Origin of the sequence: Mucilaginibacter galii (genome assembly GCF_014635825.1) — a bacterium.
In the GTDB taxonomy this organism is placed as follows: domain Bacteria; phylum Bacteroidota; class Bacteroidia; order Sphingobacteriales; family Sphingobacteriaceae; genus Mucilaginibacter; species Mucilaginibacter galii.
The window spans coordinates 57,672-115,342 of sequence record NZ_BMDO01000012.1; the positions used below are offsets into that span (position 1 = coordinate 57,672).

Consider the following 57,671-nt stretch of genomic DNA (forward strand, 5'->3'; position numbering starts at 1 on the left):
CGAATCATTAATGGGTGAGCGGCAATATGGCATTGATAACAACCGCGTACTGCAATACGCCCACGACATTAAGAACGTAAGCGAAGCCGGTATTGAAATTGCCATTGTTGTTGGTGGAGGTAATATTTTTAGAGGATTAAGCGCCGAAAAATCGGGGATGGAGCGCGCTCAGGCCGATTACATGGGCATGCTTGCCACCGTAATTAACTGCATGGCTTTGCAAAGTGCTTTAGAAGGTATTGGTGTAGATACGCGTTTACAATCGGCCATTAAAATGGAGCAGATCTGTGAGCCTTACATCCGCCGCCGTGCCATGTCGCACTTAGAAACCGGTAAAATTGTGATTTTCGGTGCTGGTACAGGTAACCCATACTTTACTACTGATACTGCAGCTTCTTTACGTGCTATTGAAATGAAAGCCGATGTGGTATTGAAAGGTACACGCGTAGATGGCATTTACACCGCCGACCCGGAGAAAGACCCAACCGCTACTAAGTACGACGAAGTAAGTTTCCAGGAAGTATACAACAAAGGATTAAACGTAATGGACATGACCGCCTTTACCCTTTGCCAGGAAAATAGCCTGCCTATCATCGTATTTGATATGAACAAAGAAGGCAACTTTATGAAAATAGCCCAGGGCGAACACGTGGGTACGCTGGTGAGATAATAGAGAGACAATAAGCAAGAGCCAGGAATCAAGAGAGATTTTATCTTGTCTCTTGGTTCTTGGCTCTTGCTTCTAATTTTTTAACTTTGTATTTTATAAACATAAATAACAATGAGCGAACTCATTAAAAAACAAATGAATGATGCAAAGGCTTTAATGGAAAAAGCCATTGATCATTGTGATAACGAGTTATCTAAAATACGTGCAGGCAAAGCTAATCCGGCTATGCTGGATGGTATTATGGTAGACTATTATGGCAGCGCAACGCCGTTGTCTCAGGTAGGCAGCGTAAATACACCTGATGCCCGCACGCTGATCATACAGCCTTGGGAAAAATCTTTATTAGGTGCTATTGAGAAAGCTATTAAAGAATCGAGCCTGGGTTTAAACCCGCAAAATGATGGTATCATTATCCGCATTAATGTACCGCCATTAACCGAAGAACGCCGCCGCGAAATGGTTAAAAAACTAAAGGGTGAAGCAGAATTCGGTAAAGTAGCCATTCGTAACATCCGTAAGGATATCAACGAGAAAATCAAAAAGCTTAAAACCGAAGGCGTATCTGAAGACGAGATCAAAGTAGGTGAGGCCGATGTGCAAAAGCTGGTGGATGGTTACATTATTAAAGTAGACCAACTGGCTGACGCCAAGGAAAAAGATATTATGACGGTGTAACACCCCTCCCCAGCCCTCCCCAAAGGGGAGGGAGCAAAAGCTTATCTTCAAGTCTCCCCCTTTGGGGAGATTTAGAGGGGGTGGATGTTATGTTAGCGTCAAATTAAAGGGAATGAGTGCATTGCACCATTCCCTTTTTTATTTTTGCGCTAACTCATGAAGATACTCTTATCATACCTAAAAAAATATCGCTTAATAGTACTGATGGCTTTGGGCTTAGCGGCCGTAAACATTGGCTTCTCTCTGCTCGACCCTTACATTACCGGCCGCATAGTCGACAGGTTTATTGAAAAACGTACCCAGCTTACCCATCATGAATTTGTATGGGGCATTTTAACTTGGGTTGGTTTGGCGGTAGGGGCGGCTATGGTATCGCGTATTGCCAAAAACTTCCAGGATTACTTTACCAACATCATCACTCAAAAAGTTGGCGCCAACATGTATGCAGATGGGTTGAAGCACTCGCTCGAACTGCCTTACCAGGTATTTGAAGATCAGCGCAGCGGCGAAACTTTGGGCATTCTGCAAAAGGTACGTTTAGATTGTGAAAAATTTATCACTTCCTTTATTAGCGTGCTGTTTGTGAGTTTGGTGGGGATGGTGTTTGTAATTGTATACTCTGTTAACGTAAGCTACAAGGTAACCTTGGTTTACTTTGCCGCTATACCAGTAATTGCCTTTGTAAGTACTGCATTAAGCAAGCGCATTAAAACCATTCAACGCAAAATAGTAACACAAACTACGGCACTGGCCGGTTCCACAACCGAATCTTTAAGAAATATTGAACTGGTAAAAAGCCTCGGCCTGGTAAACCAGGAGATTGACCGCCTGAATAAAACCACTTACAAAATATTAGACCTCGAGCTAAAAAAGGTAAAGTTTGTACGCAGTATGAGCTTTGTGCAGGGCACTACCGTAAATCTGGTGCGCAGTGTTATGGTCATCATCTTGCTGTTGCTTATTTTTGAGGGAACTATTTCACCGGGTCAATACTTTAGTTTCTTGTTTTACTCTTTCTTCCTCTTTAATCCATTACAAGAATTAGGTAACGTTATCCTATCATGGCGTGAGGCACAGGTATCGCTGGCAAATTTTGAAGGTATCGTTAGTACGCCAGTTGAAGTTAAACCCGAAAAACCTGTTTTGTTGGAGAAAGTTAAAGACCTTACTTTCTTTAATGTAAGCTTTAAACACCTTACCGCTAACCGTAATGCACTTAACCATATAAGCTTTGATGTTAAAACAGGGCATACCATTGCGTTTGTTGGTCCATCGGGCTCGGGTAAAACCACTTTGGTTAAGTTGCTGGTAGGCTTATACCAGCCTATGGAAGGAGATATTTTGTATAATGGTGTACTTAGTAAAGAATTAGATTTAGACCACTTACGCGAGCGCATTGGCTTTGTAACCCAGGATACGCAGCTGTTTTCGGGAAGTATTCGCGAAAATTTGCAATTTGTTCGTCCGGGTGCTACCGATGAGGAGTGTATGCATGTGTTGCACCGTGCTGCATGCCAAGGCCTGCTTGCCCGTGCAGATAACGGTTTGGATACTGTGATAGGTGAGGGTGGTGTAAAAGTATCGGGTGGCGAAAAGCAGCGTTTATCTATAGCCCGGGCTTTACTGCGCAAGCCCGATATCCTGGTATTTGATGAGGCTACCTCTGCACTCGATTCTTTAACCGAAGAAGAGATCACAGAAACTATAAAAGACGTATCTGAGCATCAGGACCACATTACCATACTTATTGCCCACCGTTTAAGTACCATTATGCACGCCGATAAAATTTACGTGCTCGAAAAGGGGAATATTATTGAAGAGGGGCACCATACCGAACTTTTGTTACAAAAAGGCCTGTATTATGCGATGTGGCGCCAGCAAATTGGCGAAAAGTATACGGCCGATGCGCAATAATGTGTTTGCTGTTGTAGTACATTGGGTTTAAAAAGTTGCAACTCATTTAGATAATACATGCAGCAGGTTACTGCAAATGTCTTTTTTAAAGATTCAAATTACTGAAGCAGAAGAGGTTTAGTGTTAATAAGAAGTAATTGTATCAAAAAGGAGTAAGCCAACGCTTACTCCTTTTTGTTTGCACTGCTTATATCGCTCAGCTTTGTTGGAATGAGGCTGCGCGTTTTAAAGAATGTTATAGTAACGATGGATAGCGTCATGCAGGCGCCGAATACCACCGAAGGTACGGTGCCCATTAATTCACCTGTTAAGCCCGATTCAAACTCGCCAATTTCGTTTGAAGAACCGATAAACATCGAATTTACTGCCGATACCCTGCCACGCATTTCGTCGGGCGTTAATAACTGCATCAATGTACTGCGTATAATTACACTGATGCTGTCAAAGGCGCCTTCGGTAAAAAGGAATATTAACGAGATATAGAAGTTTTTAGATAAGCCGAAGCATAAAATAGAAAGCCCAAAGCCGGTAACTGCAATCAGCAAATTTCGCCAAGGGCGGTTCATGGGTGAGAAGCGTGTCATAGCTAACATGGTAAGTACTGCACCAGATGCTGTTGTGGCCCGCATAAAGCCTAAACCTTCAGAACCTACCTTTAAAATATCGTGTGCAAACACAGGCAATAAAGCAATTGCACCTCCAAAAAACACCGAAAACAGATCGAGGCTCATGGCTCCAAGCATCATTTTATTTTTGAAAACAAAGCTTATTCCTTCTGATAAGCTCTTGAAAATGCTTTCTTTAGGTACAAATATGGGTGGATAAGTGCGAAGAAAATAGGTTAGAACAAATGAGATCAATAACAGGCTAACGATCAAAATAAACGTTGGCGTTATACCCCAATGTCCAAAAATTAAACCGCCTGCTGCTGGCCCCAAAATAGTTGCAATTTGCCAAGTCGAACTGCTCCAGGTACTCCCGTTAGGATAAAGTTCTTTAGGAATACTTTGTGCATATACTGAAAAAGTTGCCGGGCCGTAAAAGGCTCGTGCTACACCGTTAAAAAATACCATAACATAAATAATGGTAGCAATACGGTTGGTAGGAATATACTGCCTCATTCCTTCGTTTGTAGCCAAAAAAATGGAAAAAGAAGATAAAAATACCACCGCAAAAACCATGAGCAGGAGTTTGCGCTTTTCGTATTTATCGGCAATGTAGCCGCCATAAAGGGCAATACTTATTGCAGGGATAGCCTCGCACAAACCTATGGCTCCAATAGCCAGTTTGCTATGCGTAAGCTGGTAAATATAAAAACCGAGCACTACGGCCTGCATTTGGTAGGCAAACGTAAAAAAGAAACGCATACCTAAGTATGCGCGAAAATCTTTATAGCGTAATGCAGCAAATGAGTCTTTCTTTACCGGGGTATCCTGTCGTTCTTCCAATTTCACTAAGCGTTTATGATGTGCTGCAAATTTAAGGATTTGCAACACATCAGTTTACCCATAATATTAAAAACTTAACCCATGCTGATCTATCAGGTAAATCAAAGATGCAATAGAAGCAGCACCCAATTCCAGTTCACGTTTGTTCACATTCTCAAACACATCGTTGGGTGTGTGGTGAATATCGAAATACCGTTGCGAATCGGGGCGGAAACCGATCAATTGTATGTTGGGGTGGGTTTGTCGTAAAGGGCCAATATCTGTGCCGCCGCCGCCAGCCGTTAAGCGGTCGGCTTCGTAAGGCTCAAATAATTGTTTCCATTGCTGATTAATACCTTTTAAGAATACCGGAGTAGCTCGCTCAAAGCTGAAACCACGTGGTGTAAAACCACCTTCGTCTGTTTCTATAGCGGCAATATGCTCTTCTTTATCGGCCAAAGCCTGTTCGGCATATTTGATACCACCTTTGTGGCCGTTCTCCTCGTTCATAAAAAACACAGCACGAACGTTGTTCTTAGGGCGGTAGCCTAATGCTTTAAAAATACGCAGTACTTCTGCCGATTGCATCACACCTGTACCATCGTCATGTGCGCCTTCGGCCAGGTCCCATGAGTCTAAGTGACCACCGACGGTGATATACTTGTTAGTGTTTTCGGTACCCTTAATTTCGCCTATAACATTGTATGATAAAACATCGGGCAGGGTTTCACAATTGGTTCTTAAAAAGAACTTTACCGGCACTGCATTCTTTTGCTTTAGCATAGCGCTTAGTTTATTAGCCGCAACCGTAGATAGGGCCGCTGCCGGGATAGGCTTATTAGTGCCATAGCTGGTGCCTCCGGTGTGCGGATAATTATCGAGTGCGCTGGTAAGCGAGCGAACAATAACAGCTACGGCACCATATTTTGATGCTGCCCCCGGGCCTGCATTACGCTGATCGCCGGCGGTACCATAAGCACCTCCTGCTTCAACAAAACGTTCGTCAAAAGGGCGGTTAAAGAAAACGATTTTACCTTTGATCTTAGCTTCGCCTAAGGTTTCCAGTTCTTTAAGGCTTTGCAGTTCAATTACCTCGGCAGTAATGCCTGTTTTTGGCGTACCAACCGACATACCCAGTGCTGCCAGCGCTACAGGCGTGCGGATATTACCTGTTACAATAAAGCCCTGTTCCTTTTCGCCGCGGACCCAGTGCGGTACCATCACTTCTTGCAGGTAAACCTTATCAAAGCCGTAACCTTCCATGAGTTTCTTACTCCATTCTACCGACTTTTGTGCGCCTGCCGAGCCGCTTAATCTTGGGCCTATCTTTTTACACAGGTAGCGAAGATTGTCATAACACTGGCCGTTTACCAAAGCTTCATCAAATATTTTGCGGAGCATTAAAGAATCGGTTTGTGCACTGGCCGAAAAGGATAAGCCAATGGCAGCTGCTAAAGAAAGCGCGGTAGATTTTAGTTTCATGAAAGAATGGCGTTTGATGCCGTTAAGATAGCGATTAGGAAATTTTATCCCAACTTAAACCGGCATTTTTAGAAGCAAATGCATAGTGCAGTACCTGGTGCTCGGGTAGCGCCAGTTGAGGATCGCGTGCAAATATATCTTCCACTATTTTACGGGCCTGTAATAATATTTCCTGGTCGGTAGCTAAGTCGGCCAGTTTAAGGTCTAATACACCGCTTTGCTGCGTGCCTTCAATATTTCCCGGGCCGCGTAGCTGCAGGTCAATCTCCGATATTTCGAAACCGTTATTGGTGCGTACCATGGTATCTAAACGTATGCGGCCTTCACGGCTTAGTTTACCACCGCTCATCAAGATACAATAAGACTGCTCGGCACCACGGCCCACACGCCCGCGTAACTGGTGCAGTTGCGATAAACCAAAGCGTTCGGCATTTTCAATAATCATCACCGAGGCATTGGGCACGTTTACGCCCACTTCAATTACCGTAGTGGCCACCATAATTTGTGTGTCGCCTTTTACAAAGCGCTGCATTTCAAACGCTTTATCGGCAGCAGGTATCTTACCATGTACTACACTTAATCTGTATTGAGGTAGAGGAAACTCTCTCGACATGGTTTCATAACCATCCATCAGGTTCTTCAGGTCCAGTTTCTCACTTTCTTGTATAAGTGGGTAAACCACATATACCTGTCGTCCCAGCGTAATTTCGCGTTTAATTAAGCCAAACATTTGCAGGCGCTGGCTTTCATAAAAGTGCAAGGTCTCAATGGGTTTACGTCCTGCCGGCAGTTCATCAATTACCGATACATCCAGGTCGCCATACAATGTCATAGCCAGCGTGCGGGGTATGGGAGTAGCCGTCATAACCAATACATGCGGCGGAATGGTGTTTTTGCGCCAAAGCTTGGCGCGTTGCTCTACGCCGAAGCGATGCTGCTCATCAATTACCACAAAGCCCAGATTTTGAAACTGCACGGCATCTTCAATTAAGGCATGGGTACCTATCAATATTTTAAGCTTTCCGTTCTCCAAATTTTCGTGAATGATCTTACGGTCTTTTTTCTTAACGGAGCCGGTAAGCAGGGCTACTTCAACAAAGTCATCGCCCAGCAACTGCTTTATAGAGATAAAATGCTGGTTGGCCAAAATTTCGGTAGGGGCCATTATGCAGGTTTGAAAGCCATTATCAATAGCCAGCAACATACTCATAAGCGCCACTACCGTTTTACCACTACCTACATCGCCCTGCAGCAACCGGTTCATTTGAACACCGCGCTGCGTATCTAACCGTATTTCTTTTAATACACGTTTTTGCGCATTGGTGAGTGGGAACGGGATTTTGTCATGGTAAAATGTATTAAAACATTGGCCAACGCTCCCAAAAATGTTTCCCTTAAATTTTTGCGTACGCAATAGTTTGGATTTTAGCAGGCGCAGCTGAATCAAAAAAAGCTCTTCAAACTTAAGCCTGCGCTGTGCTTCATAAAGGAGCGTGGCATTTTCAGGAAAATGAATGTTGCGGTATGCATCAACCCTGCTCATTAGATTAAGTTTTTGGAGCAGGTATTGCGGTAAAATTTCAGATATCTCACGCGCAAACTGATCGAGTAAAATAGCGACGAGCTTTTGCAGGCCTTTACTGTCTAGAGAGAAGGTTTTAAGCTTTTCGGTAGAGTTATAACCCGGTTGCAGTGAGACATTGCCTTTACCCTTTAAAGCTTCGGGCGAATACGGCTCAATTTCGGGGTGGGCCATTTGAGCCTTGCCATTGAACATGCCAGGCTTGCCAAAAATGATGTAAGCTTTACCAATTACCAGGTTTTTTTCAGCCCATTTAATGCCTTGAAACCAGGCAAGCTCCATTACGCCGGTATCATCCTGTGCGTGCACAATGAGGCGTTTGGTGTGCTTTTCGCCCAATATCTCTTTGTGGGTTAGACGGGCTACTACCTGTACATGCGGTAATTCGGGATTGATATCCCTGATCTTGTAAAACCGGGTACGGTCAATATACTTGAAAGGAAAATGCCGTAGCAGGTCTTCATATTTAAAAATGCCAAGGTCTTTTTTAAGTACCTCGGCACGGGCGGTGCCCACACCTTTTAAATATTCAATGGGTGTTTGAAATACCTGCGAATTCAATTTGTTAACTTGCTAACAACGGGTTAGGCTTTATAAGCAGTAACCGAAATTTCAACGTTTACATTCTTAGGTAAACTGGCAACCTGTATGGTTTCGCGGGCAGGAAAATTTCCTGAAAAATATGAACCGTAAATTTCATTTACCTGTGCAAAATCGCCCATATCTTTCAAAAAAATACTTGTTTTTACAATGGCACCAAAATCAAGTCCTGCCTCGGTTAAGATAGATTTAATGTTGGCCATTACCTTATGTGTTTCAGTAGCCAGATCAGGCATTACCAGTTCGCCGGTTTGGGCGTCAAGAGCAATCTGACCTGATATAAAAAGTAAATTACCAGCAAATACAGCTTGGTTGTAAGGGCCAATAGGTGCAGGTGCATTAGGTGTGTTAATTATAGTGCTCATTATTTTTTAAGGATAAATACGTTAAACAGCTTCCATAAAATGGCTGTCAGAAACATAATAATGGCAATGGCATTAATGGTATGCATTACCTTTAAATTGAAGCTTTTGGGCCTGTTGTCGTCTTTTTTTCGGAAGAAGTACATAAACAAAAGTAAACAAAAAAAGGCTCCGGGTTATCCGGAGCCTTTTAAAAGTATTAATTTTTGTATTAATTACATTTGAGCAAATTCAACGCGACGGTTCATTACACGTCCTTCTTCAGTTGAATTGTCAGCAATTGGGTTGGTTTCACCAGCACCTTTTACTTTAACACGTTTAGCTTCAACACCTGAGTTTACTAAGTAAGTTTTTACTGAGTTAGCACGGTCTTTAGATAAACGGATGTTGTGAGCAGCAGTACCTTCAGATGAAGCATAACCAGTTAAAGTTACAGTTTTACCAGAAGTAGCACGTAAGTCAGCAGAAACTGCATCTAAAACGCTGTAAGAAGAAGTTCTTAATACAGAGCTATCAAAATCAAACTGGATGTTTGAGTAAGCAGCAGCAGTAGTAGCAACTGAATCAGCAGCTGGGAATTTGATTGGGCAACCAGCACCATCAACTACAGTACCAGCTGGAGTGTTAGGGCATTTGTCAAATTGATCAGAAACACCGTCACCATCAGAATCTTTTTTCAAATCGTTAACTGCGTTTTCAACGTTAGTAACACGACCTTTTAAAGCTTCAACTTCTTGACGTAAAGCAGCATCGTACAATTCATCGTACATCATAGCTACCGGGTTAACCCACTCTAAGTTTGGTTTTGAACTTGAACCGAAAGTGTACTCAAGACCACCGTAACCGTAAGAATATTTGTCTTTGGTTGGGTAAGCTCTTTTCAAAGCGTCTAAGTTATCGTCATCAGTGAAGTTAACAGTATAACCTAAGTTTAAGCCCAATGCATCAGATAGTCTGAATTTAACACCAGCACCTACAGGGATTACTAAACTTTTAACGTAGTGTTTAGAACCGTCAGTGTTTAAGTAACGACCTTCAGTGTTGTTTTGAGTAATGTAGTGTGGGTTGTACCAGATCATACCAGCACCCGCGTTAACGAAGAAGTTAACTGAGTTTTTGCGACGTAAGAAATCGATAGTAGCAACGTTTACTTTACCACTCAAAGTTCCTTGCCAGAAACGGGTATCGTATGAACGGAAACCATCACGTGTACCGCCAATAGCGCTGTTGTTGTTACCAGCAACTTTACCACCGTTTGCATCTAATTGTAATGCAAAAGAGTGAGCTAACTGCCATTTTAATGAAGCACCGTAACCTAACGATACAACGTAGTCTGTGTAATCATGTACACCACCGATAGCAACAACCGGAGAAACTGCACCAGCGTTTAAGCCAAAGCTCCAAGTGTTGTACTGACCTCTGCCGCCAAACACTTTGGCAGTTCCTGTTGACATGCTTTTAGTAGAGTCTGTTGACATGGTTTGGGCACTTACGATGCCTGCTGCCAGTAAAGACGCAACTGAAAGAGCAGCCGTTTTCTTTAATGTAGAATAGTTCATAGTTTTAAGATTAAACAATTTTTAATTGTGATTTTACTTTAAAAAATTAGTACTTATGTTTGATGCATCACCAAACACTGTTCCAATTTTCTAATATTGGAGACAAATAAATGGAAAAAAATGTTTTAAAAAGATTAAAACTGCATCAATTATGAAATATCTACCTATAGACAATAACTTATTTATTAATAATAGAAATAATTTCGTTTTACGATTAAAGCCGCATTCTATTGCCCTGTTTAATGCAAATGACGAATATACACGCAGCGGCGACCAGAATTTTGTATTTAAGCAAAATGCTGACTTTTTTTACTTCAGCGGAATTGATCAGGAGCAAAGTATATTGTTGCTTTTTCCGGATTGTCCTAATCCACTATACAGAGAAGTACTCTTTTTAAGACAAACCAACGAATATATTGCTGTATGGGAAGGCCATAAATACACCAAACAAGAAGCAAGGCAGGCTTCAGGCATAAACAACGTGTATTGGTTACACGATTTTGACGCTATACTGCATAGTATTGTGAACTATGCCGAGCACATTTATATAAACACGAATGAGAATGATCGCTTTTTACCGGGTGTGCCTTACCGTGACCTGCGCTTTTTGGCCGACCTTCGTGCAAAATACCCTTTACACTATTATGAGCGCTCGGCCCCATTGCTGCGCGACTTAAGGGTAATCAAATCAGCCACTGAAATTGAACTGACCCAAAAAGCTTGCGATATTACCGGCGATGCCTTTAACCGGGTACTTAAATTTGTTAAGCCCGGCATTGCCGAGTATGAAATAGAAGCAGAGATTACACACGAATTCATTAGGCAGCGCGCCACAGGTCATGCTTACACACCTATTATCGCATCAGGCCCTAACGCCGTTGTGTTACATTATATAGATAACAACCAGGTTTGTAATGACGGTGATGTGATTTTATTTGATTTTGGAGCCGAGTATGCCAATTACAACGCCGACCTGAGCCGCTCTGTTCCGGTGAGCGGACGGTTTACGCCACGCCAACGTAAAGTGTACGATGCCGTATTGCACGTAATGAAAGAGGCCACTGAAATGCTGGTTGCCGGAACGGTTTGGAACGAATACCATGATGAAGTAGGCAAGGTGATGACCAGTGAACTGATTGGCTTAGGCTTACTAGACCGCCATGATGTAGAAAAGCAGGACCCCAAGGCACCTATATATAAGAAATACTTTATGCATGGTACTTCACACCATTTGGGTTTAGATGTGCACGATTATGCCAGCCGTTATAAACCATTTGAAGTTGGTAACATTTTAACCTGCGAACCGGGTATTTACATTGCTGAGGAAGGTTTAGGTATACGCTTAGAAAACGATATTTTAATAACCCCTGGAGGCAACCGCGACTTGATGGCAAATATTCCAATTGAGGCAGAGCATATAGAAGAGATCATGAATAGCTAATATAGAAGCAATAGCCAGGAAACAAGACGCTGAAACAATATGTTAATGACCATGCTTAAATCTTTGGATAAAAAGCATGGTCATTTTAGTTTTATATTTGTGAACACAAGATGTCCAAGCCAGCCATATTAGTAACGTTCGATTCAATGATCAACCCAAACTCGGGTTACTTTTCTTTTGGAAAAGGTTTGGGTGATGCTATGATACAGCAAAACGCAGGTAGTGCCAACTTAACTTACTATGTGTTTAAAGATACCGACTACCAGTTTGAAGGTATGCCCAACCTGCTTTACTTATCAAAATGGCATCAATTGTATTTTCCGCAGCACCATAAGTTTGACCTGGTTCATTTTACCGATCAACGTTGCCGCTTAAAGCCAGGTATGGTAAAGGGCAAAAAGGTGCTTACCATTCATGATATTAATAAGGTACACCTTAATAAGAGTAAGCCTTGGCGTATTAAAGCACATGTCAATAAAATAAACCGATACATAGCACAATGCGACCGGGTGGTTACCATATCGCAATTCGTAGCTAACGATATTTTAAAATTTTGCCCCGCTGCTCAGGGAAAGATCAGTGTTATATATAACGGTGCCGATAAATTAGTAGTTCCTGATAACCATACACCGGCTTACGTTCCGCAAAAGCCCTTCCTATTCACTATTGGCTTGCTATCGCCGCAAAAGGGGTTTCATTTGTTACCTGCTTTGTTAGCAAATAATGATTATGAACTCATTATAGCAGGCCCAGAAACGCCACATAAAGCGGTAATATTACAAGAGGCCGAAAAATATAATTGCCTGGATAGGGTAAAAGTGACCGGTGCCATAACCGATGATGATAAGGCTTGGTATTATAAAAATTGCAGTGCCTTCATCTTTCCATCAAAAACCGAAGGCTTTGGGTTGCCGGTTATTGAGGCCATGTATTTTGGTAAACCGGTATTTTTATCTAAATACACTTCTTTGCCCGAAGTGGGTGGAGATGTGGCCTATTATTTTGATAATTTTGAACCCGAGCACATGCAGCAGGGTTTCAATAAAGGTATGCAGCGGTATGTGGATGAAGACCGGTCCGGTGCCATCATAGCGCATGCCGAACAATTTTCGTGGGAGAAAACAGCGCAGCAATATTTGGCGCTTTATGCAGAATGCTTGAAGACCGGCGAGTAATTTAGATACCATGTTTAAAAAGAAAGATATATTCAGTAAATTATGGCTAAAACATACCAATCGTTTTGCCTATAAAGAATATAAGTGGGATTTGCAGAATTATAACAACCTGCAGTTCACCCAGCATCTTGTTGGCTCGGGTAAACTTAATAACATTGAGAAAATAAAGGCAGTGGCTCAAAGTGCTGGCTGCTTAAATGTTTTACACAGCGGCAATGCCGGAGATATTATATACGCACTGGCCACCATTAAAAGGATAAATGAACTTACCAGTGTACCTGTTAATGTATACTTGCGTTTAAACAGGCCTAATAACTTACCCAACTACAACTCGCACCCGGTTGGTAATGTTATGCTGAATGATAAAATGGCTGCGTTGCTTATACCACTTATAGCTACACAGCCCTATATAGAAAGCTGCAAGATTTTTACAGACGAAGAAATTCATATTGATATGGATTATTTTAGGGCGGGCATATTGCCTATGCAAGGTAACATAGCCCGCTGGGTAGGGTACATTACGGGGGTAAATGCAGAACTGTGGAAGTCTTGGTTATCTGTTGAGCCTGATGTGAAATATGCCAACAGCATTGTTATTGCCCGCAGTGGGCGTTATCAAAACACAACCATCGACTATACTTACCTTAATAAATTCAATAACTTGGTTTTTATAGGTATTGAGCCTGAATACCAGGATATTAAAAAGCACTTACCCGGTATAAAGTGGCTATCGGTGGAAAACTTCCTGCAAATGGCTCAAATAATTGCCGGATGTAAATTCTTTATTGGCAATCAATCGTTTCCGTTTTCTATAGCCGAAGGATTAAAAGCCCCTCGCATGCTTGAATTATCTTTAGAGATCATCAACGTGGTACCCGAAGGGCCATACGCGCATGATTTCTTATTTCAAGACCATTTTGAATCGTTGGTAGAACAATTAGCCAACGCAAAAAATTAATGCGAATGGATACGTCAAAAGTGGTTATTGTTATTCCCTTTTATCGTAGCAGTTTATCTGCTTACGAAATAATTGCTTTACAGCAATGCCAGCACATGTTAAAGGCTTATACAATTATTGCGGTTAAACCAGCCTCGCTGACTTTACCTGATGCAGCACGTACGCTTAGTTTTGATAGTGAGGAGAGTTTTAGTGACGATTATTTTAAGAGCATAGCCGGCTACAATCGCTTACTATTATCTACAGAGTTTTATGATAGATTTATTACTTACGAGTATATGCTTATTTATCAGTTGGATGCTTTTGTATTTAAAGACGAATTAGTTTACTGGTGCAATCAAAATATTGATTATGTAGGGGCACCTTGGATTCGCACTAAAAACGACGGACTGTTAAAAAGATGGGAATTGCAGCTCAAAGCCTATGTTTACACACGTTTCAATGTAAAGCGTAAAGGTGTGCCCAGCAGCAGGCAATTTATGAATAAGGTTGGAAATGGTGGCCTGTCGTTAAGGCGCACAAAGAAGTTCAAAGAACTAACTATTAGCATGCAATCACAAATTGCTTTTTACCTTTCTAATACTGCGCACGAGTATAACGAGGATATGTTTTGGAGTATTGAGGTAAATAGAAAGCAAAAGCTACTTAATATACCCTCGTGGCAAACAGGATTAAAGTTTGCCTTTGAGTTTGCTCCAGACCTGGCATTAAGTATTAATCAGGAGCTTCCGTTTGGTTGTCATGCCTGGGACCGGAATGTTGATTTTTGGCGGCCTATTTTTAAACAATTCAATTACAATATTTAACTGCCGTGATTAATCAGCCTCTTGCTTCTATCGCTTCATGCACCTGTAATTGTCAGCAGTATTTGCGATAATGATAAGATATACTTATTGGTCAACGTTATCCAAACATTGAATGTGGTGGTTCACGATGCTTCAACCGATGACACTCTTGCTGCATTAGCTGACTCCTCTCTCAATATAGACGGCTCAAAATTCGCAGAAATGCGGTTAACAAGTTAACTTTGTTCAATACCTTATTTGGTGTTTTTAAATTTCAGACATTTATACAAATAATAGCATTGACAATTAACAACGATCAACAACCAGGCAAACTGTCAATAATAATTGTGACACTAAATGTAGCGCATTGCTTACAGGCTGCTCTTGATAGTATTTATGCACAAACCTACCCAAGCATCGAAATTGTGGTTATGGATGGCCTAAGCACAGATGGTACCGTTGACATACTTAAAGCAAATGACCATAAAATAGCTTTATGGCTTAGCGAAAAAGATGGCGGCATTTATGATGCGATGAATAAAGCACTGAATTATGTTACCGGTGAATGGGTATACTTTTTAGGTGCAGATGATGTTTTGTTTGATGATTTCTCTAAACTGGCTTACGAGGTAAAAGATCAATCTACAATTTATTATGCCAATGTGTTATTGAGAAAAATCAAATTCCGTGGACAGGTAACGGCTTATATGCATGCCAAAGGTACTATTTGTCATCAGGCTATGATATATCCAAAACGGGTTTTTGATAAATACAGGTTTAACACGAAATACAAAATATCTGCCGATCATGAATTAAACATGCGGTGCTGGAAGGATCCTGGCTTACATTTTAGATATTTTGACCTGATTGTAGCAGATTTTAATCATACCGGAGCATCTTCAGGTGTTGATGTGGAATTTAATATAGACAAGCCAAAACTTATTCTTGAAAACCATGGGCTTATAATTTGGCTGCGTTTCATGTTTAGAAGAACTAAAGGGAAACTTTTACGGCAAGATCCGGGCAGATACAGATAATTAACCTTGCAATCGTGAAAATCTTATTTGATCATCAAATGTTTTCTCTGCAAAAGTACGGCGGTATAAGCCGATATTTTGCCGGTTTAAACAAAGGTATTAATGAGCTTATTGGTTATACCAGCAAAATTGCTGTTTTATATTCTGAAAATGAGTATTTAAAAGATCAGCAGCCGGTTCTTAATAATGTATTAGGCCACAAGTTATTTTCAGGCAAGCGTGATTTGATTTATAAGTGGAATAAGAAATTTTCAAAACGGTATATCAAGTTTGGGAATTATGACCTACTCCACCCCACCTATTTTGATACCTATTTTATTAAGCACAACAAAAAGCCGCTGGTAATCACAGTTCATGATATGATTTATGAGCGTCATCCTGATTTGTTTCCCGATTCAGCTCACATCATAATTCATAAGAAGCAGGTCATAGGGGCAGCAAATGCCATTATTGCAATATCTGAGCATACTAAGCAGGAAATAATTAAATTTTATCCGGAGGTTGAAGATTGTATTTCTGTGGTGCATCATGGCTACACACTAAACACCATCATGGAAAATGTAAGCTTAACTTTGCCAGCCAAATATATACTGTTTGTTGGCGAACGTTGGCACTACAAAAATTTTATAGGTTTTATTAAGTCTATAAGTGCTTTATTAAAACTTGATTCAACTTTAAACTTAGTATGTGCGGGTGGGGGTAAATATTCGGAAGAGGAAAGCAAGGTTTTTTTAGATTTGGGTATAGCAGATCAATGCATCCAGCTAAATGCCACCGATGCGCAGCTTAAGTATTTGTACAGCAAAGCACGGCTCTTTGTTTTCCCATCTTTACACGAAGGGTTTGGGTTGCCCTTGTTGGAGGCCTTTGCAAATGACTGTCCGGTAGTTTGTAGTAACAATACAGCCCTGCCTGAGGTAGGGGGAGATGCCGCTATTTATTTTGACCCGTTAAGCGCTGATTCTATGAAAGCAGCGGTAGAGCTTGTGCTTAATAACCGGCATTTGCAGGAAGAACTGAAAAGCAAAGGACGGCAGCGACTCTCCTCATTTACTTTTGACCAATGCGTTCAAAACACGCTGAAAGTTTACCAATCTGTACTGTAACCCCATGAAAGTAGCTGGCTTTACCTTTATTCGCAACGCGGTAAAAAATGATTACCCGGTGGTAGAGGCTATAACCTCTATATTACCCATTTGCGATGAGATTGTGGTTGCTTTGGGTAACAGTGACGATGGTACCGGCGATCTCATCCGCAGTATTAATTCGCCCAAGATCAGGATTGTGGATACAGTTTGGGACGAATCGATACGCGAAGGTGGTGCTGTGTTTGCCGCCGAAACCGATAAAGCCTTTGCGGCCATATCTCCCGATGCCGACTGGGCTTTTTATATCCAGGGCGATGAGGTTGTGCACGAAAAGTACCTGCCTGTTATTCGTCAGGAAATGGAAGCCAACCTGAACAATGCTGCTGTTGAAGGTTTGCTGTTTAAATACCTGCATTTTTATGGTTCGTATGATTACTACGCCCATTCGCGCCGCTGGTACCGCCGCGAGATCCGTATTGTTCGAAATAACAAACAGATTCATTCGTACCGCGATGCGCAAGGTTTTAGGTGGTATGAACGTAAGATCAACGTCAAACTAATTCATGCCTATATTTACCACTATGGCTGGGTAAAGCCGCCTAAAGGGTTGGAAAGTAAGCTGCGTAACTTTAACCAGTTTTATCATGATGATACCTGGGTGGCCGAAAACCTGCCGCAAACCTTTGAATTTGATTTCCATAACGCCGACCGTATGCTGCCTTTCGAGGGTACACACCCGGCCGTAATGCAGAAGCGGGTTGCCGCCCAAAATTGGAAACTACAGGTAGACCTGGTTAAGCTGAAAAAGAAAATGTCACTTCGCCGCCGCATCCTTCAAAAAATTGAGGACCTAACCGGCTGGCGGTTGAGTGAATACCGGAATTATAAGATTGTAAAGTGATATAACATCGCGCCATTGCGAAATCCTAATTGATCTTTACCCAATAGGTAAACGAACTGCCGTTCTCCGCAGGGATTGCTTCGTACCTCGCAATGACGGGTTGAGCATAACTGTCAAAAGCTATTTATGCAGGTCAATTGCCTCGGCACCTATCTTGTGGCCATCGCGAGTAAATAAAAAGCTCATTGGATGGTCTACATTTTTAATGATCTCAAACAGCAGGAAACCCCATGGTTTCCAAAAGTTTTCGAGCACTTGCCCGTAAGTTTTGTTTTGCCATTCATCAAAAAGCGGCCGGCCGCTGGTGCCCCGTAGGGGGGCTGCTTCCACAAAAATTTCATCGGCCACCGGCAAAATATCATACTCGGGCAAACGGTTAAACAAAAATGCAGAGTAAAACACCCGTCCGCAAAACTCCTCAAATTGAATAGGGTGCAGGGTGTCATTTTCAATCTGCTTTACTATTTCTTCATGGTATCGGCGGTTGCTGCCATTGTCTTGAAGACAAATAATTAAGCCAAAATCCTGAATACGTAGCGAAAAGGTAAGCGTGTTAATTTCATCGCGATAGGCAAACTCGTTTTCGGGGTTATCTACCTTAAATAAAAACAGGCTGAATGGGGTAAACCCATCAAAGGTAATTTGATGGTTCAGGCTTTGCAGCATGAGGTGCAGGTGGCTAAACTTGTGTATTAACCCTTGCGATACCGTAAATTCTTCGCCTTGGGCATGTTGCTGGCGTATGCCCGCCTGCAATTCGTTAAATATAATACCGTACAATAATTTGCCCGCCCATTGAAATATTTTAACGGGCTCTAATTGCTGTACGCCTTCATAGCCTTGGGCAAAGGCAGTTTCTATTTCGCTTTCCAGCGGTTCAATATATTGGGTGTTTACCGCAGTAGTACAGGGAAGTTTTAGGTCTTTGTAGCCAATATAGCTTTCATCCAGCAGCTTAATTACCTTGTCTTCCAACTGGTAGCGGCTCATTAACCAGGCCGGAAAAACTTGGATCTTTTCTTCTTCGCTGGTTAATGTTTGGCCGGTTAAAAAGCAGTTGCGGTTGCTAAAATTAAAACGGGTAAACGGGTTGTATAAAGTTTCCGCCATAGCGGCAAATATAGGATTGGTGAGTGGTTATTAGTTATTGGTGGATAGATATTTGCATCAATATGGCACAGTGTTAACATAATTTATTCAATAATTTAATAACCGTTAACCAAATGCTTAGCTTTATTTTTAATATGAAACTGAGCTATTCGCCCTTCCAACTGCAATTAAAACACCGTTTTACCATTGCTAAGTTTTCGCGTACCTCAACGCCGGTCATGCTGCTGCAATTGGAACATGATGGTTGTATAGGTTACGGCGAAGCCTCTATGGTGCCTTATTTGGGCGAGAGCTTAGAAACAGCTACGGCATTATTAAACAAGGTGGATGTTAATCAACTTCGGTATCCTTTTAACTATCAAAGCATTATAGGTTACTTAGATAGCCTTGCACCGGGTAATCCGGCCATTAAAGCGGCTATTGATATTGCACTGCACGATTTAGAAGGCAAATTACTGCATAAACCTTGTTATGAATTAGCAGGAAGCGATCCAATATTGATGCCCGTAACAAGCATCACCATAGGTATGGATGAGCCTGCAGTGGTACTGCAAAAGGTTAAAGAAGCCGCACAAGCCCAGGTGATCAAGGTAAAATTGGGCAGCCCTGACGATAAACAGCTAATTGAAACCGTACGTTCGGCAACCACTGTGCCCTTATACGTGGATGCCAACCAGGGGTGGACCGACCGCCAGCAGAGCCTTGACCTGGTTTACTGGCTGCAGCAGCAGGGTGTACAATTGATTGAGCAACCTTTCCTAAAAACCGACCCCGACAGTAATGCATGGCTAACCGAGCGCAGCCCTATCCCCATTATTGGCGATGAAGCCGTACAACGATTGGCCGATGTAGAGCGAGCCAAAGGAGCGTACCATGGTATTAATATTAAACTCATGAAATCGGCCGGCATGTATGAGGCTGGTCAAATGATAGCCAAAGCCCGTGAGTTGGACCTGAAAATATTGATAGGCTGCATGAGCGAAACCAGTTGCGCTACCCTGGCCGCTGCTGCCCTGGCCCCGCAATGTGATTGGGCCGATTTAGATGGCCCCTTTTTAACCAGCAATAACCCATTCAAAATGCCCGGCTTTAGTGAGGGAAAGTGGGTTTTAAGTAAGGAATCGGGTTTAGGATTAGTGCCAGCATAGCTAAATTTAATTCAAGCAAAAATTTATAGGAGATATGGCACCTGCATAGGCTTACAAACTTATCTTTGATTATGTACACTATACGACACGCTACGATGGCCGATGCCGACTGCGTTGTAAAAATTGCCCATCATACGTGGTGGCCAACTTACGGCGATATTTTGACCACCGAGCAGATCACTTACATGCTGGGCGTTATTTACGTGTCGGATAAAATTGCCGGGCAGATTGATAGCGGCGAGCAGCAATACCTGATTTTGGAAGAAGACGGCCAGCCGGTAGCCTTTGCCTCCTATTCGCCCCGCAGCGAAGATGCCTCCGTTTATAAGTTGCACAAACTTTATTGCCTGGCTGCTGCACAAGGTAAAGGATATGGTAAGCAGTTGATTAATGCGGTAGTAAACGCAACACAACAGGCAGGCGCCGGGGCCTTAGAACTTAATGTTAACCGCCATAATAAAACCATAGATTTTTATAAAAAGTTAGGCTTTACCATTATCTATAATGAAGATGTGCCTATTGGCCCTTACTTTATGAATGATTATGTGATGAGGAAGGTATTATAGCGTAAACCGGAATTAGTATATTGAGCATCTAAATCTTATTGTTATGAGGACCCGTAACTACTTACTCCTGATTATAACTTTGTTCTTTCTTGTATCCTGTAAAAAGGATAAGAACGAACCAGTAGTGGTTAAAGATTTTACGATGGAAGCACTGACGGCTAGAAGTTGGAAGCCCGTGTTGATTGATGGTAATACAACGGTAAATCCGCCTGTAGGTACTTACCAGTATTATGCTGTTCAAAGCTGGGACAAGGATGATGTTATATCCTTCAAAACAGATAGTAGAGTGTACTATAATTACGGCTCCATAGTGCCACCCATTAGTATAGAAATACCTGATTATAAAGTTTATACGGTTGATTTCTCAAAAAAGACAATCACTATCGGAGCTATCACATACCAGTTGTTAGAGCTATCTGCTAATCGTTTAAAATATAGTTTGGCTTTGAGTGGCGGTAACCCTGCCCTTATATTTATGTTTGAGCATCCCTGATAAACAGGTTAAGGTCTTTATTTTCGATCACGATCAGCTCTTGGAGTTGAAATCCTAACTTTTCCAGCAGTTTTACCGAGCGTTCGTTGCCGGTATCGGTAATGGCGGCCAGGTGCATTAAATGCAGTTTGGTGAAAGCGTAGTTCATGGTGGCGGCTGCTATTTCGCAAGCATAACCGTTGCCTTCATAAGCAGGCAGCAGGGCATAGCCTATGTCCATGTGCTCAAGATAGTTTCGTTTCAGTAATCCGCACATCCCTATTGGTATTCCCGTAGCTTTAAGCTCAACCAGGTACAGGCCGAAGCCGTAAGTGGTGTAACTCATGATGGGGCCGTTGGCTAAATAGCTTTGTGTCTGCTCGATGGTTTTAATACCGCGGTCGCCAATGTATTTGAGCCAGTTTGGTGTGTTCAGCAGTTGGAGCACAAAAGATGCATCGGCAATGGTGAACGTACGCAGGCGGAGTCTTTCGGTTTCGAGAATAACGGGCATGGAGGTAATATATAGAGGTTGATAAACTAATATCCCACAAAAAAACCGCAGCTAAATACCTGCGGTTTTTTGTGGGTACTAATTTTTATCTTTCCAGTTTAGCAATACGTTTAGGCGTATCGGTACCGGCCACAATACTGCGCGAGCTTAGCGCAATGGCCCTAATGGTTGCCGTAATGTTAGCCACATTCAATGAACTAAATTCATCTTTTACAGTATGGTACAGCTTATCAGTATCTATCTGGTCGGTAGATATGGTGTGCGCAGGTACACCTAAGCGGGCCAGGGTGGCGTTATCGCTGCGGTAAAACAGGTTTTGCTCGGGGTAAGGATCCGGGTGAAAAGTAAACGCCGTGCCTTTTAAGTTACGTTGTAAGATCTCTCCAAAATCGGAACGCTCATAACCTGTTATAAAGGCTGCATTTTCTCCAAACTTAGAAGTCTTGCCAATCATTTCAATGTTAAACATTGCCACCGTTTTATCAGGGTCTAATTGTTTGGAGAAGTAACGGGCACCGTAACCACCAATTTCTTCGGCGGTAAAGGCTACAAAGATCAATGTGCGCTCGTTATTGTTCAATTTTTTATAATATTTAGCCAGGCTTATCATGGCCGTAGTGCCCGAGGCATCATCATCGGCACCGTTAGAAATGCTATCGCCCTCCATAGCTTTGCCAATACCTAAGTGGTCATAATGGCCCGAAAATACCACGTACTCATCGGGTTTTGACTTGCCTTTAATCATACCGGCTACGTTGAAAATAGGTGGGTTTTCTGTCTTGGTTTTGTAGGTTACGTCAAATGCCTTCACATTATCATAAGTACCCAACACAATTACCACCTGTTGTGGATTGGCCGCCGGGGCCTCCATAGTTATATTGCCGCCGCTAACAGCAGCGCGCAGACGTTTAAAGAACGGTTCAAATTTAGGATCGACCAGTAATAACGTTTTTTTACCGCTGCGCATATAAGTGCGGTACTCGGTTTGAAAGTTTTGATCGGCCCCTATTTTAACTACCTGTACATCCGCATTGCTGCTCCAGTTAAAATCGGCACCAGCGGCAACAGCTATGTTTTCGGCAGGTATAGCCTTACCATCAAGTGATACCTGCACTGAGGCGGGTACGATACGATATACCGTAAAGCTTTGTCTGAAACCGGTAGCCCCGGTTAAGGGCTGCAAGCCAATTTTTTTAAACTCGCCTTCAATAAAAGTGGCGGCTTTATCAATGCCGGGCGTAAAAGTGCCACGGCCCTGCATGTCATCGGCGCTCAGGGTTTTAATTAACCGCTCAACCTCGGGTTGCTGTATGAGTTTATTTACATCCTGTGCAAAGCCTGTAAAGCTTGCGGTGGCCAATGCCAGGGCTATGGTATATTTTTTCATGTTTATTTGACTTTGGTACTTAACCATTTGTTACGGAATTCTTTTTGTGCGGCCGATAATTCTTTGCCGGCAGTTTCATACATCACTACTTCATAAGCCGGATTTTCTTGCAGGGCTACAGTGGCTTCGTGGTTACCTGTGCGGTTTTTGTAGGTGTAGGTTACTTTATCGCCCGGCTTTTTTCCCTCTAATGCGGAGTTATAAGTGGTTATATCCTTCACTTCCTTGCCATCAACGGTAAGGACAATATCGCCTACATCTATACCGGCATCGTACAGGGGAGAGCCCTGAACGGTATTGTTTTGAATCATTAAGCCACCATCAGACGTGGTAGTACGCAGCTGACCAGACCATGCTTTACCGGCCTGTGCCCTACGCAAAATTAAACCGGCTTTATCTAACAAGGTCACATAATTGTTTTTCTCGAATCCATAAATGTAACTGCTAAAAAACTCTGAGGCAAAGGTTGGGTTTTTGGTAACCTGGGCCAGTACGGCCTGCAGATCGGCAATGGTGTATGGTTTTTCTACATAACCAATGTTGCTGCCCGGTTTTACTTTACCGTAGGCTAACCAAACGGCGCGCATATAATCATCAAGCGTTAGCTTAAATTCGTTGCGCAGGCGCAGATCGAGCGCCAGTGCGGTTGCACCGCCATAGGTGTAATAGCTGGTAAATACGTTGGCATTGTTGTTAGGATCAATAGACACACCAGCATCGGCAAATACGGCATAACGGCTCATTTGCGCAGGTGAGTAGTGATTGGCCGCAGGGGAGTTAAGCACCGTATTAACCAGTCCCGCTATAGTACGGGTGTACATTTCGGGCGTACGCAAACCGGCGCGCACCAGCAGCATTTCGCCGTAGTATTGCGTAAAACCTTCGGCAAACCAAAGCTCGCTGCTCATGTTGGCATGCTCAAAGTTAAACGGCTCTAACGATTTTGGCCTGATGCGTTCCACATTCCAGCTGTGAAAATACTCGTGTGCAAAGGTGCCCAGCAGGCGGTTCTCGTTACCCGCAATTTTTGGAGTCGATTGCACAATACTGGTAGAGTTGCGGTGCTCCATGCCATCGCCCGCATTGGTGGCATGTACATCGTGCAAAAACACATAATTACCATAATCGTAAACCGGCAGTTCGCCATAAACAGCTTGTGCTTCCAGCGTTACCTTTTTAACCATTTCGCCAAAGGCATCAATAGTAGTTTGGTCATCATCGCTGTGCGAGGTAAGGTGGATGGTTTGCTTGCGTCCATCGGGATTGCTTACTTCCCAACTGTGCATTTTGTAAGCCGCCAGCGAGGTAGGGCTATCCATCATGTATTGCAGGTTAGGCGCATAATAAGTGCCTGCTGCTTCAGGTTTTAATTGGGTGGCTACCTTCCAGCCGTATTTTTCTGTATCGTTAAATTTAAAATGTACGGGGCGCTTTTCCATCCCTACAACCCAGGTAAAGGCAGCGGGCATGTTAAAGTGGGCCGTACTTTGGTCAATACCCACGTAAGTTCCATCCATATAATTACCAAACAAGGTATAGCTGATGATAACGGTAGTGCCATGTTGGGCTATTTCATACACATCGCCCTCTACTTGCTTTACCGAAAGCAGGGTGTTCTTTTCGCCAAAAGCTTTTAAGTTGTAAATGTTCTTGCCAAACTCATGGGTGGCATACCTGCCGGGCGATGAACGGCTCATGCGAAACCTGAAAGTTCCGGCGGGTACTTCGGGCACCCTCATGCTAATTTCGGCCTCGTGGTGTGCCGCATTTGGGAACGAAACGGTATAATAAATGTCGCTTTGCGCAAAAGCTGCCGCCGATAGCAGCAGGGTCGCAGCCGATAGGTAAAGTTTTTTCATGTTTAAGCAATATACTGGCTGAAAATAGGATAAAAATGGGAGATAGTTAGGAATCTTGTTTATTTAGGTTTAGTGAGTTTTTAAATTTATTCTGTGCTGTCAAACTTACTTCGTCTCGCTCATTGCCGCGAGAGGCTACTTCTTTTGTCTTAGCCACAAAAAGCAAAAAGGCCAAGCCAGCACAATCCCTGCCTTTTCCCACAGGGCCCACTCCCGGCCGGGTGCGCTGGCAGGCCCACCCTTCTTTTGAATGGTAGTGTAGATATTCTTAAAATTTGTGTTGCATAGCGTTGCTTTCAATTCCCTTACTCGGGAGGGCAGGGAGGGGTCTAATGAAGCGTTCAAGAACCACGCGTCTTAAACCCTCACTGCCACTTGTTCCCTTCTCCGTCACCTCCCAGCTTCGGCTGAAAGCGGGGGAGCACTTGTTGGCCTTGTGCGCCGGCAGGGCCTTTTAGATTTGCATGTAGCGCAAGCCATGTGTGGGCGAAGCCATCGGGGTAAATCTAAACAGCCCGTGTTGCTGCCCCGCTTTGCAGGGTAAAGGCCTTGTGCGCAAAGAAGCATAGGGAGGTGACTTGATTTTTGGTTCTTTTTATCAAGAAAAAGAATAAAGGCCTCTGCGGCCATAGCAGACGAAGGTTGTTCACAAGTACCAACCCTAATTAGGATTTCCATTTAACAATCCCGAAATTTACACCATGAATAACTTGCCGCCATTGGCCGAGCGTATGCGACCCAAATCGCTGGATGATTATGTAGGGCAAAAACATTTGGTAGGCCCTGGTGCGGTGCTGCGCAAGGCTATCGAATCGGGCAATTTACCGTCGATGCTGTTTTGGGGGCCGCCGGGGGTGGGTAAAACTACGCTGGCATATATTATATCTCAGAACCTCAAACGTCCGTTTTTTGCGTTGAGTGCCATTAACTCGGGGGTAAAAGATGTGCGGGAGGTTATTGAAAAAGCCACCCTGTTAAAACAAGGCGGACAAACCCTACCGGTTTTATTCATCGATGAGATCCACCGTTTCTCCAAATCGCAGCAAGACTCGCTGCTGGGCGCGGTAGAGCGCGGTATTGTTACGTTAATTGGCGCCACTACCGAAAATCCATCGTTCGAGGTCATCTCTGCGTTACTATCGCGTGCGCAGGTTTATATTTTGCAGCATCTTAATGAGGATGATTTAGTTAACCTGCTACATAAGGCTATGCGAGAGGATGAGGTGCTGAAACAAAAGAATATTGTTATCAAAGAACACGAAGCTTTGCTGCGCCTCTCAGGCGGCGATGCACGTAAACTGTTAAATATTTTTGAACTGCTCATTAATGCCATTGATGCGCCTGAAATTATCGTGACTAACCAGGCTGTGCTCGAAAATGTGCAGCAAAATATGGCGCTGTACGATAAGGCAGGAGAACAGCATTATGATATTATTTCGGCCTTCATCAAATCCATGCGGGGCAGCGACCCTAACGGTGCCGTTTACTGGATGGCCCGTATGCTGGTAGGGGGCGAAGACCCTTCTTTTATTGCACGCCGTATGCTCATTTTAGCGTCTGAAGATATTGGCAATGCCAACCCTAATGCCCTGCTGCTGGCACAAAGCTGCTTTGAGGCCGTGAGGGTAATTGGAATGCCCGAAGCGCGCATCATCTTATCGCAAACGGCGGTTTACCTGGCTACCTCGGCCAAGAGTAATGCCAGCTATATGGCTATTGATACCGCCATGGCGCTGGTAAAACAAACCGGCGATTTGCCCGTGCCGTTGCACCTGCGCAACGCACCTACCAAACTCATGAAAAATATAGGCTACGGTAAAGATTATAAGTATGCTCACAGCTACGAAGGCAGCTTTACCGAACAGGATTTTTTGCCCGATGCTGTTAAAGGAACCAAGCTTTACGACCCCGGCAGTAACGCCCGCGAAAACGAGGCCCGCGAAAAGCTGAAAAAATTATGGGGCGACCGCTACAAGTATTAAAACTTGTATCTATATTTAAGCCAGCAACTTAACTGTTATCATGAAAAAGAAAATCACCTTAGGAAAAGTGGTACTCATAGTGTTCTTGGTTTTATTAGCTGTAGAATGGAAAGCTTTTAAAAATGGCGTAGTTGACGGCTGGAATGAGACTATGGCGGCTACGAAGTAGTATTTATAGTGGTGTGGTGATAACACCGACCACAGGCATAATTTTTTGCGTTGTAGAAGTGGTACGGTAAAAACACCGACCACAGGCTGAAATAATCAGTTATTTATGTGTCGTGATAAAAACAAGCTTGATTTTAACATTTGTTTAAAATAAAATTTCTTTAAAAGAAATTCAGATTTGTATCTTGCTCATATAAATTAACTATCACAATCTTATTTCAATGAGAAAACTCCTACACTTAATCATCTTAATTTCCTTAGCAGCAACATTTACTTCCTGTCGGAAATCTACAATCGCTTTGAATAACACAAGTGAACTAAAAAGCTCTACTAATTGTCATTGTGAATCAGAAGAGGCATTGCCTAATATACAGGGGCAGGTGATTACTTATAAATTCAGAGGTAGAGATTTGAATGTTGTAAAGAAAGATAAAGCTTATGTCTTAGAAGGTGACATTATTCTTTCGCCCGAGCAGATTGCACTTTTTGAAAAATCTACTAAACAGAAATTTAAAGGGTCTTTCGCTGCAATAAAAACAGCATTTATTAACACTTGGCAATCTGGCGTTGTTTATTGGGATGTTGATTCAAATGTGCCCAATCAGAGTCGAATCACTAATGCAATTGCTACATGGGAGGCATATACAAGAATTAGATTTGTACGGAAATCGGGTTATGCTAGTAGCTGGGTACACATTAAACGTGGTGATGGATGTTCCTCTTTTGTGGGAAGAAAGATGGGAGAACAAGAGCTAACCTTAAGTGATGATTGTTCGGAGGGTAATACCTTACATGAATTAGGCCATGCTATTGGATTATTTCATGAGCAAAGCCGAGAGGATAGAGATTTATACATTAATATTCATGAGGAAAACATCGAGTTAGGCAAAAAACATAATTTTGAAAAGTATTCGGAAAGCGGCGATTGGGGGCTTGATTACGGTCCTTTTGATTTTAATTCTATTATGATGTATAGTTCTAAAGCATTTAGTAAGAATAACTTGCCAACTATTACTAAAAAAGACGGAACAGAATATTCTACCAATCGCTCTTATTTAACACAAACAGACATTGATGCGATCAATTACCTATACGAACCGATAGGTATTGGGTATGATGAAACACAGAATTGGTATCAAGATACTGGCTTCGATAGGGTTTACGACAGTGATGTAGAAATTTATTTCACAAATCAAACTGGTAGAGCAAGTCTTACTAAGCCAATAGAAGTACGTGTAGCCAAATACAGAACAGAATATAATCCGTTAGGTCAGGGGTATGGTAGTACTTATGCTGTATGGTCAAACGTTATTGGTTTTCCAGCAGGAGTTGCGAATTACTATGCAGGAACTTACAGTGTTAATGAACATTATAATCAGCGGATGGATCCCGAGCCAAATTCTTTCTATGAATATATTGGCGCACAGCGACTGAAGTAAGGTATAGTAGTACGAACGTTGTAGACCTTATCATTACTTGTTTAAAAGCGTTCATGTTTGAACGCTTTTAAACTTTAAGCGGTTCAACATAATCTTAATGAGCAATTATCCGCTTACAATAATTATATACTTTTTATCCGTTCGTAAATTAAAAAATGCAGTGTGAAAACTTTGATCCTTCCCCCCTGAAGTCCAAAAGTCCTTTATCCTCCTTTACTGCCCTCCCAAAATCACCGGCGTTTTCCCATTGCCCATAATGATCACTTTAGTATTGGGCGATAGGGCAATGGCTTTTTGTGCCTGGATGCTTTCGTATTGTAATTGCTTGTCTGATAGGCCAGTAGATAGCGTCTTTTGGTAGTCGGCTATACCCTGGGCTTCTACACGCTTGCGTTCGGCTTCCTGGCGTTCTTTTTGGAGCACGAATTGCATTTTCTGGGCTTCCTGCTCGGCATTGATCTTTGATTCGATACTGGCTTTTACCGAGGCAGGTAAAGCCACATTGCGGATGAGGATCTGTTGTAGTTCTAAGCCATTTTTAGCAAAGTTCTGACTAATGGTTTGAAATATACGGTCCTGAAATTCCTGGCGTTTTACCGAATAGAGGTCTACTGCCTGATAATTTACGGCGTTATCACGTAGTACGGTACGGGTTACAGGGCGCACCAGTTTATCCACATAATCAACCCCAATGTTCTGGTAAATAAATGGTGCCTTGCTGGCTTTTACCCTAAACAAGGTAGACAGGTCGATAGTGACCTCCAAGCCGTCGGAACATAATACTTTAATGGCATCATCGCCCACCACTTCGCCCTCGCTGTGTACGCCGCTCATGGTGTAATTTTGTGTTTGAATATTGAATGTGGTTACATCAACCAGCGGGTTGATGACATGCAGGCCACTTTCCAAAACCTGGTTTTGCACCTTGCCAAACAACGTTTGCACACCGGCTTTTCCGGGGGGGATGGTTTTAAAAGCCGATAGCAGCGCACCCAGCACTATTACCACAATGCCTGCCGTAGTGGCTACACCACTAAAACGGCTGTTGGTAGTATTGGATTGCTTTAGCACTATGCCCGCTACCAGAAACACCAGCCCCAGAAAAATCAGTATCATCAGTTTATTTAGTTTTAGGATCTTCCATTGCTCTCACTTCTTTAAGCAGACGTACCTTCAGCACTATAAATATAGCGGCTAAAACTACGGCACCTGTTAAAAAATCGTACCGGTGATTGGTAAACCCCCAGTACACGGTGTACAAGCATATAAATATAGCTATATTATATACCACACTCAAAAACATTTTTCCGGCCATATTAATACACGCTAATGCTCGGATCTATTTGATCGGCCCAGGCCAGGATGCCGCCTTGCAAGTTATATAAATTAGTGTAACCCTGAGCTTCTAACTGCATAATAGCCATGGCACTGCGTTTACCGCTGCGGCACATTACCACTACGGGTTTATCTTTACTTATTTTATCTGTTTCAATTAAAACGCCGCCCAACGGTATGTTTTTTCCTTCCAGGTTCGACATTTCGTATTCAAAATCTTCGCGCACATCTATTAGCTGAAAATCTTCGCCGGCATCTTTCATTCTTTTCAGTTCTTCTACAGTTATTTCTTGCATGGTTGTAAATTTATGGTTCAAAGGTAGTTGTTTTGCACATAAATAATCAGTCGTAAAAGTGTAACAATCAGTGCCGCGGGGCGTTTCATAAGAGAATACGGCATTTAATTTCGTATATTAGTTATTCATGAGAAAAGTAACCCGCTTTTTTTGGTTCTGTTCGGGAGCGCACATCGATACCTTAAAAAAGTACCCCATTGAGCACAACAGGTATGTGGGCATTGGGGCCACTATATTTTTTACAGCTTTATTTGCCTGTTTATCGGGCGGTTATGCCATGTATTTTGTGTTTAGCGGTAATCCGCTGGCCGTTGTTTTCGCTATACTATTTGGCTTAATATGGGGGCTGGCCATTTTTAACATGGACCGCTACATCGTATCGAGTATTAACAAGCAGGGCAGCAGTAACCAGCAACTGTTACAGGCATTGCCCCGTATTTTGCTGGCCATCATGATAGGGGTGGTAATTTCGCGCCCACTGGAGTTGAAAATTTTTGATAAAGAGATTCGCGGCAAATTGAAAGAGTCGTACTCTAAAGGCCAAAACCGCAAGATTGACACACTCCAAAAAACGTATACTCAAAAATACGCTATGGAGATGGCCAAAAATAAGGACTTAAAACTGGAGAAAGACTCCTTAGAACGCGATATTAACCGCTCGCGGGTACAACTGAACCAGGAAGTTTTTGGCAACAAAAACGACCAAACATCAGGTATTTCGGGTTACGGCACCTACGCTAAGCAAAAAGAAGCTGTTTTGCTGGAAAAAGAGACGCGCTTAAAAATAGTAACCCAAGAAGTTGACCGTTTGGACCAGTACCTGAGCCAGCGTAAGGATTATGAAGGCCTGAATAGCACCCGCCTTTTTACCGGTACACAATTAGATAGCCTGGCCAACGTTGCCGGCTTTGCCGACCGTAACTGGGCGCTGGGGCAACTTTCTTTTAGGCAAGATGGCACCAAGGATTTAGATACTTACCTGGCACAATCATTTATAGGCTATCTGTTTATTTTATTTGAGTGTTTGCCGGTATTTGTGAAATTGATGTCGCCTAAGGGTCCGTATGATGTGGCCGTTGCCCGTTTGGCCGAAGCCAATATTCATTTTGCCGAGCGCGATAAAGATCGTGAAATGGTAGTGACCGATGAGGTTTTTGACCACCAGGTAGATGCCGATATCCAAAAGCGAAAGAAGCTCATCACCGGGCAATCTGACTACGATCTGGAACGGCATAGTTATGATTAAGGTGTGTCCCAGTTCGATAATTAATGACCTTTAACCAGGATAACTATCACCAGCTTTGCGACCATTTAGCTACCGAAGATGGTGATTTTAAAAGTATTATCGACCGGCATGGTTACCCGCCATTTTGGTCGCGCGCTAATAGTTTTGAAACACTGGTGCATATTATTTTAGAGCAGCAGGTATCATTGGCGTCGGCATTGTCGGCTTTGAATAAGCTGAAGGATCGGATACAGGAAATTACCCCGTCGCGCGTACTGATGTTAACCGACGAGGAGTTGAAAGCCTGTTATTTCAGCAGGCAAAAAACCGTTTATGTTAAGTATTTAGCCGAAGCCCTGCTAAGTGGACAACTTAACCTGCAAGAGCTCGAAACTTTGCCTGATGATGGGACCCGCAAAAAACTTACGGCGCTCAAAGGCATTGGCAACTGGACGGTAGACATCTATCTGCTGATGGTGCTGCACCGCACCAATATCTTTCCCATAGGCGATCTGGCCATTGTAAACGCCATGAAGCGCTTAAAGCCTGTGCCTACCGCCGCCACGAAAGAACACTTACTGCAAATAGCCGAACAATGGCAACCCTACCGCAGCGTAGCGGCTATGCTGCTGTGGCATTATTATTTAAGCCCTCGGGATTGAGCCAAGATCTAAGAAACAAGAGCCAAGATAAATGTTTGAAAACATCTTGTTTCTTGGCTCTTGTTTCTTGTGTTTCTTGCTTCTATTAACTCCCCTTTAGGGGGTTGGGGGGCTCAATCTTTCCTTCTCCTGAAAGTTCTGCACAATCTCAACCGCGTTATCTACCGCATCGCTCAGGGTGGTGATGAACGCACCCGGTTGAGCTAAGCTAATGGCGTAGGCAATAGGGTCAGTATCGCTTCCTAAAACTTCGTAAGAAGCATCGGGTTTAACTTCTTTAATGCCCTCTACCATTAAGCCAATAAGGTTTTCTTTAGTGCGGCCACGGGTATGGTTTTCCTGGCGAAGTAAAATATGGTCGAACATACTGGCCGATATGCGACCTAGTTCGCGTATATCATCATCGCGGCGGTCGCCCGTACCCGAAATCAAGCCTATTTTCTGCGGCGAATCTATATGGCTTAAAAACTCCTTAATGCCATTGTAACCGTTAGGGTTGTGGGCAAAATCTACCATGAACTTAAACTCCTTAAAGTCGAAGATGTTCATACGGCCAGGTGTTTGCGATGCCGATGGTACGAAGGTTTGCAGCGCGGTTTTAATATCTTCGGTTTTAAAGCCCCACAGGTAAGTGGCTAAGGTAGCCGCGAGCACGTTTTCGATCATGAAGTTAACCGTACCACCAAAAGTAATTGGTATTTGGCTTGCACGCTGTACCCGTAATTTCCAGTCGCCTTTTTTAATAGTGATGTAGCCATTTTCGTAAACGCAGGCAATGCCGCCCTTTTGGCAATGCGCTTTAATAACCGGGTTGTCTTCGTTACGGCTAAAGTAGGCAATAAAGCAGTCTGCTTGTTTACCAATTTTTACGCAATGCTCGCTATCGGCATTTAAAACGCCCCAACCGTTCTTCTTCACCGAATCAATAACCACGGCTTTTACCCTGGCCAGATCATCGAGCGTGTGTATATCTGATATACCTAAGTGATCTTCCTGAATATTGGTAATTACGCCAATATCGCAATGGCCAAAGCCTAGTCCCGAGCGTAAAATGCCACCGCGGGCAGTTTCCAATACGGCAAACTCCACGGTAGGGTCTTTCAAAATAAACTCCGTGCTCATAGGGCCTGTGGTATCGCCCTTCATCATCATGCTGTTTTGTACGTAAATGCCATCTGATGTGGTGAAGCCTACCCGGTAGCCATTATTTTTTACAATGTGGGCAATTAAACGCGTGGTGGTAGTTTTGCCGTTGGTGCCGGTAGTGGCAATGATAGGTATCCTGGCCGATTTACCGTATGGATACAACATATCTACCACATGGCCGGCTACGTTGCGCGGCAAGCCCTCGCTTGGGGCAATGTGCATGCGGAAGCCCGGCGCTGCGTTAACCTCTAATATAACACCGCCGTTCTCGGTAAGCGGGTGGGTAAGGTCTTGCGCCATAATATCAATACCGCAAATATCTAAACCTATTACCCGCGATATACGCTCGCAAATGAATACGTTTTCGGGGTGTACCTGGTCGGTTACATCTATAGAGGTGCCACCGGTGCTCAGGTTAGCAGTAGATTTAAGGTACACCACTTCATCGGCCGCAGGTATGGTTTCTAAAGTATAATTCAACTTATTCAGTAGGTCCATGGTATCGCGGTCTACCGATATCAGGGTAAGCACGTTTTCATGGCCGTATCCGCGGCGTGTGTCGCTGTTCTCTTTATCAATGAGTTGTTGTATGGTTGCTTGTCCGTCGCCGGTTACGTGTGCAGGCACACGCAGGGCAGCAGCCACCATTTTATTGTCGATCACCAGTACACGGAAATCGTACCCGCTGATAAATTTTTCGACGATAACCTTGCGCGATATACGGGCCGCATGCTCAAAAGCAGCAACGGCCTCTTCCTCAGTTTTTACATTAATGGTGGCACCGCGGCCATGGTTGCCATCCAGCGGTTTAAACACCAAGGGGAAACCTACGTTGCGTATAGCATCTTTTATTTGCTCAGTTGCAGTAATGGTTACCCCTTTAGCTACCGGTATGGCTTGTTCCTGCAAAATACGTTTGGTTTCGTCTTTATTACCGGCCAGGTCAACGGCTATGCTGCTGGTTTTTTCGGTCATGGTAGCTCGGATGCGTACCTGGTTTTTACCATAACCCAACTGCACCAGCGACTGGTTGTTGAGCCTGATCCAGGGTATATCGCGCGATATAGCTTCTTCCACAATAGAGCCCGTACTTGGGCCCAGGCGGGTGTTCTCGCGTATCTCACGCATTTGCTGTATATCTTCCTCCAGCGGATACTCGCTGCCTTCAATAAGCGCTTCAGCAATTTTTACAGCAGCCTCGGCAGCAAATACGCCTACCTTTTCTTCCACGTAGTTAAATACTACGTTATATGTGCCCGGTGTTTTGGTTTCGCGGGTGCGGCCATAGCCAGTGTACATGCCTGCCAGGGTTTGTATTTCTAAAGCGATATGCTCAATCACGTGGCCCATCCAGGTGCCTTGTTCTACGCGCTGAAAAAAACCACCCGGTACACCGGGAGAGCAACGATGAACGTACATGCTGGGAATAAGCGCTTTAAGGCGCTCGTAAAAACCGTCAATGGTGTTGGTAGGCCTGTGCTCCAGCTCCTCCAGGTTTAACCGCATTTGTATTAACTTTTTGCGGCTTATACTCCAGATGTTAGGGCCACGCAGTACTTGTATTTTCTCAATTTTCATAAATCACGGTTAGTTTTGGAAACCCCCTCTAAATCTCCCCCAAAGGGTGAGACTTTCAAATGCCCCCTCCTTTGGGGAGGGTTCGGGTGGGGTGATTCCGGAATGTAACAAATCAATATATATTTTGATGTAATAATGCAATTTTTATTATTAAAAGTGCTGTTTAACCGCATTTTTACATTACTTTGTAATGTACGAACCCGATAAAGCAGAATGATTGTCCCGAAAGGTAAATTAATAATTATAGGTGGCGCGGTTGATATGGGCACTAATATAGGTGCCGAAGAGCATATCATGCAACCTCATTATTTAAAGTTTTTTGAGCGTGGTATTTTACGCCGAATGATCAATGAATCGGCTCACCAGCTGGGCTCCAAAGTGGAGGTTATTACTACCGCCTCGCAGATTCCGGAACTGGTTGGTACCGAATATATTAAGGCGTTTAACCAGTTAGAAGTTACCAATGTTAATGTGCTTGATATACGCAATCGCGAAGATGCACAAAACCCCGAATACCTGGAGCGTATACGCCAGGCCGATGTGGTGATGTTTAGCGGCGGCGACCAGCTGCGCCTGAGCTCTATTTTTGGCGGCACTGAGTTTTTGCAGATCTTAAAATCGCGGTACTGCCACGACAACTTTATCGTAGCCGGTACATCGGCTGGTGCAGCGGCAGCCTCTACCAACATGATCTATCGCGGCGAAAGCAGCGAGGCCCTGGTAAAAGGCGAAGTGCAAATTACTGCCGGACTGGGCTTTTTAGACCATGTAATTATTGATACCCACTTTGTACAGCGCGGGCGTATTGGTCGCCTGTTTTATGCCGTAGCCAGCAACCCAGGTATCTTAGGTATAGGTTTGGGCGAAGATGCCGGCCTGTTAATTACCGAAGGTGCCATGATGGAAGCTATAGGCTCGGGTCTTACCATTGTGGTAGATGGCCGAAGTTTAGTGCAAACCAATATTTACGATGTGGAAATGGGTGCACCGGTATCTATAGAAGGATTGAAAGTACACGTGATGTCGATTTTTGACCGTTACGACCTGGCCCAGCAAAGGCTAATTATGAAAAAACGCACCAAGGTAGAAGATGGTGTTTACTTGCAGGTGCCGGATAGGGATTAGGGATTTAATGGAGCGAGGAGCGGAGTTACGGGGAGCGGGGAAGATGCTTAAGAGCATGAGCGATATTACATACCAACGCGTGCGTTAAGGATTGAAGCGGATACCTGCCTGTGCAGTATGAGCGGAAAGCCTGACCCGTTAGGGTAACGCCTAAATTTATTGAATTAAGTTGGTATACCTATACTTTTAGGTTAAGAGCAGTGTCAGTCTGAGCTTGTCGATGACTTGTACGCTTTACTAAGTCTTCGACAAGCTCAGACTGACATTACATCATCATAAAATCAAATATTATCATACACACCAATTATGAAACTTATTATTCACGGCGGATTTTTTAGCGAGTCGGGCACTAACCAGGAGGTTAAGCAGGCTAAGCAAGATGCTTTGAAGCAAATTGTTACCCAGGGTTACCAATACCTGAAAACTCATACGGCTACCGAAACTGTGGTGTATACCGTTAGCTTGCTGGAAGATTGTGATCTGTTCAACGCCGGTACTGGATCGCAGATACAAAGCGATGGTTGTATACGTTTAAGCGCTGCCTTAATGGACGGTAAAACGCAGAAGTTTTCGGGCGTCATAAACGTAGAAGAAGTGAAGAACCCGATACAAGTTGCGGAGAAGCTTCAAAGTGCTGAGGATAAGGTATTAAGTGGTAAGGGTGCACAAACTTATGCCCGCGAGAACGGCTTCGACTATTACAACCCCGAAACTCCTCAGCGTAAACAGGAATATGCCACCAAGCTTAACAATTCGATAAGGTTAGGTACTGTAGGTTGTGTGGCGCTCGACACAGACGGTAACTTGGCAGCGGCAACTTCTACAGGCGGCAAGGGCTTTGAAATTCCCGGCCGGGTAAGCGATTCGGCCACTGTAGCGGGTAATTATGCCAACGCTTCGGCCGGTATATCGTGTACCGGCGTGGGGGAGGACATTGTATCTGGTGCCGTAGCCGCAAAAATTGTTACCCGAGTTAGTGATGGTATGCCACTGGCACAGGCAACCGATAAAACCCTGGCCGAAATGAAGCCTTATGACGGTTTTGCAGGTGTAATTGGTATTACAGCCAATGGAGAGGTTTATCATGCTGATACCCATCCTTATATGGTTTGGGCTTTGTATGATGAGGATGTAAAAGTTTTTGATTAAATTACACTCGAATTAACTTAGGTTAACAAGATTAGTGGTATTTTTACCTGCTAATTAATTTAATTAAACTCAAACAAGACTCAATGAAAGTACTCCTACTTGCTTTGTTGTGTACCATCAGCTTTTCGGCATCGGCGCAGTGGTGGCGCTTAGGAAAAAACAAACGTTACCCCTTAATTGCACAGGCGCAAACGCCTGCCTACCGGTTAACACCTTCTAAATTTAGTTTGCCTAAAGTAAGCCGCTGTACTATTGGCCAAACTTCCTATAGTTTAGTGCTAAGCGAGCACACGGTGATGAAGACCGCCCAGCACCAAATGCGTTTCAGGGAGTATGAAAATGCCAGCTACAGTTTTAACGAACTGGCTAAAATATACGTACAGCTAAACCAGCTTTCTGAAGCTAAGTGGTTTTTTTTGCAAAGCAACAACCTGTCGCGCCAGCAAAATAACGACCGTTTAACCATTGCCAATTTAATTGAGCTTTCGAACGTGAAGCAAGCCATCGGCGATTTTTCGCTGGCCCAGCAAGACTTGGAAGAAGCCCGCGATATGGCTAAAAACCATAACTGGCAGGATGATATACAAGCGGTAAAGAAACGCATTGATAACCTGCAGCTAACCAAGCTGGCCGCTTTGAAACCGGAAGCAGGTTTTGGTAAAGCGGGGCAGGCTACTCTGTAAAGCCCCTTCCAACCCTCCCCGGAAGGGAGGGCTTAAGATAATATTATTGAGCCTGGTTATTGCCGGGCTTTTTTGCGTTATTAAAGTATTTACTGTGGATCACCTTTGCTATATTTAGCTAAATTCTTTTAAATGAAAATATTATCTATCGAGGCGTTCGTTCCTTCGGGAAGCAATTTTGCAAAATCAAGGCAGTTATTTTTGGAGCTGGGCTTTCATATCAATTGGGAGTCGCCGGGTTATGCAGGCTTTCAGTGTGATGAATGCCGGTTTATTTTGCAGGAGTACAATGTGCAGGAGTTTGCCCAAAACTTTATGCTGAGTGTAAAGGTGAGCAACATTGATGAGTTTAGAAAAGGCGTTTTAGATAAAGAGTTACCCGAAAAGTATGGAATTCAAATTAGCGAAATTACAAAGCAACCTTATGGTCGCGAATTAAATCTGATAGATCTTGCCGGTGTATGCTGGCACTTCGTAGAGCAATAGACATGATTGCGGCCGTTTACGATATACGTTGATATCGCATTATAACCCCATGCGATATTGTTTCTTCGCTGTAAATTTCTGGTTTACAGACAAACAATGTGTCATAAATTTCTATTTGTATAGGTGAGACAGCTAAAATGCTGTCTCTTTTTTATTTACTTTGGGACTTATATAATATAGGCACTAATATTGATGTTTGATACAATAGATATAGAATTAAAATCTGTAAAAGAAATGGTTAAGAAAATATATACGTTACTGGTGGTAGGCGCGGCGCTGGCTTGCCAGGCATCTACCTCCAAGCCCATTAAGGTAGATGGCTCTGCCAATTTGCAGCCCGACCAGCAGCAAAGTGTTGTAGCTAAGGAGGTTGCGGGTATGATTTCTCAGTACAATTATAAAAAAGTACCGCTTAACGATTCGCTCTCTACCGTAATTTACAGCAGCTATATCAAGAAGATGGATGATAACCATAACTACTTGCTGGCTTCTGATATTGCTGACTTTGACCGTTACAAAACCCAACTGGATGACGACCTGAAAGCAGGAAATCTTGTTAACGTATTTTACATGTTTAACGTGTACCAAAAACGTTACCTCGAGCGGATCAATTATTCGCTTACCCAGCTCGACAAATCATACGATTTTACCAAGAACGAAACCTTTACTTACGACCGGGAAGACCAACCTTGGGTAGCTAATGCTACCGATATGAACAAGTTGTGGAGCCAACGTGTAAAGTATGACCTGCTGAACCTGAAACTGGCGAGCAGCGATATGACCAAGAACAAGGAAACTTTGCGTAAGCGTTATCAAAACCTGTTATCGCAGGTAAAAAAGCTTTCAAATCAGGATGTTTTCCAGATGTTTATGGATTCATTTACCGAGTCGGTAGATCCGCACACCAATTACTTTAACCCGGCTAACGCAGCTAACTTTAATATCGAAATGTCGCGTTCATTAGAAGGTATAGGCGCATCGCTGTTGTCTGAAAATGAGTATATTACCATTAAAAGCGTAGTAGCAGGTGGTCCGGCCGATAAAAGCAAACAAATTAATGTGGACGACCGCATTATTGGCGTTGCCCAAGGTAAAGACGGCGAATTTCAGGACATTATAGGCTGGCGCATAGAGAACGCCATTGCGTTGATCCGTGGTACTAAAGGTACTACCGTGCGCCTGCGTTTACTTCCCAAAGGTGCCGCCGCTTCGGTTAAGCCTAAGGTGGTTGAAATGGTGCGCGAAAAAATTGTGTTGAAAGATCAGTTAGCCAAAAAAGAGATCCGTACTTACCAGTCAAATGGCAAAACGGTTAAAATAGGCATCATTAATGTACCGGCGTTCTATATAGATTTTAACGCCTACCGCGCAAAAGACCCTAATTATCAGAGTACTACACGCGATGTGAAATTGATCTTAGATACCCTGAAACGTGAAAATGTAGATGGCGTGATCCTCGATCTGCGTCAGAATGGTGGTGGTTCATTAATTGAAGCCATTGAGTTAACTGGTTTATTTATCAAGAATGGCCCTGTGGTACAGGTGCGTGATACCCGTAACCGTATAGAAGTGAACGAAGATGAAGACCCATCAGTAGCATACGCTGGTCCGCTTGCTGTAATGACCGACCGTTTCAGCGCCTCCGCTTCTGAGATATTTGCGGGTGCTATTCAGGATTACGGCCGTGGTTTGATCATAGGTACACAAACTTATGGTAAAGGTACCGTACAGAGCGCCATTGAATTAGATAAGGTGATCAACCCTTCTATCAAGGATATGCTTAACTCACTGTCTAAGAAGACTTCAACTACTGGTGCTGAGTCTAAATTTGGCCAGTTAAATTTAACTGTAGCTAAGTTTTACCGCATCAGTGGTAGTTCTACCCAGCACAAAGGCGTAATGCCCGATATTAGCTTCCCATCGGTTATTCCATTAGATAAATATGGTGAAGACACTGAGCCTTCTGCACTTCCGTTCGATATGATCGCTAAAAGCACTTACACTAAGGCGGGCGATTTGAGCGGTGCTATCCCGGCATTGGCTAAGTTGCACGAGCAGCGCATGTCTGCCAGCGCTAATTACAAGTATTTGTTAGAAGATCTGGATGATTACAAGAAGCGCCAGAGCGAAAAAAGTATCACTTTAAATGAGCAACAGCTTAAAGAACAACGTGATGCGGATGAAAAGAAAAACTTTGAGCGTAACAATCAGCGTCGTGCTGCATTGGGTTTACCTGCCTTGAAAAAAGGTGAAACCCGTCCAAAAAATGAAGATCTCGACTTCCTGAAAATAGAAGCCGGACAAATTTTGACCGACTTGGTGAACCTGGAAAAAACAAGCAAGTTAACTAACAACGTGGCTCCCGCTAATCCATAAGAAGCGTAATAAACTATAGTAACGCCCGGCCAAAAGCCGGGCGTTTTTTGTTAGATAAATATTTAAGATTCTATGGTATAATTACAAAAAACTTCAAATTTCCTCATAAAAGTAGATGGCTGCATTCGCCGCTAAAAGGCGCGAGCTATTTCCTCCAAATGTCGCCTAAAACTAAGCTGCACTTCTTCGGTTATATTATGGTATGCTGCAAAAACCTCTCTTAGAATTTACCGATAAAGGCATCTACTGCGCTAAGGGAAATTTCTACATCGACCCCTGGCAACCGGTGGACGATGCCGTAATTACCCACGCCCACGCCGACCATGCTTATACCGGTCACAAGCGTTACCTGGCGCATCACCTATCGCGCGAAGTGTTGTATTATCGCCTGGGCGAAATACAATTGCAAACCGTGGAGTATGGCGAAAAGGTGATGAAGAATGGGGTGGAGATCAGCATGTTTCCAGCTGGTCACGTCATCGGTTCGGCGCAGATACGTGTAGAAAGCCAGGGGCAGGTTTGGGTAGTATCAGGCGATTATAAAACGGAGGATGATGGTGTTTGTACACCCTTTGAGCCGGTAAACTGCCACCACTTTATTTCGGAGTGTACCTTCGGGATGCCTATTTACAAATGGAAACCTCAATCGGAAATATTTGCAGATGTAAATAGCTGGTGGCGGCAAAATGTAGCGCAAAACCTGGCCACGGTTATCGTAGGCTATTCTTTAGGTAAAGCCCAGCGCATTCTGCAAAACCTCGATTTGAGCATCGGTAATGTATATACCCACGGCGTAATCGAAAACACGAATGAGGCCCTGCGCCGTAATGGAATTGTGTTGCAGCCCACGCACCGCATTACGCAGGAATCGGTTAAGGAAGAAGTGCGTAAAGGGATCATCATAGCGCCGCCATCATCGGTGGGTACGCCCTGGATGCGCAAGTTTGGCCCTTACAGCTTTGGCTACTGCTCGGGCTGGATGGCTTTGCGGGGTGCCAAGCGCCGCCGCGCCGCCGACCGCGGCTTCGTGATGAGCGACCATGCCGATTGGACCGGCCTCATCAGCGCTATAGACGCCACCCGCTGCGAATCGGTTTACTTAACACACGGCTCCACCGCAACATTTTCAAGATATTTAAGGGATATTGGCTTTGATGCACATGAGGTGCATACTTTGTATGGAGGGGAAGAGGAAGAAGCACCTGCCCAAAGCGCCTCCCAACCCTCCCCGGAGGGGGAGGGCTTTGAAGAAAAAATCCCTGTTAAAATTGCTATGGAAGCCCTCCCTCCCGGGGAGGGTTTGGGAGGGGCTGCCTTATGAAAGCCTTTGCCCAACTCTTTACCTCGTTAGATGAAACCAATAAAACCAACGAGAAGGTTAAAGTGCTAAAGAACTACTTTAACTGCGTACCCGATACCGATAAAATGCACATGCTCGCCTTATTTTCGGGGCGAAAGCCTAAGCGGCAAATTAATTCCACGCAATTTAGAACCTGGGCCATTGAGGCATCTAATATTCCGGCCTGGCTTTTTGAGGAAAGCTACCATGTAGTGGGCGATTTAGCCGAAACTGTGGCGCTCTTACTGCCCGATCACGGCAACAGTAGCAACAAAACACTTACCGAGTGGATAGGCGAAATTAACGCCCTCAACAATATGCCCGAGGTAGAAAAGCACGACTGGCTTACCCGCTCCTGGGCTATGCTGGATGCGCAAGAACGTTTTGTGTTCAATAAAATATTGACCGGCAGTTTCAGGGTAGGGGTATCGCAAAACCTGGTCATCAAAGCCTTGGCCGATGTAGCCGAACTTGATGCCGCCACTATCACCCACCGCATGATGGGTAATTGGATGCCCGAGACCTATTTGTATGAAGAGTTGGTTCATACAGATACTGCGTTGGAAGATGTATCGCGCCCATACCCATTCTTTTTGGCTTACCCCGTTCAGGAAACCTCGGAAAAGCAAAAATCGCCTGAGGCTATGCAAACGCTGTTGGGTAATGCTGATGAATGGCAGGCAGAATGGAAGTGGGATGGCATCCGTGCGCAATTGATCAAACGCGAGGGTGAAATCTTCATTTGGAGCAGGGGAGAGGATCTGGCTACTGATAAATTCCCCGAACTGCATGCGCTGCTACATCATCTGCCCGATGGTACCGTGCTAGATGGGGAGATCCTTTCTTTCCAGAACGGACAGCCCCTGTCCTTCGCCGTGCTGCAAACCCGCATTGGCCGCAAAACGCTGAGCAAAAAGATATTGGAAGATAGCCCTGTAGCTTTAATTGCTTATGATTGTTTAGAGTACGATGGTGAAGACATTCGCTACAAAACTCAAACCGAACGCCGGCAACTGTTAGAAGGCTTGCAAGCCACTACGCCATACCCCGAGGTATTCAATATTTCCTCACTCATTACTTTCAAAAGTTGGGACGAACTGGCCGAAATACGCGAACAATCGCGTGCCATGATAGCCGAGGGTATTATGCTGAAACGTAAAGATGCCCATTACCAGGTGGGTCGCCGGCGTGGCGATTGGTGGAAATGGAAAATTGATCCGCTATCCATTGACGCCGTGATGATCTACGCTCAAAAAGGCCACGGCCGCAGGGCCGATCTATATACCGATTATACTTTTGCCGTTTGGGATGGTGACAAGCTGGTGCCTTTTGCCAAGGCGTATTCAGGCTTAACCGATACCGAAATTAATAAGGTAGACTCGTTCGTGAAACGTAACACGCTCGAAAAGTTTGGCCCGGTACGTACCGTAAAGCCCGAACTGGTTTTTGAGATAGGCTTTGAGGGTATCAACAAATCTACCCGTCATAAATCGGGTGTGGCATTGAGGTTTCCGCGTATATTGCGTTGGAGGCACGATAAACCTAAAGAAGAGGCCGACACTATTGAAACGCTAAAGGCTTTGCTGGGTGAGTAAGGGTTAAAAAATGTCATTGCGAGCGACAGCGACGTGGCAATCGCAAGCAGGCAAGTATAAACGCGTGCGATTGCCACGTCGCTATCGCTCCTCCTTTAGATTAGCATAATTAAATTTACTGGAATTTTCAGATTGAGAAAGAGCAGGGTGAACTAATCATTTCCCAATTGCGCTCATCTGAGATGAGTGCTTAAGATGGCTTAGCGATTGTATCGCATGATGCGTCACAGACGCAAAACAGGGTAAGCACTCGTTGTAAACGTACACAAGGGAGGGGTTGCACACTGCCAGTCGGCTTCGTATTGAAGTTTTTGGATTAGTGATGACCATTTAATTAATTCGTCATTGAGGTACGAAGCAATCTCTGCGGAGAAAGATCGCCGACTTACCTATCGTGTAGAGATTGCTTCGTACCTCGCAATGACGTGTTTGAGTATTGCGCTTACTGATTACTCAACAAATACGACTTAAATTCCTCAAAGTCCCCGCTTAAACTTACAGCTACTTTCTCTTTGTTTTCCATCTCCTTTACCTGCTCGGGTACCTTAATAAACGCAGCTATCTTCTCAGGGAAAACATCAGGGAACTTGCAGGGGTGGGCGGTAGATAAGAATACGCCTGTTACATCGGTATGTTCTTTCTGCCATTCTTTCAGCGCGCGCCACGCTATAGCCGTATGCGGACAAACCACATAGTTATATTTATCAAAAACTTGTTGTATAGCTTCGCGGGTTTGCTCGTCGGTGTAGGTGTAGCCGGTCATGAGGCTGGTGAGCGCCGCTGCATCATCTTTAAACAGGTAAGCAATACGCACCCAGTTGCTGGGGTTGCCTACATCCATGGCGTTGGCAATGGTGGCTACCGATGCTTTGGGTTCGTATATGCCGGTTTTTAGGAAAGCCGGAACAGTATCGTTAGCATTGGTAGCAGCAATAAACTGCGCAATAGGCAAGCCCATTTTCCAGGCTAATAAGCCTGCGCCTATATTACCAAAGTTACCGCTGGGTACACAAAAAGCCACCTTGCTTTTACCCGCGCGTAGCAGCTGCGCATAGGCATTAAAATAATAAAACGTTTGCGGTATTAAACGGGCAATATTGATCGAATTAGCTGATGTTAAACGGAAGGTTTTATTTAACTCAGCATCTACAAAAGCTTGCTTTACCAAGGCCTGGCAATCGTCAAAAGTGCCATCAATGGTTAATGCCCTTATGTTTTGTCCGTTGGTAGTTAATTGCTGCTCCTGAATATCGCTTACTTTACCTTTAGGGTACAAGATGGTTACACGGGTGTTAGGCACGCCTAAAAAGCCAAGCGCTACGGCTCCGCCGGTATCGCCCGAGGTGGCTACCAGTACATCCAACTGCTTCTCGCCATCTTGCAAAAAGTAACTCATTATCCGGCTCATAAAACGGGCACCAAAATCTTTAAAGGCTAAAGATGGTCCGTGAAAAAGTTCCAGTACATATACTTCTTTCTCCAACTCCACGACAGGTGCATCAAAGTTGATAGCATCTTCTATCAACGCTTGCAGGTCATGATCAGGAATAGCGCCGTTAAGCATATGCCGGGCTACCTCGAACGCAATTTGCGGTAGGGTATAGTTAGATAGCTCCTCAAAAAAGCTATCGGGCAGGCGTTTAATTTGTTCGGGCATGTAGAGGCCTTTATCCTGCGGCATACTGTTAAATACTGCTTCCTGAAAAGATACCGTAGCAGATGGATTATTGGTGCTGTAGAGTTTCATTTGTAAGCTTTCGTTTTTGTGGTAGGGCGTTTTACTCGCGGTAATTGAACAGTTTGCTAAACCCCTCCCTAACCCTCCCAAGGGAGGGAATTTTTAATGCGTTATATATTTCAATCCTCCTTGGGGAGGGGTTGATCTGTTTCTCTGCCGTTAGTTCCCTCCTTGGGGAGGGGTGCGCCTGGTGGTGTGCTGGCAGGGAGGGGTTTTCGCTCGCGTTGATTAAACAGTTTGTTAAACCCCTCCCTAACCCTCCCGAGGGAGGGAATTTTAATGCCTTACTCTGCCACTATCCTAAAACTCTGGGCCCTGCATCGTTAATGGTAGATACGTAACTGTTAGAATTGATCTTGATACCAGCTAAATGCTTTTGCAGGGTTTGAGTTATTTGGCGGGCGGTTTCTTCATCGCGCGTAAAGGCGAATACCGAAGGGCCCGAACCCGAGATACCGAAGCTTACCGCTCCGGCCTGCATGGCCAGTTCGCGCATGATGTAAAAGTCGGGGATCAAGATGGAACGCACGGGTTCTACCAACACATCCTGCATACTGCGGCCTATAAGGTCGATGTCTTGCGTGTATAAACCGCTTACCAGCCCGGCAATGTTGCCCCACTGGGTTACGGCATCTTTCATTAATATTTTGTTGCGGATAATCTGGCGTGCTTCGCGGGTGGGCACATCTACATCGGGGAATACAATGGCACAATACAATCCCGGCGGGTGAGGCAGGCGAATCACGTCTAACGGCTCGTAACTGCGGATCAATACAAAGCCACCCAGCAAGGCAGGTGCCACATTATCGGCATGACCATGACCGCAGGCCATTTCTTCACCCTTCATGGCGAAAGGGAGTAGTTTGGCCACATCGGTATCATCGCCCAATAAAGTCTTCACGGCAAATAAACCTGCCACCGTACTGGCCGAGCTGCTGCCCAGGCCGCTGCCGATAGGCATTTTCTTGTGCAGTTCTATATCGAGGCCTAAATCTTTACGGTCTATGCTGTCCAGGTAGTGCTGCACACTGACGCTTACGGTATTTTTGGCCGGGTCTAATGGCAGCCGGCCATCATCGCCGGTAATTTTGCTAATGGTAATGCCCGGCTTGTTGGTTACCCGCATCACCACCTCATCGCCCGGCTCGTTCACGGCAAAGCCCAGCACGTCGAATCCGCAAACCACGTTAGCTACAGTAGCCGGGGCAAAAACTTTAATGTCGGTTGCCTGTGGGCTGTTGCCCGTTGCCGGAGATTGTTGAGCTGCCTCTTTTAATTCTTGTTCCATTAATACTCTTTTCTGTACTGTTAATCAGCAATTCACTACTACCTGTCAGTCTGAGCTTGTCGAAGACCTGTACACTTGCCAAGTCTTCGACAAGCTCAGACTGACAAGTTAGGGCAATATTTGTCTTGATTCCTGAATCTATATTCTTGACTCTTTCTTCGCTCCCCGCACTTCAAAACCCCGCTCCCCGCACCTATCGTCTAATTCGCTCCCACATTAATTAAATCAGCAAATACGCCGGCGGCGGTTACTTCGGCGCCTGCGCCGGGGCCTTTTACTACCATGGGGCGCTCTTTGTAGCGGTCGGTGGTAAATGCTATGACGTTATCGGCGCCCGACATGCTGTAGAACGGGTGCTCCTCGCCAACCATCTCCAGCGTAATAGATGCTTGTCCGTTATCTAACTTGCCTACATAGCGCAGCACTTTGCCGCTGCTTTCGGCCTGTTGTTTTAACTGGTTAAAGTGGGCATCATTAGCTTTTAGCGCCGCATAAAACTCCGGGACAGATTGCGCATCCAAACAAGCTTGTGGCAGCATGCTTTCAATCTGCACATCTTCGGCTTCCATTTGGTAACCGGCATCGCGTGCCAGGATAAGCATTTTACGCATAAAGTCTTTACCGCTCAAATCGTCGCGTGGGTCGGGTTCGGTATAGCCTTTATCTTGCGCGGTTTTTACCACGTCATGGAAACTGGCATCGCCCTTAAAGTTGTTAAAGATAAAGGATATGGTACCCGATAAAATGGCTTCGATGCGTTGTACGCGGTCGCCACTCACCATCAAATCTTTCAACGTACGGATGATAGGCAAGCCTGCACCCACGTTGGTTTCGTAAAAGAAATCGACCCCATGTTTGCGGGCAGTATCCCTGAAGGTTTCGTACTGACTGTAAGCACCCGAATTTCCTATTTTATTACAGGTTACAATAGAGATAGTCGATTTGAAAATCTCTTCATAAAAAGCAATAGGCTGCGGACTGGCGGTATTGTCTACAAACACACAGTTGGGCAAGTTCATGGCTTTCATGCGGGCTACAAACTCGGTTAAGTTGGCTGGTTCGCCGTAGGCATCCAAATCCTGCTCCCATTCGTTCAGGGCAAGTCCATCTACACTAAAGCGCATTTTACGGGTGTTGCTGATGCCGGCAATACGTACCTGGATGCTGTTATGCTCCTGCAAAAACTCTTTGTGCTGCTGCAACTGTTTGAACATGGTTTTACCAATGTTACCGGTGCCCAGGCAAAATACGTTGAGGGTTTTATTAAATTCGATAAAGAAGGCATCATGTACGGCATTTACGGCCTTAGCCAAATCATGGGCCGAAATGATAACCGAGATATTATACTCCGAAGAACCCTGCGCAATAGCCCGCACGTTAATACCATTACGGCCTAAGGCATGGAACAACCGGCCCGACATACCCGGCGTTTGGCGCATGTTTTCGCCCACAATGGCCAGTACAGCAAGGTTGGCTTCAATTACCGGTACATCCAGCTTTTGAGCACCCAGTTCCAGTTCAAACTCCTGCTCCATGAGTTTGCATGCCCTCTCGGCATCGGCAGGCTGCACGGCAAAGGTAATGCTGTGCTCTGACGATGATTGGGTAATGAGCATGACATTGATACGCTCGCGGGCCAGCAGCGAGAACAAGCGGCCGCTAAAACCGGCCTTGCCCACCATACCGCTGCCCTGCAGGTTAATGATGCTGATGTTATCTATAGATGAAATACCCTTAATAGTTAAATTAGAATTGCGGCAATCATGACGGATCACGGTGCCCTCGAAAGAAGTATCGAAAGTGTTTTTGATCACAATGGGAATACGCTTCAGGAACGCAGGGGTCATGGTTGGCGGGTAGATGACCTTAGCACCAAAGTATGAAAGCTCCATAGCCTCAGTATAAGTAAGCTCGGGTAGCGAGAATGCCTTTTTCACCATGCGCGGGTCGGCGGTCATCATGCCGTTTACGTCGGTCCAAATTTGTATTTCGCTGGCATTTAAGGCCGAGGCAAAAATGGCGGCGGTGTAATCGCTGCCGCCACGGCCCAAGGTGGTTACCTGCCCGGTTTCGTTGCTGGCAATAAAACCGGTAACGAACATTACTTTACCTTCGTTTTCGGTAGCAAGGCTACGGATGAGCAGATCAGTAAGGTCGGTATTTACACGTGCCTGTCCAAAGCTGTTATCGGTTTTGATCACCTCGCTGGCATCTACATAAACCGCATTCTTAAAATACTGCAATGCCATACGGCTAATGAGCAGGGTAGAGCAGCGTTCGCCGTAACTCAAAATGAGGTCGCGGGTTTTGGCGGTTAGTTCTTGCAAAACAAAAACACCCTGCAGTAGGTCTTCCAGCTGGTTAAAGTAGATCTTTAAGCGTGTATACACCGGGTTTTGCTGCTGTATATCGAGCAATTGCTTTACGATCTCGAAATGGCGAATTTCTAACGCGGCCAGGTGTTTCGAAAAATCGTTACCGGTAGCGGCACGCTCGGCCATATCGGCCAGCAGGTTGGTTACCCCGCTCATGGCCGATAATACCACCACCAGGCTTTCGCCGTTTTGGTGCTCCTGCTTTACAATATCCATGACCGCGCTTATGCTTTGCGCTGTACCTACCGATGTGCCCCCGAACTTTAAAACTTTCATAAGGTTTGTTATAAAACAAAAACGCCTTCCCCGTTTGCGGAGGAAGGCGTTTTGCTGGTTTTTTATGTTTTTGTTTACACCATACAATTACCTTCCTCCGGGCGTTGTGCCGGTGGTAATAATTGTTGTAATAATGGTGTTGTAAATAGTCATCTTTTAAATAGTCGTTTGCTTTTGACGTTTGTAAATTAAGGAGTAATAAATTGCAAATGCAAATTAAATTTTAAAATAGCTGTAAAAAGGCAATTTTATTTTGTGGGCGTGGGGTGGTGCGGGGAGCGGGGTTTGAGGTGTGGGGGAGGAGGAGTTATGTTGCAGCAGGGTCTTTCGTAGAGGACCCTGCGTTGTCAGGCTATTGTAGATGCAATCGCAGGGTCCTCTCTATGAGAGACCCTACTGAGACCTAAAAAACGTTCATATCGCTATTCACAAGTGAATGCTTTTTAATGCGTTTTGTGTTGCAGATGGATACTCTTCGACTCTATGCGGCATGAAGGGAAAGGGCTCTTAAGAAAGATAGCCAATACAAATGGATTCTTATATTAGCAATTAAATATAGCTATGAAAAAACTGGTTTTTGGCGCATTGTTTTTATTTTCTTGCGCTTCAAAAGAAAATGATAACCGTTTAATGCAAATAGAGACTTTAGTAAAGCCAGCCACTCTTAAAGACTATGTTAATTACAAATCAATCTCTTTGGAAAAAGTAACCAGTGTTGATGCAGCAACCTCGATCGATGATATGAAAAAGGAACTGGGTAAACCTTCGACTGAGAACATTGATAGTGTCATAGCATTTTGCAGTAATGTAAAAAGCAAAGCCGCCTTAAGAAAAGATACAAGTACTTACAAGGTTTGGAAGTGGGAGACTGATCGTATGAAGCAACTAAAAAATATTGATGGCAAACAAACGGTTTATACAGTTTATAAAAACACATATTTACTTGGAAAAAGGAGTCAAGCCACAGCTTTAGACACAATAAAAGGCTATTACTTTTTTGATAACAATGACAACCTTATTGGTGGAGTAACCGCTGAAGTTTACAATTATTTTAAAGCACAAGCCACGAAATCGGGATCTCAACCTTATCATCTTTGTCAAGTCTATATACAAGAAAGGATTTAATGCTTCCTTTATTCAATTAAGACAATCAACTGTTCATCCCTTTTCATAAGTGTTCACGGCCCGCATAAAAGTTTTCATGTGTGAATACTTTTTGCCTGCTTTTGAAAGTATTTTTCCATTTAAGCAAACTGCAAATTGGCTTAAAATATGATGCACCGGGTGGATGGTTAAAAGCCTGTGCAACCTTTTAAACTTCAAACATAAAACTCTTAACTTTGCTCCTCACATATGCAGGGACTCGTAACAAAATCTACCGGTAGCTGGTACCAGGTGCAAACGCCAGACGGGCGCCGGTACGATTGCCGTATAAAAGGTAAATTCCGTATTAAAGGCTTAACTACCACCAACCCCGTTGCCGTGGGCGATAAGGTAGATTTTGAGCTGGAACCCGAGCAGGAGCAAGGTGTCATCACTAAACTATACGACCGCCGCAACTACATCATCCGTAAATCCATCAACTTGAGCAAGCAGGCGCAAATCATTGCTGCTAACCTCGACCAGGCTTACCTGGTGGTTACGCTGGCTTCGCCCCGTACCTCTTTAGGGTTTATCGACCGTTTTTTAGTAACTGCCGAAGCTTATGATATACCCGCTAGTTTGGTTTACAATAAGCTGGATATGTTTAGTAAGGAAGGCCTGGAGATCTTATCCGAGTACAAAATGGTTTACGAAAAACTGGGTTATCCCTGTTACGAGGTATCGGCTTTGAAAGGAACTAATATTCCTGCATTAAAGGATAAATTAAAAGATAAGATCACGCTGTTTTCGGGTCATTCGGGTGTAGGTAAATCAAGTTTAATGAACGCTATTTTACCTGATTTAGATCTGCGCACCATGGAGGTATCGGAGTGGAGCGACAAGGGTATGCACACCACTACCTTTGCCGAAATGTACGACCTGCCCGGCGGTGGTTCTATTATAGATACCCCCGGCATCCGTGAGTTAGGTGTTATTGATATTGAACAACAAGAGCTTAGTTACTTTTTTCCCGAAATGCGCAGCCGTTTAAACCAATGCCGCTTTAATAACTGCCGCCACATTAACGAACCCGGCTGTGCCGTGCTCGAAGCAGTGGAAAACGGCGATATTGAACCATCGCGGTACGAAAGCTATTTGAGTATTTATAACGGGAACGACACGAGGAGCTAGGGAGAGAATCAAGAGTACAGAGTCAAGAATCCAGATTCTCTCTTCGTTAATTAGATCTTACTGTTGATTTGTGGAGTAAATGTCTATATTCTTGATTCTGTACTCTATATTCTAACTAACTATGCGCGCAATATTACAACGGGTTTCAGAAGCATCATGCAAAGTTGACGGCCAAATTACCGGCGAAATTAAAACCGGCTTTTTGGTGCTGTTAGGTATTGAAGATGCCGATACTTTGGAGGATGCGCAATGGCTGGCGCAAAAAATTACGGGTATGCGGGTATTTGGTGATGAGAATGGTTTGATGAATAAAGCGCTGGCCGATGTGGATGGCCGCATCCTGCTCATTTCACAATTTACCTTGTTTGCACAAACCAAAAAGGGTAACCGGCCATCATTTATCCGTGCTGCCCGGCCCGAAAAAGCCATTCCTTTATATGAACAGATGATTAGTTTGCTGAACCAACTAACGGGACATATTACAGCCACTGGTATCTTTGGTGCCGATATGAAAATTAGCCTAATCAACGATGGTCCTGTAACCATTGTAATGGACACCAAGGATCGTGATAATCACTAAAATTTAAGCTATACAATGACCATAGACGAAGCACAACAGGTAGTAGACAAATGGATCACAACTACCGGTATCCGCTATTTTAACGAACTCACCAATACCGCCATTTTAATGGAAGAGGTTGGCGAAGTAGCCCGCATTATGGCGCGGCAATATGGCGAGCAATCGTTCAAGAAATCTGATACCGAAGTTAACCTGGCCGATGAAATGGCCGATGTACTATTTGTGCTCATTTGCCTGGCCAACCAAACCGGTATTAACTTAACAGAGGCTTTAGAGAAGAACCTGGAAAAGAAAAGCATACGTGATGCCGACCGGCATAAGAATAATGAAAAGCTAAAATAGCTATTCCTTCTATCTAACTGCCTTTCTTGTCATGCTGAGCTTGTCGAAGCATTCGCACACTTGCGCTCGTTTATAACGAGTGCTTAACATGGGTTAGCGATTGTATCGCAACTCAGGCGTCACAGACGCCAAGCCATGTTAAGCACTCATCAAAGATGAGCGCAATTTGATTATCTGACCTTTACAACAATGGCGGTAGGGATCACCCACAAAAAAGTCCGGCAGCTTTTACACTACCGGACTAACAAAACTGGTTAACAGATTAACCGGTATTAAATATCTGAGGGCCTCATGGTGGTTGCCTGTATAATAGGGTCTTGTATTAAAGGTTCTTTAATTACGGGCTGTTTAACGGTAGACGCTTTTACCGCAGTAGAAGGCTTTTTGCCGAATAACGATTTTACCCGTCCCCAAACCGAGGTTACCGAATCTTCGCTAATGTAGCTTGAAGCTTTTTGCGAGGCCAAACCAACCAAGGTTTTTACAATAAAGCCGGAGTTTTTAAACAGGGTTTTATTAAGTGCCAGCGGCAATACAAAACGGGATATCAAACCAACAATATCGGGCGAGAATAAGGAACCAACTCCGCCGCCTTGCTCACCCTCGGGGCTTTGCGGGAAAATGGAACGTACCGAAGCAAAAATTGCCGATGGACTGTTAAAGCGTTGCTTTAAAACCATTTCTTGCTCCTGTTTTACTTTTTCGAGCCTGATGATCTCTGCCTGCAGGTCGAATATGTTTTTAACGGGTATATCCATGGCTATTTAAATATTTTGCTGATCAGCAGGTTAACAATCGGCTTTTCAATGGTCGACTTGGCCGCCACGGCAATAATAGCAATCAATACATAAAACAGGGTTACTATGCCAAACCCTTTCCATGCTGCGCCTAAAGCATCACCTAACAATAAGGCAATAGTAAAGGTAAAAAACATGAAGGCCATAATTGCGCTGAATGCAACAACTACTATGGTCACCAAACTGGCCGCAACCGCACTGCTTTTCTCAATAGCCTTATACTTACCCAGCGTAACACGCGTTTCCACGTACTCTTTCAGCTGGTCCAAAACATTGGGTTGTGGCGGTTGTTCAGCTTCTTTTTTCTCTTCCATCTATCTTCAGGTTAATTGCCGGTAACGATGGTTGCCGGCAATCGGTAAAAAAAATTATGCGTGTTCCAGGTCGTCTTGGTATTCCTGCTCTTCGCCGTTAAGCTTGGTTTTAATATTATCAACCACTTTGGTTTTCAGGCCCGATAGTTTTTCCAGTTCGGCAGCAGCCGTTTCTTTAATAGTATCGGTAAGGCTGTTTAATGATTCTGACAGTTTATCGCGGGTTTCGGTACCTTTTTCAGGAGCAAATAAAATGCCCAGGGCTGCGCCCGCAGCTACACCGGCCAATAAAGCCAATATTACTTTAGTGCCATCGCCCATACCTTCGTCTTTTTTCAAACTTGGTATTTTGTTGATCAGGTTGGTAATGTCTTTGGTATTCATGGTGATTAAATTTGTGTTATACTTTGTAATCAGTTATAAGGTTAACCGCTAAGCTAACGCTTTGTTTAAAACCAGTATTAAAAAAAGTTATTCGTCGGGTGCAGTTCGTATCCGCTCAAGGCGGTCGGCAGCAAGGCGGTTAGTTTCGTAGATCTCCGTCATCAGTATGAAATAAGACAGCAGCACCGGGCCAAAAACCAGCCCTAAAATACCAAACAAGGGGATGCCTATAAATACACCTACAATAGAAATGATAGGATGTGTATTGGCTATACGTTTATTAATAACCATGCGCAGCACATGATCTAAATTACCAATAAACAGCAAACCGTATATCATAATGCCTATGCCGCTCCAGGTATGCCCAATCAACATTAAATACAAGCCGGCGGGTATAGATAAGGTAGGGGCACCCACTACAGGTAAAAATGAAATAAAAGTGGCTATTACCCCCCAAAAAACAGCATCGGGGATGCCTGCTATCCAAAAGCCGTTAGCCAGCAATACACCCTGAACCAGCGATATTATGCCCTGCCCCAAAACGTTGGAGTAAGTTGCATTTTTTAAGGCCACTGCAAATTTCAAAGCATGCTGCTGACTAAAAGGAGCGTAGCGCAGCAAGCCTGCCTCAAACTCGCGCAGCTGCACAAACATAAAATAGAGGATGAAGTACATCACCAGCAGGGTTAGAATAATGCTGGCTGCGCTGCCCAGTAACGAAGGGAAAAGATCGGCAGCATAGGTGCCTAATTTTTTCAGGGTATCTTCGGCAAAGCGGGGTTGGTTCAGGTACTCGGCCGTTACCATGTCTATCTTGTCTACCCACGAATCTATAGGCAAAGAACTGCTTTTAAAGCTCAGTATTTTATCGATCACCATAAAGCTCAGCAGCAGGAAAGGAATTACGATACAAATGAGCGACAGTACAATAATGGTTAAGGCCGATAATACCTTGTGCCATCCGCGCTTTTCGGTTAAATTAAGGTATAGCGGCCTGAATATTACGTAGAGTACAATGGCACCCAATATAGAAGTAAAGATGGTGCTTAATGCGTAAAGAAGAAAACAACCCAGCACAATGATACTGACCAGGATAATGTTGTTACGCTGCTGATAACTAAATACTGACATGGCTGATGTTGAACATTTTAATAAACAAAAAAGCGCCTTAATGTTCGGCGCTTTAAAAGGTAAAATAAGGGCAAGCGCTTTACCCTACATCTTTCATCATATTATTGATAGCCCTGCAGCTTGCTGCAATAGTATCCATATAAAAAATACAGTCTTCGGTGGGGTTTTCCAACTCGTAACGCAACTGTTCTATGGCCAGGTTAATGTTTGAAAGCTGATTTTTTACATCATGTTTCAGGGTGCGCAGTACCTGTTCATCAACAGGTTTGTAGTCCTCCGGCAATTCCATTATATTATTACTTACCCAGGTTTATAGCCTTCATTTTATTATAGAGTGTTTTACGGTCTATCTTTAATATTTCGGCCGCTTTGGTTTTGTTAAAGTTAACCTCGCGCAATACTTTCAAAATGGTATCGTACTCTGCCTCTAAGGCTGCATTCTTTAAATCGTGGCGTACCTCTTTTACAACCGGGGCTTCATGATGGCCTCCTCCGTTAAAAGATGATGACTCCGGCTGTGTAGGCGCCTTACTGTAAGCCAGCATTTCTAAGGGCAGGGCTTTCATTTGTATCTCATTGCCCTCGGTAAGCAAGGTGGCGCGGCGTACCACGTTTTTTAGCTCGCGTATGTTACCTTGCCAGCGGTAGCTCATAAAGCATTCAACCACCTCGGGCGAAAAAGCGCTTACATTGCGGCCTAACTCCTGGTTAGCACTCTTTAAAAAGTGCTCGGCCAGTTGCATTACATCGTTACCACGCTCGCGCAGGGGCGGCATATAAATGCTGAACTCGTTAAAACGGTGATACAGATCCTCACGGAAACGACCTTTTTGAATGGCATCCTGTAAGTTTTCGTTGGTGGCCACAATAATGCGCACATCCAGGTCAATCTCTTTGGTAGAGCCTATGCGTTTAACTTTGCGCTCCTGCACGGTACGTAACAGGGCGGCTTGTATATCGTATGATAAATTACCTACTTCATCCAAGAACAAAGTACCGCCGTTAGCCATTTCAAAATGACCGATTTTGGTATACAAAGCACCCGTGAATGAGCCTTTTTCATGACCAAAAAACTCACTTTGGGCCAGTTCTTTGGTTAACGAGCCGCAGTCCATAGCAATAAAAGGCTGATGCTTGCGCGGGCTGTTGAGGTGTATGCTTTTAGCTACCGACTCTTTACCGGTACCGCTCTCACCCATAATAATTACGCTGTAATTGGTGGGCGATACCAGTTCTATCTGCCTCACCAAATCTCGCGAAGCACGGCTGTTGCCGCTTACAAACTCGGTAGAAAGTATCTGTTTACGGCCGTCTTTACCTGTACTTTTAGCAGCAGCGGCAGGAGTGGTTTCAGCTTCCTGTTCGGCAGCTTCTAAAAGTGCGTAGTGGGTTTCTATAGCCTTGTTAACGGTGGTCAGGATCTCATCGGGGTACAGGGGCTTGGTAATGTAATCATAAGCGCCCATCTTAATAAGTTCCACAGCCATTTTAATATCCGAGTAGCCGGTAATAATAATCACACCGGTTTTAGGATACTGTAATTTAATGGTCTTTAAAATCTCACGCCCATCTGTGTCTTCCAGGCGGTAATCGCATAGCACCAAATTGAAATCGCCGCTTTTTAACTTTTCCAGCCCGTTAGCCCCGCTCGAAGCCGTAGTGACCTCGAAACCATTGCGGGTTAAAAACTTGGACAGGAGCAGCGCGGTATTTACTTCATCATCAATGATGAGAATTTTCTTCATATCGGCAAATTACTCTTAAGGTTAACTATTTTAAACAGGTAGCGTTATCTACAAAAATGATAAAATTTGTGACATTTCAGCAATCAGTATCGATTTAATTAACTAAAAAACAATAAAAGATTACTGCGTAGTAAAATGCACTCCTGGTTTTTGCAAACTTATACGCAACCCAGGGCCAAATTGATGCGTACGACTGCTATTTTTTGCTATTTTTGCTTTGATAGATACGATCATGAGCGAAGAAAGAGCACTGAATTTTATAGAAGAAATTGTTGAAAATGACCTTCAGGCCGGCAAGCACCAGGGCCGGGTGCATACCCGTTTTCCGCCCGAGCCAAATGGTTACCTGCACATAGGCCACGCCAAATCTATTTGTTTGAATTTTGGACTGGCCCAGCGCTATAATGGCAAAACCAACCTGCGTTTTGACGATACCAACCCCGTTACCGAAGATACCGAATACGTAGAAAGCATAAAGGGAGACGTACGCTGGTTAGGCTTTGAATGGGCCAACGAGCTATATGCCTCCGATTATTTTGACCTGCTTTACGCTTTTGCCTTAAACTTGATTAAACAAGACCTGGCTTATGTGGATGATAGCACCGCCGAAGAAATAGCCGCCCAAAAAGGTAGCCCTACCGAGCCTGGCGTAGCCAACCAATACCGCAGCCGTAGCATTGAAGAAAACGTGCAGCTGTTTGAAGATATGAAAGCCGGCAAGTACCCCGATGGTGCTAAGGTGCTGCGTGCCAAGGTTGATATGGCATCGCCCAATATGCACCTGCGCGATCCGCTGATGTACCGCATACGCCATGCACACCACCACCGCACGGGCGATAAATGGTGTATTTACCCCATGTACGATTTTGCACACGGACAATCGGACGCTATTGAAGAAATTACGCACTCTATTTGTACGCTGGAGTTTATACCGCACCGCCCGTTATACGAGTGGTTTATCGAAAAACTGGAGATCTTCCCGTCGCGCCAGTACGAAATGGCCCGCCTGAATTTGACCTATACCGTAATGAGCAAGCGTAAGCTGCTGCAACTGGTAAACGAAGGCCATGTAGAAGACTGGGACGATCCGCGTATGCCAACCATTAGCGGTTTACGCCGCCGTGGCTATAC

General features: G+C 44.1%; 53 protein-coding genes (2 of these 53 cut by a window edge). 30 read left to right on the forward strand and 23 right to left on the reverse strand.

Annotated features, from left to right (window positions below; all coding sequences use genetic code 11):
• From pyrH to IEV61_RS17995, 3 genes are all read left to right on the forward strand, one after another.
• Window positions 1–670 carry the 3' portion of a UMP kinase gene (gene pyrH / locus IEV61_RS17985; protein WP_188418445.1) on the forward strand. The gene continues 35 nt to the left of window position 1, outside the view, so 670 of the gene's 705 nt are visible here — the last part of the coding sequence; its start codon lies beyond the left edge, outside the window; the stop codon is at window positions 668–670.
• A gap of 111 nt (window positions 671–781) precedes the next feature.
• Entirely contained in the window at window positions 782–1,345 is a 564-nt protein-coding gene (gene frr, locus IEV61_RS17990; protein ID WP_188418446.1) for a ribosome recycling factor, read from the forward strand.
• Between the two features lie 156 nt (window positions 1,346–1,501).
• Window positions 1,502–3,259 (forward strand): ABC transporter ATP-binding protein, encoded by a 1,758-nt coding sequence (locus IEV61_RS17995; RefSeq protein ID WP_188418447.1) that lies wholly within the window; start codon window positions 1,502–1,504, stop codon window positions 3,257–3,259.
• 164 nt (window positions 3,260–3,423) lie between these two features.
• Here IEV61_RS17995 and IEV61_RS18000 read toward each other — a convergent pair whose 3' ends face one another.
• The 6 genes from IEV61_RS18000 to IEV61_RS18025 form a co-directional block, all read right to left on the reverse strand.
• Window positions 3,424–4,713, reverse strand: a complete 1,290-nt coding sequence (locus tag IEV61_RS18000) for an MFS transporter (protein WP_373867855.1) — start codon at window positions 4,711–4,713, stop codon at window positions 3,424–3,426.
• 60 nt (window positions 4,714–4,773) lie between these two features.
• Entirely contained in the window at window positions 4,774–6,168 is a 1,395-nt protein-coding gene (locus tag IEV61_RS18005; protein ID WP_188418448.1) for a M20/M25/M40 family metallo-hydrolase, read from the reverse strand.
• 34 nt (window positions 6,169–6,202) lie between these two features.
• Complete coding sequence (gene recG, locus IEV61_RS18010) at window positions 6,203–8,311, reverse strand: ATP-dependent DNA helicase RecG (RefSeq protein ID WP_188418449.1); 2,109 nt, start codon at window positions 8,309–8,311, stop codon at window positions 6,203–6,205.
• A 23-nt stretch (window positions 8,312–8,334) separates the two neighbouring features.
• Window positions 8,335–8,715 (reverse strand): RidA family protein, encoded by a 381-nt coding sequence (locus tag IEV61_RS18015; RefSeq protein ID WP_188418450.1) that lies wholly within the window; start codon window positions 8,713–8,715, stop codon window positions 8,335–8,337.
• Window positions 8,715–8,858, reverse strand: coding sequence for a DUF6728 family protein (locus IEV61_RS18020; RefSeq protein ID WP_188418451.1), 144 nt, complete (start codon window positions 8,856–8,858; stop codon window positions 8,715–8,717). The genes IEV61_RS18015 and IEV61_RS18020 overlap by 1 nt, the downstream gene beginning before the upstream one ends.
• A 69-nt stretch (window positions 8,859–8,927) precedes the next feature.
• On the reverse strand, window positions 8,928–10,271 hold the full coding sequence (locus IEV61_RS18025; RefSeq protein WP_188418452.1) for an OmpA family protein: 1,344 nt from the start codon (window positions 10,269–10,271) through the stop codon (window positions 8,928–8,930).
• A gap of 151 nt (window positions 10,272–10,422) precedes the next feature.
• Here IEV61_RS18025 and IEV61_RS18030 point away from each other — a divergent pair, with 151 nt between their 5' ends.
• The 7 genes from IEV61_RS18030 to IEV61_RS18060 all read left to right on the forward strand — a co-directional run bounded on the left by IEV61_RS18030 (window position 10,423) and on the right by IEV61_RS18060 (window position 17,656).
• The gene (locus IEV61_RS18030; protein ID WP_188418453.1) at window positions 10,423–11,712 is read left to right on the forward strand and encodes an aminopeptidase P family protein; all 1,290 of its coding nucleotides are present in this window, start codon (window positions 10,423–10,425) and stop codon (window positions 11,710–11,712) included.
• Window positions 11,713–11,858: 146 nt separating this feature from the next.
• A complete protein-coding gene (locus IEV61_RS18035) occupies window positions 11,859–12,887 on the forward strand; it encodes a glycosyltransferase family 4 protein (RefSeq protein WP_188418454.1) in 1,029 nt (342 codons plus the stop codon).
• A gap of 10 nt (window positions 12,888–12,897) precedes the next feature.
• Window positions 12,898–13,845: a hypothetical protein gene (locus IEV61_RS18040; protein WP_188418455.1), complete on the forward strand. Its 948-nt coding sequence runs from the start codon at window positions 12,898–12,900 to the stop codon at window positions 13,843–13,845.
• A gap of 5 nt (window positions 13,846–13,850) precedes the next feature.
• Entirely contained in the window at window positions 13,851–14,651 is an 801-nt protein-coding gene (locus IEV61_RS18045; RefSeq protein WP_188418456.1) for a DUF5672 family protein, read from the forward strand.
• A 221-nt stretch (window positions 14,652–14,872) separates the two neighbouring features.
• On the forward strand, window positions 14,873–15,667 hold the full coding sequence (locus IEV61_RS18050; protein ID WP_229747201.1) for a glycosyltransferase family 2 protein: 795 nt from the start codon (window positions 14,873–14,875) through the stop codon (window positions 15,665–15,667).
• A 14-nt stretch (window positions 15,668–15,681) separates the two neighbouring features.
• Window positions 15,682–16,773: a glycosyltransferase family 4 protein gene (locus IEV61_RS18055; protein WP_188418457.1), complete on the forward strand. Its 1,092-nt coding sequence runs from the start codon at window positions 15,682–15,684 to the stop codon at window positions 16,771–16,773.
• Between the two features lie 4 nt (window positions 16,774–16,777).
• Complete coding sequence (locus IEV61_RS18060; protein ID WP_188418458.1) at window positions 16,778–17,656, forward strand: glycosyltransferase family protein; 879 nt, start codon at window positions 16,778–16,780, stop codon at window positions 17,654–17,656.
• Between the two features lie 120 nt (window positions 17,657–17,776).
• On the opposite strand, the gene IEV61_RS18065 is transcribed toward IEV61_RS18060, so the two are convergent.
• Window positions 17,777–18,766: a hypothetical protein gene (locus IEV61_RS18065; protein WP_188418459.1), complete on the reverse strand. Its 990-nt coding sequence runs from the start codon at window positions 18,764–18,766 to the stop codon at window positions 17,777–17,779.
• A 134-nt stretch (window positions 18,767–18,900) separates the two neighbouring features.
• Between IEV61_RS18065 and IEV61_RS18070 the strand changes: the two genes are divergently transcribed.
• The 3 genes from IEV61_RS18070 to IEV61_RS18080 all read left to right on the forward strand — a co-directional run bounded on the left by IEV61_RS18070 (window position 18,901) and on the right by IEV61_RS18080 (window position 20,973).
• The gene (locus IEV61_RS18070) at window positions 18,901–19,914 is read left to right on the forward strand and encodes a dipeptide epimerase (protein ID WP_188418460.1); all 1,014 of its coding nucleotides are present in this window, start codon (window positions 18,901–18,903) and stop codon (window positions 19,912–19,914) included.
• Window positions 19,915–19,985: 71 nt separating this feature from the next.
• Complete coding sequence (locus IEV61_RS18075; RefSeq protein ID WP_188418461.1) at window positions 19,986–20,480, forward strand: GNAT family N-acetyltransferase; 495 nt, start codon at window positions 19,986–19,988, stop codon at window positions 20,478–20,480.
• A gap of 43 nt (window positions 20,481–20,523) precedes the next feature.
• Complete coding sequence (locus IEV61_RS18080; RefSeq protein ID WP_188418462.1) at window positions 20,524–20,973, forward strand: hypothetical protein; 450 nt, start codon at window positions 20,524–20,526, stop codon at window positions 20,971–20,973.
• Here the strand turns inward: IEV61_RS18080 and IEV61_RS18085 are convergent.
• The 3 genes from IEV61_RS18085 to IEV61_RS18095 form a co-directional block, all read right to left on the reverse strand.
• Entirely contained in the window at window positions 20,954–21,466 is a 513-nt protein-coding gene (locus IEV61_RS18085) for a GNAT family N-acetyltransferase (protein WP_188418463.1), read from the reverse strand. The genes IEV61_RS18080 and IEV61_RS18085 overlap by 20 nt on opposite strands.
• Window positions 21,467–21,551: 85 nt before the next feature.
• On the reverse strand, window positions 21,552–22,853 hold the full coding sequence (locus tag IEV61_RS18090; RefSeq protein WP_188418464.1) for a M20/M25/M40 family metallo-hydrolase: 1,302 nt from the start codon (window positions 22,851–22,853) through the stop codon (window positions 21,552–21,554).
• 2 nt (window positions 22,854–22,855) lie between these two features.
• A complete protein-coding gene (locus IEV61_RS18095; protein ID WP_188418465.1) occupies window positions 22,856–24,712 on the reverse strand; it encodes a M61 family metallopeptidase in 1,857 nt (618 codons plus the stop codon).
• A gap of 701 nt (window positions 24,713–25,413) precedes the next feature.
• Between IEV61_RS18095 and IEV61_RS18100 the strand changes: the two genes are divergently transcribed.
• The 3 genes from IEV61_RS18100 (at window position 25,414) to IEV61_RS18105 (ending at window position 28,301) form a co-directional block, all read left to right on the forward strand.
• On the forward strand, window positions 25,414–26,694 hold the full coding sequence (locus tag IEV61_RS18100; protein ID WP_188418466.1) for a replication-associated recombination protein A: 1,281 nt from the start codon (window positions 25,414–25,416) through the stop codon (window positions 26,692–26,694).
• 40 nt (window positions 26,695–26,734) lie between these two features.
• Window positions 26,735–26,863 (forward strand): hypothetical protein, encoded by a 129-nt coding sequence (locus IEV61_RS20715; protein ID WP_262890610.1) that lies wholly within the window; start codon window positions 26,735–26,737, stop codon window positions 26,861–26,863.
• A 220-nt stretch (window positions 26,864–27,083) separates the two neighbouring features.
• The gene (locus tag IEV61_RS18105; protein WP_188418467.1) at window positions 27,084–28,301 is read left to right on the forward strand and encodes a M12 family metallopeptidase; all 1,218 of its coding nucleotides are present in this window, start codon (window positions 27,084–27,086) and stop codon (window positions 28,299–28,301) included.
• Between the two features lie 213 nt (window positions 28,302–28,514).
• On the opposite strand, the gene IEV61_RS18110 is transcribed toward IEV61_RS18105, so the two are convergent.
• From IEV61_RS18110 to IEV61_RS18120, 3 genes are read right to left on the reverse strand one after another with little or no spacing between them, the layout of a single operon-like run.
• On the reverse strand, window positions 28,515–29,417 hold the full coding sequence (locus IEV61_RS18110; RefSeq protein ID WP_188418468.1) for a prohibitin family protein: 903 nt from the start codon (window positions 29,415–29,417) through the stop codon (window positions 28,515–28,517).
• Between the two features lie 4 nt (window positions 29,418–29,421).
• On the reverse strand, window positions 29,422–29,616 hold the full coding sequence (locus IEV61_RS18115) for a DUF6358 family protein (protein ID WP_188418469.1): 195 nt from the start codon (window positions 29,614–29,616) through the stop codon (window positions 29,422–29,424).
• A gap of 1 nt (window position 29,617) precedes the next feature.
• On the reverse strand, window positions 29,618–29,932 hold the full coding sequence (locus IEV61_RS18120) for a rhodanese-like domain-containing protein (protein ID WP_188418470.1): 315 nt from the start codon (window positions 29,930–29,932) through the stop codon (window positions 29,618–29,620).
• Window positions 29,933–30,059: 127 nt separating this feature from the next.
• Here IEV61_RS18120 and IEV61_RS18125 point away from each other — a divergent pair, with 127 nt between their 5' ends.
• On the forward strand, window positions 30,060–31,178 hold the full coding sequence (locus IEV61_RS18125) for a DUF4407 domain-containing protein (RefSeq protein WP_188418471.1): 1,119 nt from the start codon (window positions 30,060–30,062) through the stop codon (window positions 31,176–31,178).
• A 23-nt stretch (window positions 31,179–31,201) separates the two neighbouring features.
• Window positions 31,202–31,819: a DNA-3-methyladenine glycosylase family protein gene (locus IEV61_RS18130; protein WP_188418472.1), complete on the forward strand. Its 618-nt coding sequence runs from the start codon at window positions 31,202–31,204 to the stop codon at window positions 31,817–31,819.
• A gap of 96 nt (window positions 31,820–31,915) precedes the next feature.
• On the opposite strand, the gene cphA is transcribed toward IEV61_RS18130, so the two are convergent.
• The gene (cphA, locus tag IEV61_RS18135) at window positions 31,916–34,543 is read right to left on the reverse strand and encodes a cyanophycin synthetase (protein WP_188418473.1); all 2,628 of its coding nucleotides are present in this window, start codon (window positions 34,541–34,543) and stop codon (window positions 31,916–31,918) included.
• Window positions 34,544–34,756: 213 nt separating this feature from the next.
• Between cphA and IEV61_RS18140 the strand changes: the two genes are divergently transcribed.
• The 7 genes from IEV61_RS18140 (at window position 34,757) to IEV61_RS18170 (ending at window position 43,296) form a co-directional block, all read left to right on the forward strand.
• On the forward strand, window positions 34,757–35,668 hold the full coding sequence (locus IEV61_RS18140) for a cyanophycinase (protein WP_188418474.1): 912 nt from the start codon (window positions 34,757–34,759) through the stop codon (window positions 35,666–35,668).
• Between the two features lie 306 nt (window positions 35,669–35,974).
• On the forward strand, window positions 35,975–36,817 hold the full coding sequence (locus IEV61_RS18145) for an isoaspartyl peptidase/L-asparaginase (RefSeq protein WP_188418475.1): 843 nt from the start codon (window positions 35,975–35,977) through the stop codon (window positions 36,815–36,817).
• Window positions 36,818–36,900: 83 nt separating this feature from the next.
• Window positions 36,901–37,500 carry a hypothetical protein gene (locus tag IEV61_RS18150; RefSeq protein WP_188418476.1) on the forward strand — a complete coding sequence of 200 codons (600 nt, stop codon included), beginning with the start codon at window positions 36,901–36,903 and terminating at the stop codon, window positions 37,498–37,500.
• A gap of 132 nt (window positions 37,501–37,632) precedes the next feature.
• Window positions 37,633–37,986, forward strand: a complete 354-nt coding sequence (locus tag IEV61_RS18155) for a VOC family protein (protein ID WP_188418477.1) — start codon at window positions 37,633–37,635, stop codon at window positions 37,984–37,986.
• A 234-nt stretch (window positions 37,987–38,220) separates the two neighbouring features.
• Complete coding sequence (locus IEV61_RS18160; RefSeq protein ID WP_188418478.1) at window positions 38,221–40,362, forward strand: carboxy terminal-processing peptidase; 2,142 nt, start codon at window positions 38,221–38,223, stop codon at window positions 40,360–40,362.
• A gap of 202 nt (window positions 40,363–40,564) precedes the next feature.
• Window positions 40,565–41,683, forward strand: a complete 1,119-nt coding sequence (locus tag IEV61_RS18165; protein ID WP_188418479.1) for a ligase-associated DNA damage response exonuclease — start codon at window positions 40,565–40,567, stop codon at window positions 41,681–41,683.
• Window positions 41,680–43,296, forward strand: a complete 1,617-nt coding sequence (locus IEV61_RS18170; protein WP_188418480.1) for an ATP-dependent DNA ligase — start codon at window positions 41,680–41,682, stop codon at window positions 43,294–43,296. The genes IEV61_RS18165 and IEV61_RS18170 overlap by 4 nt, the downstream gene beginning before the upstream one ends.
• A gap of 442 nt (window positions 43,297–43,738) precedes the next feature.
• On the opposite strand, the gene thrC is transcribed toward IEV61_RS18170, so the two are convergent.
• From thrC to thrA, 3 genes are all read right to left on the reverse strand, one after another.
• The gene (gene thrC, locus IEV61_RS18175; RefSeq protein WP_188418481.1) at window positions 43,739–45,043 is read right to left on the reverse strand and encodes a threonine synthase; all 1,305 of its coding nucleotides are present in this window, start codon (window positions 45,041–45,043) and stop codon (window positions 43,739–43,741) included.
• A gap of 286 nt (window positions 45,044–45,329) precedes the next feature.
• Window positions 45,330–46,322, reverse strand: coding sequence for a homoserine kinase (locus tag IEV61_RS18180; RefSeq protein WP_188418482.1), 993 nt, complete (start codon window positions 46,320–46,322; stop codon window positions 45,330–45,332).
• 200 nt (window positions 46,323–46,522) lie between these two features.
• On the reverse strand, window positions 46,523–48,973 hold the full coding sequence (gene thrA / locus IEV61_RS18185) for a bifunctional aspartate kinase/homoserine dehydrogenase I (protein ID WP_188418483.1): 2,451 nt from the start codon (window positions 48,971–48,973) through the stop codon (window positions 46,523–46,525).
• 561 nt (window positions 48,974–49,534) lie between these two features.
• Between thrA and IEV61_RS18190 the strand changes: the two genes are divergently transcribed.
• The 4 genes from IEV61_RS18190 to IEV61_RS18205 all read left to right on the forward strand — a co-directional run bounded on the left by IEV61_RS18190 (window position 49,535) and on the right by IEV61_RS18205 (window position 52,169).
• Window positions 49,535–50,098, forward strand: coding sequence for a hypothetical protein (locus IEV61_RS18190; RefSeq protein WP_188418484.1), 564 nt, complete (start codon window positions 49,535–49,537; stop codon window positions 50,096–50,098).
• A 228-nt stretch (window positions 50,099–50,326) separates the two neighbouring features.
• On the forward strand, window positions 50,327–51,247 hold the full coding sequence (gene rsgA / locus IEV61_RS18195) for a ribosome small subunit-dependent GTPase A (RefSeq protein ID WP_188418485.1): 921 nt from the start codon (window positions 50,327–50,329) through the stop codon (window positions 51,245–51,247).
• 121 nt (window positions 51,248–51,368) lie between these two features.
• Window positions 51,369–51,827 (forward strand): D-aminoacyl-tRNA deacylase, encoded by a 459-nt coding sequence (gene dtd / locus IEV61_RS18200; protein WP_188418486.1) that lies wholly within the window; start codon window positions 51,369–51,371, stop codon window positions 51,825–51,827.
• A gap of 15 nt (window positions 51,828–51,842) precedes the next feature.
• Complete coding sequence (locus IEV61_RS18205) at window positions 51,843–52,169, forward strand: nucleotide pyrophosphohydrolase (protein WP_188418487.1); 327 nt, start codon at window positions 51,843–51,845, stop codon at window positions 52,167–52,169.
• Between the two features lie 272 nt (window positions 52,170–52,441).
• Here IEV61_RS18205 and IEV61_RS18210 read toward each other — a convergent pair whose 3' ends face one another.
• The 6 genes from IEV61_RS18210 to IEV61_RS18235 form a co-directional block, all read right to left on the reverse strand.
• Window positions 52,442–52,927: a hypothetical protein gene (locus IEV61_RS18210; protein WP_188418488.1), complete on the reverse strand. Its 486-nt coding sequence runs from the start codon at window positions 52,925–52,927 to the stop codon at window positions 52,442–52,444.
• 2 nt (window positions 52,928–52,929) lie between these two features.
• Window positions 52,930–53,280, reverse strand: a complete 351-nt coding sequence (locus IEV61_RS18215; protein WP_188418489.1) for a phage holin family protein — start codon at window positions 53,278–53,280, stop codon at window positions 52,930–52,932.
• A 54-nt stretch (window positions 53,281–53,334) separates the two neighbouring features.
• Complete coding sequence (locus tag IEV61_RS18220; RefSeq protein ID WP_373867853.1) at window positions 53,335–53,664, reverse strand: YtxH domain-containing protein; 330 nt, start codon at window positions 53,662–53,664, stop codon at window positions 53,335–53,337.
• 87 nt (window positions 53,665–53,751) lie between these two features.
• Window positions 53,752–54,795 carry an AI-2E family transporter gene (locus tag IEV61_RS18225; protein WP_188418490.1) on the reverse strand — a complete coding sequence of 348 codons (1,044 nt, stop codon included), beginning with the start codon at window positions 54,793–54,795 and terminating at the stop codon, window positions 53,752–53,754.
• Between the two features lie 79 nt (window positions 54,796–54,874).
• A complete protein-coding gene (locus IEV61_RS18230) occupies window positions 54,875–55,084 on the reverse strand; it encodes a hypothetical protein (RefSeq protein ID WP_188418491.1) in 210 nt (69 codons plus the stop codon).
• A 7-nt stretch (window positions 55,085–55,091) separates the two neighbouring features.
• A complete protein-coding gene (locus IEV61_RS18235) occupies window positions 55,092–56,540 on the reverse strand; it encodes a sigma-54-dependent transcriptional regulator (RefSeq protein ID WP_188418492.1) in 1,449 nt (482 codons plus the stop codon).
• A 232-nt stretch (window positions 56,541–56,772) separates the two neighbouring features.
• On the opposite strand from IEV61_RS18235, the gene IEV61_RS18240 reads away from it, so the two are divergent.
• Window positions 56,773–57,671, forward strand: the 5' portion of a protein-coding gene (locus tag IEV61_RS18240; protein ID WP_188418493.1) for a glutamine--tRNA ligase/YqeY domain fusion protein. It continues 757 nt past the right edge of the window; the window shows 899 of its 1,656 coding nt (coding positions 1–899); its start codon is at window positions 56,773–56,775; its stop codon lies off the right edge, out of view.

Coding starts and splice junctions, on each gene's coding strand:
- IEV61_RS18150 (WP_188418476.1), top strand. CDS start 36,901: ATGAAAGTACTCCTACTTGCTTTGTTGTGTACCATCAGCTTTTCGGCA.
- IEV61_RS18170 (WP_188418480.1), top strand. CDS start 41,680: ATGAAAGCCTTTGCCCAACTCTTTACCTCGTTAGATGAAACCAATAAA.
- IEV61_RS18225 (WP_188418490.1), bottom strand. CDS start 54,795: ATGTCAGTATTTAGTTATCAGCAGCGTAACAACATTATCCTGGTCAGT.
- IEV61_RS18210 (WP_188418488.1), bottom strand. CDS start 52,927: ATGGATATACCCGTTAAAAACATATTCGACCTGCAGGCAGAGATCATC.
- IEV61_RS18095 (WP_188418465.1), bottom strand. CDS start 24,712: ATGAAAAAACTTTACCTATCGGCTGCGACCCTGCTGCTATCGGCGGCA.
- dtd (WP_188418486.1), top strand. CDS start 51,369: ATGCGCGCAATATTACAACGGGTTTCAGAAGCATCATGCAAAGTTGAC.
- IEV61_RS18160 (WP_188418478.1), top strand. CDS start 38,221: ATGGTTAAGAAAATATATACGTTACTGGTGGTAGGCGCGGCGCTGGCT.
- rsgA (WP_188418485.1), top strand. CDS start 50,327: ATGCAGGGACTCGTAACAAAATCTACCGGTAGCTGGTACCAGGTGCAA.
- IEV61_RS18070 (WP_188418460.1), top strand. CDS start 18,901: ATGAAACTGAGCTATTCGCCCTTCCAACTGCAATTAAAACACCGTTTT.
- IEV61_RS18085 (WP_188418463.1), bottom strand. CDS start 21,466: ATGCCCGTTATTCTCGAAACCGAAAGACTCCGCCTGCGTACGTTCACC.
- IEV61_RS18230 (WP_188418491.1), bottom strand. CDS start 55,084: ATGGAATTGCCGGAGGACTACAAACCTGTTGATGAACAGGTACTGCGC.
- IEV61_RS18125 (WP_188418471.1), top strand. CDS start 30,060: ATGAGAAAAGTAACCCGCTTTTTTTGGTTCTGTTCGGGAGCGCACATC.
- thrA (WP_188418483.1), bottom strand. CDS start 48,973: ATGAAAGTTTTAAAGTTCGGGGGCACATCGGTAGGTACAGCGCAAAGC.
- IEV61_RS18075 (WP_188418461.1), top strand. CDS start 19,986: ATGTACACTATACGACACGCTACGATGGCCGATGCCGACTGCGTTGTA.
- IEV61_RS18130 (WP_188418472.1), top strand. CDS start 31,202: ATGACCTTTAACCAGGATAACTATCACCAGCTTTGCGACCATTTAGCT.
- IEV61_RS18030 (WP_188418453.1), top strand. CDS start 10,423: ATGAAATATCTACCTATAGACAATAACTTATTTATTAATAATAGAAAT.
- IEV61_RS18180 (WP_188418482.1), bottom strand. CDS start 46,322: ATGGAACAAGAATTAAAAGAGGCAGCTCAACAATCTCCGGCAACGGGC.
- IEV61_RS18235 (WP_188418492.1), bottom strand. CDS start 56,540: ATGAAGAAAATTCTCATCATTGATGATGAAGTAAATACCGCGCTGCTC.
- IEV61_RS18205 (WP_188418487.1), top strand. CDS start 51,843: ATGACCATAGACGAAGCACAACAGGTAGTAGACAAATGGATCACAACT.
- IEV61_RS17995 (WP_188418447.1), top strand. CDS start 1,502: ATGAAGATACTCTTATCATACCTAAAAAAATATCGCTTAATAGTACTG.
- IEV61_RS18140 (WP_188418474.1), top strand. CDS start 34,757: ATGATTGTCCCGAAAGGTAAATTAATAATTATAGGTGGCGCGGTTGAT.
- IEV61_RS18090 (WP_188418464.1), bottom strand. CDS start 22,853: ATGAAAAAATATACCATAGCCCTGGCATTGGCCACCGCAAGCTTTACA.
- IEV61_RS18060 (WP_188418458.1), top strand. CDS start 16,778: ATGAAAGTAGCTGGCTTTACCTTTATTCGCAACGCGGTAAAAAATGAT.
- IEV61_RS18105 (WP_188418467.1), top strand. CDS start 27,084: ATGAGAAAACTCCTACACTTAATCATCTTAATTTCCTTAGCAGCAACA.
- IEV61_RS18045 (WP_188418456.1), top strand. CDS start 13,851: ATGGATACGTCAAAAGTGGTTATTGTTATTCCCTTTTATCGTAGCAGT.
- IEV61_RS18120 (WP_188418470.1), bottom strand. CDS start 29,932: ATGCAAGAAATAACTGTAGAAGAACTGAAAAGAATGAAAGATGCCGGC.
- IEV61_RS18040 (WP_188418455.1), top strand. CDS start 12,898: ATGTTTAAAAAGAAAGATATATTCAGTAAATTATGGCTAAAACATACC.
- IEV61_RS18065 (WP_188418459.1), bottom strand. CDS start 18,766: ATGGCGGAAACTTTATACAACCCGTTTACCCGTTTTAATTTTAGCAAC.
- IEV61_RS18190 (WP_188418484.1), top strand. CDS start 49,535: ATGAAAAAACTGGTTTTTGGCGCATTGTTTTTATTTTCTTGCGCTTCA.
- cphA (WP_188418473.1), bottom strand. CDS start 34,543: ATGAAAATTGAGAAAATACAAGTACTGCGTGGCCCTAACATCTGGAGT.
- IEV61_RS18115 (WP_188418469.1), bottom strand. CDS start 29,616: ATGGCCGGAAAAATGTTTTTGAGTGTGGTATATAATATAGCTATATTT.
- IEV61_RS18110 (WP_188418468.1), bottom strand. CDS start 29,417: ATGATACTGATTTTTCTGGGGCTGGTGTTTCTGGTAGCGGGCATAGTG.
- IEV61_RS18025 (WP_188418452.1), bottom strand. CDS start 10,271: ATGAACTATTCTACATTAAAGAAAACGGCTGCTCTTTCAGTTGCGTCT.
- IEV61_RS18100 (WP_188418466.1), top strand. CDS start 25,414: ATGAATAACTTGCCGCCATTGGCCGAGCGTATGCGACCCAAATCGCTG.
- IEV61_RS18145 (WP_188418475.1), top strand. CDS start 35,975: ATGAAACTTATTATTCACGGCGGATTTTTTAGCGAGTCGGGCACTAAC.
- IEV61_RS18215 (WP_188418489.1), bottom strand. CDS start 53,280: ATGGAAGAGAAAAAAGAAGCTGAACAACCGCCACAACCCAATGTTTTG.
- thrC (WP_188418481.1), bottom strand. CDS start 45,043: ATGAAACTCTACAGCACCAATAATCCATCTGCTACGGTATCTTTTCAG.
- IEV61_RS18005 (WP_188418448.1), bottom strand. CDS start 6,168: ATGAAACTAAAATCTACCGCGCTTTCTTTAGCAGCTGCCATTGGCTTA.
- frr (WP_188418446.1), top strand. CDS start 782: ATGAGCGAACTCATTAAAAAACAAATGAATGATGCAAAGGCTTTAATG.
- IEV61_RS18165 (WP_188418479.1), top strand. CDS start 40,565: ATGCTGCAAAAACCTCTCTTAGAATTTACCGATAAAGGCATCTACTGC.
- IEV61_RS18015 (WP_188418450.1), bottom strand. CDS start 8,715: ATGAGCACTATAATTAACACACCTAATGCACCTGCACCTATTGGCCCT.
- IEV61_RS18080 (WP_188418462.1), top strand. CDS start 20,524: ATGAGGACCCGTAACTACTTACTCCTGATTATAACTTTGTTCTTTCTT.
- IEV61_RS18020 (WP_188418451.1), bottom strand. CDS start 8,858: ATGTACTTCTTCCGAAAAAAAGACGACAACAGGCCCAAAAGCTTCAAT.
- IEV61_RS18035 (WP_188418454.1), top strand. CDS start 11,859: ATGATCAACCCAAACTCGGGTTACTTTTCTTTTGGAAAAGGTTTGGGT.
- IEV61_RS18220 (WP_373867853.1), bottom strand. CDS start 53,664: ATGAATACCAAAGACATTACCAACCTGATCAACAAAATACCAAGTTTG.
- IEV61_RS18155 (WP_188418477.1), top strand. CDS start 37,633: ATGAAAATATTATCTATCGAGGCGTTCGTTCCTTCGGGAAGCAATTTT.
- IEV61_RS20715 (WP_262890610.1), top strand. CDS start 26,735: ATGAAAAAGAAAATCACCTTAGGAAAAGTGGTACTCATAGTGTTCTTG.